The organism is Plantactinospora solaniradicis (genome assembly GCF_042658085.1).
Lineage (GTDB): Bacteria > Actinomycetota > Actinomycetes > Mycobacteriales > Micromonosporaceae > Plantactinospora > Plantactinospora solaniradicis.
Map to the genome: position 1 here is coordinate 221,233 of NZ_JBHSPR010000008.1, position 52,129 is coordinate 273,361.

Genomic DNA, 52,129 nt, shown 5'->3' on the forward strand with positions numbered 1-52,129 from the left:
TCGCTCGGTGGCAAGGACAACTTCCCCGTGGACCGGGGTGCCGTGCTCCACGTGTGCTCGCAGTATCCGGCCAGCCTGGACGTGACCCGGGAGAACCGTCTCTTCCTCTACCGGGCGGTCCGGTTCATGGCCCGCGACCTGGGAATCTGGCAGTTCATCGATCTGGGCAGCGGTCTGCCGACCCAGGCGAACGTGCACCAGGTGGCGCAGGAGTTCCAGCCGGGGGCCCAGGTGGTCTATGTCGACTTCGACCCGATCGTGCTGGCGCACGGCCGGGCGCTGCTGGCCGACGACGAGACGACCACGGTGATCGCCGCCGACGTCACCGTGCCGGAGAAGATCCTCGCCGACGAACAGGTACGTCGGATGATCGACTTTTCGCAACCGGTGGGCATACTGCTGCTCTCGGTGACCCACTCCATTGTCGACGACGCCGCGGTGCACCATCTGCTCGACACCGTCCGGGAAGCGCTCGTCCCGGACAGTTACCTGGCGTACTCGCAGTTGGCGGGGACGACCCAGGAGGGTGTGGACGAGGGCAACGCGATGGTGAAGAAGATGGGGATCCCCTGGAAGAACCGCATGACGACGGAGGTGGCGGAGTTCGTGCGCGGCTTCGAGCCGGTGGAGCCGGGGCTGGTAGACGTCAAGACCTGGCGTCCCGACCCCACCCAGCCGCCGCTGTCGCCGGTCGACGAGCCGCTGCGTCCGTACCTGGGCAAGGGAGCGGACGAGACCCGGTTCTACGAGTACGGCGGCGTGCTGCGCCGGCCCTGACCCGCGCCGGCCCTGACCCGCGCCGGCCCTGACCCCTGCCGGCCCTGACCGGTGCCGGCTCGCCTTCCGGTGAGTCGGCGACCGGGCGACGGCCGGCGGTGGGACGGCTGGCAGCACCGTCCCACCGCCGAGGCCGAACGCTAGAGGGTCACAGCGCCGCGCACTCGCCGGTCCGCTGACCCCGCAGGTCGTTGCGGACCCCGAAGTCGGCGACCGGATTCCCGGTACAGCTGAGCAGACCACTGATCCGGTTGCCGACCAGTGCCAGGCCGTGCTCGCCGGCCGCGTTGCCGGAGAGCCGGACCGCGCCACTGAAGGTGCTTCCGACACTCGTCACGGTGCCGGTCGCGCCGGTGATCTGTACGGAACCGCTGACCGTGGCGCCGAGCAGTTGCACCGCGGCGGCACGGTCGGCGCGGACCCCGCCGGCGATCGCACCGCCGGAGACGACCAGCGAGGCGCCGGGTCGTACCGTGACCAGCCCGGCCACCCGGGCGTCGCGCAGGCAGGTCACCCCGGCGGACACGACCAGGTTGCCGGCGTACGTCCCGGAGACCGTACGGGTGCAGGACGGCGACGCCCCGGGCAGCACGGTCGCCCGGAACTCGTCGGCGCTGCCGATGTTCCCGGCGGCATCGATCGCCCGGTGCTCGACGGTGTGCGTACCGTAGCCGGGCTCGGTCTCCTCGAACACCGCCTTCGAGAGCCCGCCCGAGCCCAGGTTCCCGTAGACGAGGGACTTGATGACGGTGCCGGTGGGGGTGAACAGGAACGGGGTGCCGGCCGGAGCGTCGGGCCAGCCGAAGTAGTTGAACCAGCCGTCCCGGTCGAGGCGGAACTCGCCCACCGTGAATCCGGGCCGGTCGTCGGCCGGGTCGAGGCCCATCGTGAACCGCTCGAAGTAGACGTTGTGCGGAACGTTCCCGGCCAGCGTGGTGATCGGCGGGGAGAGGGTGGCCGTGGTACCCGCCTCGACGTTGTCGACCGTCCAGGCACGGCTGTCGGAGTCCCCGCCCGGGTCGGCCGGGTCGGTCACCGTCGCGGTGAGCTGGTGGCTGCCGGCCGGCAGGCGCAGGGCGCCCAGGTCGAGGTTGCGGCTGTTGTGCGGGTTGGGGACGACCGCGCCGTCCAGTCGCCAGGTCACCGCGAGCACCCGGTCGGTCGGATGGGTGGTCTCGACGTAGACGACGTCCTGGCCGCCCACCGCACGCCCGTCGGTCTGGGTCGAGGCGGTGATCGCCACGTCCACCGGTGCCGGGGCGGTCGGCTCGGCCCCCACCGTCCACTGCCGGCTCTGGGTGAGGGCGGGTCCGGTCCGGATCGCCGGGTCCCGGACGAACCCGGTCGGGTCCTGGACCGTCACCCGTACGACGTCGCCGGGGCGTACGTCGAGGGTGGCGAGGTCGAGATCGCGGCTGTTGAACGTGTCGGGGACCGCGACCCCGTTCACCGTCCAGCTCACGTCGAGTTCGTGGTAGTTGGGATGCTGGGTCTCCACCCAGAGCACGTCCGTCGGGCCGACGGGCCGGTCGGTGGGCCGGGCGGAGAGCGCCATCGCGTTGGTGTCCCGGCGCCCGGAGATCCGTTGCGTCATGATCTCGCGGCTGACCTGGTCGTAGTGGAAGCCGATCCAGCGCATGATCGAGTGCTCGCTGGGCCGCCAGACGTCCGAACTCGCGTACATCCCGCTCTCGTAGCGGCCGATGACGCCGCCGGACTCGCTCTCCTCGCCGAGCCAGCGCCACCACTTGGCCCGCTGGGCGGTCATCTGCTGCTCGGTCAGCCGGGTGTGGTGCCGCGACGTCGGCTCGGTGCAGTTGGTGGTGCAGTACGGGCCGCCGGGCACGGGCCGGTCCGAGTACGGGTACTCGTCCTGGAGCTGGCCGAGCGAGTGACCCAGCTCGTGCGGGCTGATCAGCGGACCCTGCGGGGCGCCGCCCGAGGTGGTCGCGTTGGTGCCGCCGATCCCACCGTACGTGTCGGTGTTGGCGATCGCCAGCACCTGCCGGTTGCTGGCGGTGACGCCGAGCGGGGCCACCAGGTCCCGCAGGTAGCGGTTGAGCGCCTGGGTGCCGTAGCTCTGGAAGGTGATGCCCCGGGCGAGCGGGTTCGTGCAGCCGTCCGCGTAGTGCAGGCCGAGCGGCGTGATCCGGTCGGGGTTCGGCGGATCGTCGTCGGGATCGCAGCGGATGCCGGACTCGCCGGAGACGATCTCGATGACGTACACGTTGAAGTAGTTGCGGTAGCTGCGGTACGGCTCGATGCTCCACTGCACGTTCATGTGCCGGTCCACGTCCGCGTGGAACTTTCCGAGCTCGGCCGCCGTGTAGCCGTCGCCGAGGAGGACGAGATTGAGGCGTTCGCTGGCCGGGCCGGTGACCTGCAACGGTACGAGTCGCGCGCTGCCGACCTCGGGGTCGGCGGCCTGGGTGGGCTGGGCCACGGCGAGCATCGCGGCGGCGAGGGCCAGGGAGCCGAGGATGGCGAGGGGGCGCCGGATCGACCTTCCCGGGCCGGATCGGGGGCGGTCGTCGCCGGGAGCCTGCCCGGCGAGCCAGTGGTCGGCATCGATCATCGGCCGAGGCTAACCCGGGCCGGTCCACCGGGGTACCCATCAACTGCCGTAACTCTCCGCCGGGCTCGCCCTACAGGCGCCGGAGGGCCATCTACCATCTACCCGGCTGCCTGAGCCGAATTGTCATCGTTGGCCCCGGAAGGATATATGAGCGAGTACGCGTTGTTGATTCTCCCGTCGTCGAACCGTGTCTACGCGGAAGCCTCGGTCGCACTGACCCGGGCCGAGTTGGCGGTGTTCGACCGGGCCGTACTCGGCGGTCGGCTGTCCGACGTCTCGGAGACGACCATCGGCGGCGTCCGCTACGTCACCTTCGCGGCCGACGCGCTCGACGAGCAGGACGCGGCGTACCTGGCCAACCTGTCGTCGATCTACGCGTTGTTCGAGGTCACCGGCGGCCTGCTCCGCCCGGTCGAACTGCGCCGGCTCGACCGGTTCGACGACGACCTGCTGACCATTCCCAAATATCCGGGCAAGACCAACGAACAGTTCACCAAACTGCTGCTCAACGTGACACTGCTCGCCTCGGACTTCGCGCCGGAGATGCTCCGCCGGAGGTTCAGCGTGCTGGATCCGCTCTGCGGCCGGGGCACCACCCTGAACCAGGCACTGACGTACGGCTTCGACGCGGCGGGGATCGACCGCGACCAGAAGGACTTCGAGGCGTACTCGACGTACATCCAGACCTGGCTGAAGCGGAAGCGGGTCAAGCACCGGGTGGAGGCGGGACCGGTGCGCCGGGAACGGAAGGTGGTCGCCCGGCGGCTACAGGTCACCCTGGCGGCCGACAAGGCGGCGTACAAGGCGGGGGAGACGCAGCGGCTGGACGTGGTGAACGCGGACACCACCCGGAGCCTGGAGTTCTTCCGGCCCGGCACCCAGGACCTGCTCGTCGCCGACGCCCCGTACGGCGTCCAGCACGGCAGCCGGACGGCCGAGAAGGGATTGGTGCGCAGCCCGCTCGCCCTGCTGGCCGAGGCCGTGCCCGTCTGGGCGGAACTGCTTCGGCCCGGTGGGGCGCTCGGCATCGCCTGGAACACCCACGTCGCCCGCCGGGAGGAGGCCGCACAGGTGCTCACCGACTCCGGCCTGGAGGTCGTGACAACCGGTCCGTACCAGCAATTCGCCCACCGCGTCGACCAGTCGATCGTCCGGGACGTGCTGGTCGCGCGCCGTCCCCGCTAGGAACCTGTTAAGAAGGGCCCCTTCTTCTACAAAAAGCGATAAGAAGGGGCCCTTCCTTACACGTCAGTAGCTGCAGCCCGTGGTGGGGAGGCTGGTTGCCGCCGGTGGGGTGACGCCGTCGTAGAGGGCCAGCAGGAAGTTCTGCGGACAGCGGAGGGTGCCGCTGGTCCGGATGCCGAAGTGCAGGTGTGGACCGGTCGAGTTGCCGGTGTTGCCGGTCGAGCCGATCCGCTGTCCGGCGGTGACGGTGGCGCCGCTGGCGACCGACCACGCGGAGAAGTGGCAGTAGGTGTAGACCGCTCCGTCGGTGCCGGTCAGGTTGATGCCCTGGCCGCAACTGCTGTCGTTGATCCGGACCACGGTGCCGGCCCGGACGGCGTACGCGGCGGTGCCGGTCGGCACCGGCAGGTCGATCGCGGCGTAGTCGTGGTGCGGGTCGTCGTACTCGCTGCGCGGCAGGGCTGTCCGGGGCAGTGGCATCGAGAAGGTGGTGCCGCCGCCGGTGGCCGTGGTGATCCGGACGGCGTCGGCGATCACGTAGCCGGTGCCGCTGGTCCACCGGCTGACCCCGACCGCGTTGTAGTCACCCGCGGCGAGGGAGAAGGTTCCCAGTGCCACCCACTGGCCGCCGTTGGTCCGCTGGTTGACCGGGATGCTCTGGGTGCCGCTGGTGGTGACGACCATGAACGGGGTGGAGTTGTTGTATCCGGGATCGGCCGGGTACCAGACCTCGACGAGGTAGCTGCCGGCGCTCGGCACGTTGACCTTGAACCAGGCAGGGTCGCTGGCGGTGGTGTTGGGGTTGGCGAACCGGTAGTCGGCGCCCTGCTTCTGGCTGGAGTAACTGGACGTACCCCAGTCCGCGCTGCCGGTGAACCGGCCGGCGGTGGCGTTGTCGACGGTCACCGTCGCGGCGGCGGCCGGAGCGCTCGGCAGCAGGATCGTGGTGGCGAGTGTGGCTGCGATGAGGACGGTCCAGCTACGTGCGTAACCGATCTTCATGGAGGACCCTTCGCGACTCGGGCGGGGCACAATGTGAAGGTATTTAACCAACCGGCGGTAACTTTGGAAAGACTTTTACATTGATGTGCACCTGTGCGGCTCGGGAGCGGGGTGGATGGTGGTCTTTCGGGGCCGGGCGGTGGGCTGGGTTGGTGGGCCGGCCGTTTATCGGGCTAATGCGGCTATTTGGGGATTGCGGGCATTGAATCCGAATTAGAGTGGTCTGGTCGGACGAGCTGACCGCCGGCGGTGCCGGTCGCGCCGACGTACCACGGGGGGCGGGATGACTGACCAGCTGACCAGCGACGAGCCGTGCGGCGCGCTCGAACTGGTCTGCGCCTTCACCGGCGCCATGCCGACCGGCGTCAGCGTCTCCCGGCACGGTCGGATCTTCGTCACCTTCCCGAAGTGGGGCGACGAGGTCGGCGCCACCGTCACCGAGCTGCGGGACGGCACCTGTCGGCCCTATCCCGACCAGGCCTGGAACGACCCGGCCGGAAACGACGACGCCGGGGCGTTCGTCTCGGTGCAGAACGTGGTCGTCGACCCCTCCGACCGACTCTGGGTGGTGGACACCGGCAGCCCGATGCTCCAGCCGACCCGCCCCGGAGGGCCGAAGCTCGTCTGCGTCGACCTCGACACCGACCGGGTCACCCAGACCATCGTGTTCCCCGCCGACGTGGTGCTGCCGACCTCGTACCTGAACGACGTCCGGTTCGACCTGCGTCGGCGCTCGGCTGGAGTCGCCTTCGTCACCGACTCGACCAACTCGGGACCGAACGGGATCATCGTGGTCGACCTGGCCAGCGGTACGTCCTGGCGACGCCTGCACGACCATCCGTCCACCAAGGCCGAGTCCCTGGCCGCCTTCCGGCCACTCGTGGAGGGGCGGCCCTTCCTGATGCGCCCGCCCGACGCCCCGCCCAGTCCGGTCAGCTTCGGCTCGGACGGCATCGCGATCTCGGCGGACGGCAGCCGCCTCTACTACTGCCCGTTGATGTCCCGCCGGCTCTACAGTGTCGACGTCGAGGCGCTGGTCGACCGGTCGATGGACGACGCCGAGGTGGCCGCCACCGTCCTCGACGAGGGGGACAAGGGCACCGGCTCCGACGGTCTGGAGACCGACGACGCCGGCCGGATCTACGCCACGGCGTACGAGCAGAACGCCATCCTGCGCCGCAACCCGGACGGGGCGTACGAGACGGTGGTGCACGATCCCCGGCTGCTCTGGCCGGACACCATGTCGATCGGCGCCGACCGGTACCTCTACGTCACGGCGAACCAACTGCACCGTCAGCCCGACTACTCCGGCGGAGTCGACCGGCGGCGGCGCCCGTACGCCCTGTTCCGGCTCGCCATCGACGCCGGTCCGGTCACGCTCGCGCCCTGACGTCGACGAGATCAATTGATCTTAATCATCGTCGTCAATATCCACATCAGAACAGATCATCGTCTGACATCGAATGGTCGCTCGGTGGCGATATCGGTATTTTGGCACTGACTCGACCTGATCGGATTGTGGTAACCACCTATTCGGTCGGTACGATCGAGCTCTTTGGTCGCATCTTGAGCGATTCCCGCGTCGTTTCCTTCCTGGAAAACTTCACTGGGAGCCCACCTGCAAGTTCCACGGAAACGTGGCGCGCGGGGATCGGGAGAGGAGCCGGACTTGGCACAGACGGAGGCGGTGTCGGCCGCTGTTCTGCGCGACCTGGCGGCCGAGATATTCGAGGTCAGCCCGGACGAGGTCACCGAGGGCGCGGCATTCTACGAGGACCTCGGGATCGACTCGGTGCAGAAGGTCGAATTCGTGGTGCGGATCGAGCGGCAGCTCGGCGTACGGCTGACCGACGAGGAGGCGGCGGGCCTCCAGGACTTCGGCGACGCCCTCGCCGTACTCCGGGATCGGGGCATCTCCATTGGACCTTGACCGGACAGGCGGCGGTCGCCGAGCCGTGGCGATCTCGGGTGTCGGCGCGGTCTCCGGTGCCGGACTCGGCAGCGAGGCACTGTGGACGGCGGTGACCGACCGGCAGGTGCTGACCAGGCCGGTGACCCGGTTCGACATGTCCCGGTACCCCGCGCGGTGCGGCGTCGAGGTACCGCCCGCCGCCGTCGCCGCGCTCGACGCGGTGGTACCCGGGCACCAGTCCCTCGCCGCCCGCTACCTCGCCGCCGCCGCGCTGGAGGGACTCCGGGACGCCGGCCTGCCGACCCACGGCCGCCGGCAGCGGTTGGGCGCGTTCGTCGGGACCGTGATGGCCACCCGGCCGATCCTGGACCGGGGCATCGGGCCGGGCGGGCTCGCCGTTCCGGGCCGCGGGTGGGCCCACCCCGACGACGTGCTGGACACGCTGCGGAAGACGGTCCAGGTCACCGGGCCGACGGTGCTGCTCGCGCCCGGCTGCGCCGCCGGGAACAGCGCGATCGCCGCCGGCTGCCGGGCGATCGCCGCCGGCGAGGTCGACGTGGCGGTCTGCGGCGGGGTCTCCGAACTGTCCCTGGAGATCCTCGCGATGTTCACCTCGCTACGGGCCCTCGCGGTGGACACGGTCCGACCGTTCGACGTGAACCGCCGGGGCACCATCCCGGGGGAGGGCGCCGGAGTGCTGGTGCTGGAGCCGGTCGACCGGATCACGGCCCGGGGACGGCGGCCGTTGGCCCGGGTGCTGGCCTGCGCCGCCGCCGCCGACGCGCACAATCCGACGCAGCCGCATCCGGACGGCAACGGTCTGGTGTCGACGGTGCACGGCTGCCTCGACCGGGCGGGGCTGACCGCCGACGACGTCGACTGGGTCTGCGCGCACGGCACCGGCACGCAGGCCAGCGACGGGATCGAGGCGCGGGCGGTGGCGAAGGCACTGGCCGGGCAGCGCCGACCGGTGGTCTCGTCCCTCAAGGGACAGTTCGGGCACGCCGAGGGCGCGGCGGCGGCCCTGGAGGCGGTGGTCGCGGTCCGGGCCCTCGCCGAGAACTTCGTGCCGGGCAACGTGACGCTGATCGAGCCGGACCCGGCGTGCGGTGGCATCGACCTGGTCGAGCCGGTGGGACGCCGGACGCCGGTGCGGGCCGTGCTCAGCCAGGCGTTCGGATTCGGTGGTGGCGTGTCGACCATACTGCTGGGAAAGGGCGAGAGTGCTGCCGGTTAGCGATTGTCTGTCCGTACGTGGCCTGGGGCTCCGGCTGCCGGGTGTGACCGGGCCGCAAGACCTGGTGCGCCTGGTCGGCGGGGCATCGGCGGCACCGTCGGGCGTACGGCGGTTCGAGGCTCCGTACACCGATCTGGATCCGGTGGACCGGTTGGCCGCCGGTCCGGTCGAACCCCGAATGCCGCCGGGCGTCGCCGTCCGAGGGCTGCGGGCGCTGCCCCACGAATCACTGCTCGCGCTCGCCGCGGCGGTCACGGCGGAGGACGCCGCGTCGCCGACCGACGTGCCGTTGCCCGCTGTGCCGCCGAGCGCCGCGCCGGTCTTCGCCGCCGGTATCGGTCCGGTCGCGGTGCTCTGGGCCAGTTCGAGTGCCGGGCTGGCCGAGTACGCCACCATCTGCGTCGAGGCCGCCGTGCTGGACCCGGGCCTGAGCAGCCCGATCATCGGTCCCGCGTCGGCGTTCAACGGACCGGCGGCGACGGTGTCCATCCGGCTCGGACTCGACGGACCCAACGAGACGCTCACCGGCGGTACGACGGCCGGGCTGACCGCCGTGATCGAGGCGGGCCGGTTCGTGGCCGACGGCGCGGCGGCGCGGGCCCTGGTCGGCGCCTCGGCGACGGTGAGCCGGTGGAGCCTGGCCGGGCTGGCCGAGGACTTCGTCGCGGCCGAGGGCGCCGGGTGCCTCGCGGTGCAGCCGTGGCACGACGGCGATCCCGGCGTCCGCCTCGGGCGGTTCCACCGGGTGGGCCTGGACCGGTCCCGCCTGGTGGCCGAAGGCCGCGACCTGGTCCGCACGGCGCTCCCGACCAGCGGCACCGGGGACGCAGCGCCCGGCACCGGGGCGGTCGCCGGCGAGGCGGCGGTCGGGCCGGGTCCGATGATCGTCTCGGCGCTCGACGTCGACCTGGTCGAGGCGCTGGCCGAGGAACATCCCGGGCCGGTGTGGCACCTGGAACGGTCGCTCGGCGACTTCGGCGCTGCCGGCGGCTTCATGGCGGTGGCCTGTGCCGTCGCATACTGCGCCAGCGCGTCGGCGCCGACGAGCATGCTCGCGCTGGCGATCGAACCGTCCGGAAACGCAGCCATCATGGAGGTCTTCACATGGGGAGCGCCAACCTCGTCGAGCGTCTGGTAGGGCGGCAACTCGCGCTCGGCCGGGGTGAGCGGGTCGCGTACCTGGACCCGGGCGGCAAGCTCGGCTACGCGGAGCTGTACCGCGCGGTGCGGTGGTATTCGGCGCGGCTGGCCGAGGCCGGGATCCGACCCGGAGCCCGTGGACTGATCGTCGCCGACGACGCCATCCCGACCGTGGTCGCGATCCTGGCGCTGTGGTGGCGGGGCGCGGTCGCGGTTCCGGTGAGCCCGCTGTTGACCGAGGCGGAACTCGCGTTCATCGCCGAGGACTGTCGGGCCGGCTTCCTGCACACCGACGAGCGCGGCGGGGAGCTGGCGACCCGGGCGGGCCTCGCCGGGCTGCCCCGGGGCGACGCGGCCTGGGCGGAGGGCGGCGCCCCACCGGCACCGCCGCCGGCCAGCCAAGATCCGTCCGACGTGCTGTTGGTCCAGTACACCTCGGGCAGCACCGGCAAGCCGAAGGGCGTACTGCACACCGAGTCCGGAGTCGAGGCCGTGCTGGCGGGCTTCGGCCGGGTCCTCGACCTCCGGCCCGAGGACACCGTGCTGTCCACCGCCAAGCTCTCCTTCGGGTACGGCTTCGGCAACTCGCTGCTCTTCCCGCTCGCCACCGGGGCGGGGGTGATCCTGGGCCAGGGCCCACCGGACGTCTACCGGATCACCGCGCTGATCGCCCGACACCGGCCGAGCGTGCTCTGCGCCGTGCCCCGGATCTACGCCGCGCTACTCGACCGGGCCCGTGCGGCGGCCCCGGCGACCGCCGCCGCGACGGTCACGGCGGACCAGGTGGACGGGGCGGGCCCTCCCGACCTCGGCTCGGTGCGCCTCGCCGTCTCGGCCGGCGAGCACCTGCCCGGGTCGCTCTGTGCCGACTTCACCCGTACCTTCGGGGTGCCACTGGTCAACGGCCTCGGCGCGACCGAGGTGCTGCACATCGTGGTGGCCACCCGGGGCAGCCAACCCGGGTCGACCGGGACCGCCGTGCCCGGCATGACGGTCACCGTCCGGGACGACGCCGGCCATCTCCTGCCGGTCGGGTCGGAGGGCCGGCTGCACGTGGCGGGCCCGTCCGTCGCGGCCGGGTACCTGGACCGTCCCGAGTCGCAGGCCCGCACCTTCGCCGACGGCGGTGCGTACACCGGCGACATCGTCGCGCAGCAGCCGGACGGGGAACTCCGGTACCTGTGCCGGCACGACGACCTGATCAACATCGGCGGGTACAAGGTGTCACCCCTCGACGTCGAGGCGGCGGTACGGGACCTGACCGGGCTGGCCCAGTGTGTGGTTGTCGGGTCGCGGGACCAGAACGGACTTGAGCAGGCGGTCGCCTATCTCGTACCGGCTCCCGGCGCCGATCCGGTCGCGCTGCGCCGAGCCGCCCGGGCGGCCTTCCGGGCCGGGTTGCCGCCGTTCAAGCGGCCCGCCGTCGTCGAGGTCGTCGAGCACCTGCCGACCACCTCCACCGGCAAGCTCGCCCGGTACAAACTCCGGGCCGTGGGTGCGGCGCCGGCGGTGGTCCGGATGCGGGTGCTGCGCGATGGCCCGGGACGGACCCTGGTCTGCATCCCGTACGCGGGTGGCTCGTCCGGGGCGTTCACCCGGTTGGCCCGGCACCTGCCCGGCTCCTGGCGAGTGGTGGCGGGCGAGGCGACCTACCGGGACGGCGTCACCATCGCCGACGCGGCCCAGGCCTGGTGGCAGGCGGGTACGCCGTACCTGTCCGACGGGGCGGTGCTGTTCGGACACAGCCTGGGCGCGGTGCTGGCAGCCGCGGTCGCCGACGCGGCCGGGGACGGGCTGGCCGGGACGCAGGTCGTACTCTCCGCCCCGCCGTTGCTGCCCGGAGCGGAGCGCCCGGCACTGGTCTCCGACGACGACGAGACGCTGCTGGCCGGGTTGCGCAGCACCGGTCTGCTGCCCAGCAGCGCGCTGACCTCGGAGGAGATCACCCGGCTGCTGCTGCCCCGGTTCCGTCGGGACATCGCGCTCGCGCCGAACGGCTTCGAGGGCGTACGGACCCGGGCCGTGCACGTCCTGCTCGGCACCGACGACGGCCTCTGTACCCGGGAGGCGCTCGCCGCCCGGATCCCCGTCGACCGGATAGCCAGCCTGCACCTGATCACCGGCGACCACTACTTCGTCTCCACCAATCCGGTGCAGACCGCCGAGGTGCTCGCCGGGATGTTCCAGGACTGACGCGGCCCCGGCCGGGTGGTGTGGCAGGCCCGGTTCGTCGTTCAACGGGATGATCGTCCGTCCGTACGACGAGACGGGTCTGGCCGTCCACGGCGGGTCCGCCGGCGGCGAAACGGGGCGATCGCGAAGTACCGCGATCCGCCCCGTTCGAGTTACCGAATCAGCAGGCATGCCTCAGTAGGCTGGCGAAAGTGACCAGGCTCCGACAACAGTCATTCACTGGCACATCTGCCGCTCAGGTGATGACCAGACGACCGCAATGGTTGCGCTGGTATCCACCATGGATCTGCCGAAGACGAAGTCACTGCATTGGAGAGTTCGCGTAGGCCCGAAACAGGCGGCCGCGTAACCGTTGCTCAAAGGCGTGTAGTTGCAGTTATTGGTATTCTCGACCGTGAGGGAACCGTTCACGTAAAGATCGGAATATCCACCCTCAATAGTTATTGTATTGCCACTCGTATTGCGGATGGCGGTAACGGCCTGAGTAAGGCGACCTCGCACCACCACGCAGACCTCGGCGGCCACCCCAGGGGCAAGGTTGTTACGCGCCTCGCAGAACCAGTCGGCGGACTTTGTGTAGGGATGCCAACCGCCATCAGCCCAGGCTGCCGAGGGGTAAACGGTCAGACCCGCGATCGTGGCGAGCATCGCGAGTAACAGGCCAGCTAGAGTCTTGACTACGTTTCCGGCACGCCCGTGAACGCTGTTGGCCACATTTCCTCCAGGCTGCTTGAGCCAGGCCTCCTGAACGGAGACCCTGTCAACGGATGACCTTGCAACGAGTGTTCACGAGCTGTCGCTTAGTGTCAATGCATAACAGTTAATCAAGCTCGATCGCTGGTGTAGTGCCGCCTCACATGCCGATCACTATTAGTGGTTTCGCCCATTCGACGGGATCGGACGGAACGCACCGGACCCGGGGCCTTCGACGGCGCCACCGGGTCCGGTGCGGCGTCAGTCGATGTCCTCCCGGACCCGGGCGACCAGTTGGGTCGGATTGACGAACCGCAACGCGATGACCAGGAGCACCAACATCATCGTGGTGTACATGACCGCCATCGCGTCGATGGACTGCTGGGCCCGGATGCCGGCCGCCGACATCGAGTAGTACAGCGCCACGACCAGGGTCTGCGAGTCCGGCCCCGCCGTGAGGAAGGTCAACTCGAACATCCCGACCGTACGGACCAGGACCAGGATCGAGGCGGCCAGGATCCCCGGCGTCAGCAGTGGAGCGAGGATCCGGACGAAGATCTGCCGGGTGCCGGCCCCACACATCCGGGCCGCCCGCTCCAATGCCGGATCGATCTGCTCGATGAACGGCGTCATGGTGAGGATGACGAACGGCACCGACGGCACCAGGTTCGCCAGCACCACCCCGGAGAGGTGCCCGGCGAAGCCGTACTTGTAGAGCACCGTGGCCAGCGGGATGCCGTAGGTGATCGGCGGCATCAGGATCGGCAGCAGGAACAGCAGGTAGAGCAGCCGCCGGCCGGGGAACGAGTAGCGGGCCAGCACCCACGCCGCCGGCACCCCGATCAGCACCGAGATGCCGACCACCAGCAGCGACACCTCCAGGGTCACCACCAGCACCTGGAACAGCCCGAACTCCTGCCAGGACTGGCCGTACCACTTGGTGGTGAACTCCTGCGGGAACCAGGTGTCGTACCACCGGTTGCCGAAGGAACTGACCAGCACCGAACCGATCACGCCGGCCAGGTTGACGAAGAAGAACGCCACCACGCCCCAGATCAACCAGGCCGCCGGCCGGGCCACCAGGCGTCGGCGGGTACGCGCCGGAGCCGAACCGGTCGACGCCATCAGCCCTTCCCTCCCGCAGTCGAGCCGGTGTACAACAGCGTCCGCCAGCCGAGCACGGCGGCGATCACCAGCAGTTCGACCAGGCCCATCAGCACCGCGATGGTGGCCGCCATCGGATAGTCGTACTGCACGTACGCCGCGTCGTACGCCGCGATCGAGATCACCCGGGTGGTGCCGGCCGGGTCACCGACGAGTATGGCCGACGGGAAGACGCTGAACGCCAGCACGAAGGTGAGGCAGAACGTGGTGGCCAGGCCGGGCGCCAGCAGCGGCAGGGTGATCCAGCGGAACCGGTGCCACCAGTTCGCCCCGAGGGTGGCGGCGGCCTTCTCCAGCGTCGGATCGATTCCCGACAGGTACGACAGCACCAGCAGGAACGCGAACGGGAACCCGGTGATGACGATGGAGAAGAACACCCCCCAGTAGTTGTTGGTGAGCCGGACCGGATCGTCGGTCAGGCCGACCGCCAGCAGGGTCCGGTTGAACCATCCGGTGGGGCCGAGGAAGTTGAGCAGCCCCTGCGCGGTCAGCACCGTGCCGAGGGTGATCGGCACCACCAGCACCGTGGTGAGCAGCCGCTTGCCCCGGAACCGCCCCCGCAGCCGGAGCGCGATCGGCACCGAGGCCGCCACGTTGAGCAGGGCGGCCGGCAGCGACAGCTTGAGCGTCGTCCAGATGGTGTCCCGCAGGTACGGGTCGGAGAAGAACTCCTGGTACGCGGCGAACGGGCCGCCCTCGGTCGGCTGGAACGACAACCCGACGCCGTACCCGAACGGGTAGATGAAGAGCACCAGGATGAAGATCGCGGCCGGGAACAGCAGCAGGAGTTGCCAGTCGACGCCGCGCTCGGCCAACCGGTGCCGCAGCGCCACCCGCGCCCCGGCTCTCGACCGCCCCTTCGACGGATCGTCGTCGGTCGGGTCGCCGGTGCGGGGTGGCGTCGCCGTGGCACTCACCGGGAACTCCCGGTCGCGGGTTCGTCCGCCGGTTCGCCGGCGGGGCGGTCGTCCCCGTCGGTGGGTTCGTCCGCCGACCCGATGGCCGGTCCCGGCGATACCGTGTCGACGGGCTCGTCCAGCAGGCCGGCGTCGGCCTCGTCCGTCGCGAAGACCAGCAGTCGGACGGGATCCACCGCGATCCCGATCCGTTCACCGAGGGCCGGACGCGACTGGGTACGCAGGTTGAACTGGACCCCCTCGGCGGTGCGGGCCTCGACCGCCACCTCGCGGCCCTGGTACTCGACCACCTCGACGACGGCCGGCACGCCCTCCTCCGGACCGGTGATCCGGAGATCCTCGGGGCGTACCCCGGCGATCACCTCGGCCCCGGCACGTACCGGCCCGACGGGGGTGCCGACGAGCCGCAGCCCATGACCGGTCACCACCACCTCCGCCGGCCCGGTACGTTCGTCGGCGCGTAACCGCAGCAGGTTGCGGTACCCCATGAAGTCGGCGACGTGCCAGTTCGCCGGTCGGGTGTGCAACTCCTCCGGCGTGCCGATCTGCTGCACCCGGCCGGCGCGGAGCACCACCAGGCGGTCCGCCAGGGAGAGTGCCTCCTCCTGGTCGTGGGTGACGTACACCGTGGTCAGCCCCAGCGACTGGTGCAGCCGCCGGATTTCGGTACGCATTTCCAGCCGCAACTTGGCGTCCAGATTGGACAGCGGCTCGTCCATCAGCACCAGCGAGGGTTCCAGCACCACCGCGCGGGCGATGGCGACCCGCTGCTGCTGACCTCCGGAGAGCTGTCCGGGCAGCTTGCCCGCGTGTTCCTCCAGCCGCACCAGCCGGACGGCCTCCTCGGTCCGGCGCCGGATCTCGGCCCGGGGCAGCCGACGCATCTGTAGACCGAAGGCGATGTTGCGGCGTACCGACATGTGGGGGAACAGCGCGTAGTTCTGGAACACCATGCCGAAACCGCGCCGCTCCGCCGGCACCGTGTCGAGCCGGGTGTCGTCGGACCAGATGCTGCCCCGGGTCAGCGGAAGCAGGCCGGCGAGGCAGTTCAACGCGGTGGACTTGCCGCAACCCGACGGTCCGAGCAGGGCGATGAACTCCCCGCTGCGGACCGTCAGGTCCAGGTCGGTCAGTGCGTCGTGGCCGGCGAAACTCCTCGTCACGCCGTCGAGCCGTAGTTGTGCGAAGCTCACTTGCTCACCTTCGCGCCGCCGATCTCGCGGTCCCACTTGCTGAACGCCTCGACCAGCGCCTTGGCGTCGAGTGGCACCTCGAGCGGGTTGCTGGCGATGAGTTGCTCGTACTCGGGGCGGCCGAACTTCTCGATCGCCTGGCGGCTGGCCTCCGGTGCCATCGACAGCGGCACGTCCTTGATCGCCGGCCCGGGGTAGAAGTAGCCCTGGTCGTACGCCTTGGCCTGCTGCTCCGGGGTCAGCATGTGGTTCAGCAAGGCCAGGACGGCGGCCTGCTTGTCCGTCGACACTCCCTTGGGGACGACCGCGTAGTGCGCGTCGGTGACCCAGTGGAAGCCCTCCAGCGTGCCGACCTTCGCCTCCTCGGGCACCGTGCCGAGCACCCGTGGGTTGATGTCCCAGCCGGTGGTGCTGACAATGATCTTCGCGGACCCGTTGGCCAGGTTCTTCATCGTCTCACCGGTACCGGACGGGTAGAGCGTGACGTACTTGTTCAGCTCGGCGAGGTACGCCCAGGTCTTGGCCCAGCCGTTCACCGGGTCCTTAGGGTCCGTGTCGCCCAGCAGGTACGGCAGGCCCATCAGGAAGGTCCGGCCGGGTCCGGAGTTGGACGGCCGGGCGTACTGCACCGCGCCCGGGTTGGCCTTGGCGTAGTCGAGCAGTGCCTGGGCACTGGTCGGCGGGTCCGGCACCTTCGACGGCAGGTACTCGATCAGTGGGCCGGACGGGTAGTAGGTGACCGTCACGCCGTGGTCGCCGGCCAGCTTCTGCATCGCCGCCGCGCCGGGCAGGTAGTTCGCCATCCCGGGCAGCCGGGCGGCGTGGGTGGGCAGCAGCGGGGTCCACAGATTCTGTTCGATGCCGGCCGCGAGTCCGTCCACACCGGTCAGCACCAGGTCGATCTCGACCCGGTTGGCGTCCTGCTGGGCCTTGACCTTCCCGACCAGTTCCGGCGAGGGCGACTTCGAGTACGTCACCCTCGACACCGTGTCGGAGTTCTTCGACACGAAGTCGTCGATCATGGCCTGGGTGAGTTGCAGGTTGCCCGCGACGTCGAGGATGTTCAGCACGACCGGCGAGCCGGGCTTGTCGGGAACCGCGCCTCCGCTCGGCCCGGGTTGGGCGGTCTCGGGGGCACCGCAGGCGGCGACCAGGCTCAGTGCGGTCAGGGCCGTGGCGGCGAACAGTCGGCGTTGGCTTCGGCGCATGGCATTTCCCTTCTCTCCGTGGTGCTGGTCCATGATGTCTCTCTATGCGGGGACGGTCCGCGCCGGCCCCCGGAAGGGCTGGCGCGGACCGCACCGGTAGGAGGTTCTCGGGTTGTCAGTGACCGATTCGGCTGCTCTCCGGCGGTCCCAGGTAGCTGGGCCGCAGCCCGCCGGTGTCGACGACGAGCTGCTGCACCACCACGGTCGGGTCGACCATCCAGAACTTCAGCGTGTGTACGCCCGGCCGGTCGACGGTGTGGACGGTGGTCGTGACGTTGACGTTGTTGGACGTGTTCCGCTCCCACTGCCGGTTCATCGTCGTGTCGTTCGCGCCGGTGCTGGTGGTGACGTTGACGATCTGCGGAGCTGCGCCGTCGATCGAGACCGCGTACCTGAGCCCGTCGGTCGGCAGCACGTTGTTCCGGGGGGACAGGTACGCCGACACTCTCACCGGACCGGTCGTGGTCAGGGTCATCTCGTACTCCAGGCGCGGGGTGTTGCCGCCCGGCGTACGACTGGCCGCAGTGACCGGGAACGGCGTCAGGCCGTCACCGGTCCGACCGAGGTCGGGGATCCGCTTCCAGTACACCCCGCCGGTGTTCACCGCCCGGGTGTAGTGCTCGGCCGGAATCGAGACGTAGCCGTTCGCCTCGACGTGGCCCTTCGGCCGCAGCCCCTGCGGGTTGTCCACCAACGCCTGCACCACGACGCTGGCGCCGTTCGGCCCGGTGACCGTGATCGGCACCGTGGTGCTGCCCTTCGGCGCGTGCCGCCAGTCGACCCGGACGCCGATCCGGACCTGGTCGTCGACCCGGCCACCGCGTCGGTCGAGCTTCAGCCACGGCGCGTCGGCCCTGACGGTGTAGTCGAACGGGACCGTGCCCCGGTTGAACACCTCGATGTACTGCCCCGGTTGGCTCTGGTACGGGCTGAACGTCGGCAGCACCGCCGGTCCGGTCTCGGCGGGCCACCACTTGTCGGAGCCGTCGATCGCGACACCCAGTTCGGCCGTTGCCGGCACCTCGATCCGCCTGAGGTGCGGGTAGAAGGCGTCGGGCAGGGCCTGGTAGTTCAGTTCCGGCTGTTGCCAGGGCGCGTTCGGGCCGTACCGGGCGATGTCGCCGTACCCGATCTTGGGTTGGGTCTGGAATCCCTTCCACTTCCCGCCGGCCAGGGTGTTGTTGTAGTAGTCGGACATCGCCTGGTCCTCGGCGAACCGCGCCTCGGCCTCCTCGGCCATCGCGTTGGTGGCGGCCCGGCCCTGCGCGGCGTAGAGCAGGTTGGTGAACTGTGCCTCCCGTAGGGCGTAGAGGTTCGCCGACGCCTTCACCTGGTAGTAGACGAGCTGGTAGTAGGCGTCGTCGTAGCCGTCCGGGAGCCGGCCCCGGACCTGCTCGGCCCGCGCGGCGAGCTGCCGCCATTCCTGTACGACCCGGCGCATCTCCTGGTAGTCGGTCAGGCTGTACGGGTTGCCCTGGTCGTCGTAGACCACCGCCGAGGAGTCGGTCGCGGGATCCTTGGCCGGGTCCAGCGTGATCTTCCGGTTCAGCAGTTCCGGCTTGCGTCGGGCCTGGAGCTGGCCGTACTCGTGCAGGATCTCGCCGATCTCCCCGGCGTACCGGTCCGGGAAGTTCTGCGCCGCGTACGCCTCCTGCCACTCGTCGAGCTTCTCGATCGGGATGCTCGTCGGGTCCCAGGCGTAGTCGAGGAAGAGCTGGAGCGGCAGCTCCTCGTTCTTCATGTCGCCGACGTTGACCACCCAGAGCTTGTCGACCCCGTACGTGTACGTCAGGTTCAACTGCTCCCAGGTGCTGGCCAGGTTGATCGTGTCGACCCACTTGTAGTTCCGGCCGCCACCGACGTAGTCGAAGTGGTAGTACATCCCGTACCCGCCGGCACGGGCCGGCAGGCTCTGGTCCGGCAGCTTGCGCATGTTGCCCCAGTTGTCGTCACAGAACACCACCGTGACGTCCTCCGGCGGACGCATGCCCCGGTCCCAGTAGCGCTGGACCTCCTTGTAGAGCGTGAAGACCTGCGGGATGTCCGGCAGCTCGCGGTCGCTCACCTCGTCGAGGATCTGGCGCTGGCTGGCGATGATGCTCTCCATCAGCTCGATGCCGTCCCCGTCGGGCAGGCTGACGTCGCCGTTGCCGCGCATGCCGAGGGTGACCACGCCCTCGAAGTCCTGCTCCTCCATCCGCTCGATGCCGTCCCGCCAGTACCCCTTGAGTGCCTCGGAGTTACGCCGGAAGCTCCACTCGCCGGTGCCGCCGTACGGATCGGTGCCGCCCCGGGCGTGCCGGTTCCACTCCTCGATGCCGCGCATCATCGGCGCCTCGTGCGAGGTGCCCATCACCACGCCGTACTCCTTGGCGGTGGCGTGGTTGGCCGGGTCGTCCTCGGCGAAGGCCCGGCCCCAGACGGCTGGCCAGAGGTAGTTCGCCTTCAGCCGCAGCATGGTCTCGAAGACCTTGGCGAAGAAGTGCCGGTTGAAGCCGCCCTCGTAGCCCGGCGCGAGCCCCGGTCCGAAGAAGTTCGGTGCCCAGGTGCCCAGGGCCGGGTTCTCGTCGTTGATGAAGAAGCCGCGGTACTGCACCGCCGGCGTGCCCTGGGTGTGCCGGCCGGGCAGTACGTGCAGCGCGTCACTCGACCGCGCGGGTACGTCGTCCCACCAGTACCAGGGGGAGACACCGGCCTGTTTGGACACCTCGTACGCACCGTAGATGGTGCCCCGCTGGTCGCTGCCGGCGATCACGAAGGCGCGACGGACGCCGGGCAGCGGATTCTGGACGATCTGCTGTAGCGTGGTCTCCCACTTGCCGGCGATTCCGGCGACGTTGAGCTTGCGGTTGGCGATGAGTTGGTCGATCAGCGGGCTCTTGCCGATGGTGCCGACGAGCACGACCTCACCGTGCCGGGGCACCTGGTCCACCGAGACCGCCGGGCGTACCTCGGTGATCCGCTCGATGTCGGCCTGAAGGTCGTTGACCACCCGGACCACGCCGGGATGGTCGTTCGCGCTCACCACCAGCGTCGCGGCCCGGCCGTGCTCGACCAGGGGCAGGCTGCCCGGCTGGGACCGGGACGAGATGAAACCGGCGGGATCGGACTTGTCGGCGTGTCCGCCGGACGCTCCGGCCGAGGACGCGGCCAGGGCGGGCGCCGCCGTGATGGCGACCGTCAGCGACAGCAGGACCCGCCAGAGTTTGGAGCCGGCGGGTCCGCTGTGGAGGGAAGCCGGCAGGCCGGCAGGGATTGACCTTCGCATCGCGCGCTCCGGGCCTGAAAGGAGGTGGGGGAAGGTGCGGCGTGAAACTTATCGGAAGTGTTCCGGAAAGGAAATCTAAACACATCGCGAGATGAGGTCAAGGCCAACTTCGATGCATGGTGTGTCCATAGCAGCACGGATTGCGATGACCAGCCCCGATTTCGTGCCGGGGAATCTGTTCGGCCCCCGTCGCATTCGCCAGCGGACTCGTTGATTCCTGAAACCTTGCGGGCGAATTCCCGAAAGTCTTTCACGGCGGTCGCCGGCGACCCCCGAGTCGCGATCTGGACCCAGTCAGGATGGTGTGACGCGTACGGGTTCCCTGACGGGGTAGGTGATGCCGGTCAGCCGTTCGGACTCCTGCCACAGGCGGCGTTGTGCCCCGGTGTCGTGGGATCGGACGGACGACTGGACCCGGGCGGGGTATCCGGTGAACTGAGCCCGGCCCGGCGGGCCGTAATAGTCGCCGCCGCGCACGTCCGGATCGACCGCGGCGCGTACCGCGGGCAGGGCACCCCTCTGCGGGCTCTGCATCAGCCACCAGGTGAGCATCCGGAACTGTGGACGCATCAGAACTCTGACCAGCAGGGACATCTCGCGCCCGAACTCGGTCCGCGCGTTGCCGGGATGGGCGGCCGCCGCGATGGTCGACGCGCCGGCTGCGGCCAGTCGCCGCTGCAGTTCGTAGGTGAACATGAGGTTGGCCAGCTTGGATTGGAAGTACGCGTGCTGGTACCGGTACCCGCGCGCGAAGTGCAGGTCATCGAAGTCGACGGTGCCCCGCCGGTGCCCGATGCTGCTGACCGTGATGATCCGCGACCCGGGTACGGCCAGCAGTTGGTCCAGGACCAGCCCGGTGAACGCGAACGGGCCGAGGTGGTTGGTCGCGAAGGTCGACTCGAAGCCGTCCTCGGTGACCGCGTACCGGGGCCTGATCCCGCCGGCGTTGTTGATGAGCAGATCCAGGCGTGGGTGATCGGCCCGGAGTTGTTCGGCGGCGTGCCGGATCGAGGCCAGCGATGCCAGGTCGAGTTGCAGCGTGTGTACGGTCGCGTCCGGCGCCGACGTGGCGATGCGAGCCGCGGCCTCGGCCGCCTTGCCGGGGTTGCGGCAGGCCAGGATGACGGTGGCGCCGTGCTCGGCGAGCAGCTTGGCCGTCTGGAATCCCAGCCCGGTGTTCGCGCCGGTGATCAGGGCTGTGCGTCCTCGTTGGTCGGGTATGTCGGCAGACGTCCAGCGCCGCATGGTGCTCGTTGCCATCTGATGTCTCCGATCCGGAGAGGTAGAATCGGGACAGCCGTCCCGGTTCTTGAAAGATACGGGATGGCCGTCCCGTTTGTCGACCCGTGATGGGAGGCGCGACCCCGCGATGGCGAACAAGCCCGCCGCGTCGGATACCAGCAGCCACAGGCCGGGCAGGGCACTGCGCGCCGACGCACAGCGCAACCGGGCCCGGGTGCTCCAGGTGGCGGCCGAGGTCTTCGCGACCGAGGGACTGTCCGTGCCGGTACACGAGATCGCCCGCCGCGCAGGCGTGGGCACCGGCACCGTCAGCCGGCACTTTCCCACCAAGGAGGAGCTGTTCGCGGCGATTCTCCTCGACCGCATGCAGCAGCTCACCGGCCAGGCAGAGGCGCTCGCCGACACCCACGACGCGGCGACGGCGTTCTTCACCTTCTTCGCAACGCTGGTCCGCGAGGGTGCGGCCAACCGGGGGCTGGCGGAAGCCCTGGCCGGCGCCGGCTACGACCTGGAGACCGCCGCTACCCAGGCCGGCCACGACGTGTCGGGCCAGCTGCGCACCATGCTCGCCCGTGCACAGCAGGCCGGAGCGGTACGGGCCGACATCACGTACCCGGACGTGAAAGCCCTGATGGCCGGCTGCCTCTCCCGCGACGTCGACGACCCCCACGGCGCCGCCCTGAGCCGGCTCGTGACGGTGGTGTGCGAGGGGCTCCGGGCCCGACCGAGCTGACCGGGACGGGAGGCGGGTGCCAGCGGCCAGCAGGGCGGGCTATCCGGCGAGGGCGGACATCCACCCCTCGACATCGTCGGCGGTCCGGGGCAGCGCGGCGGACAGGTTCCGACTGCCGTCCTCGGTGATCAGAAGGTCTTCCTCGATCCGCATCCCGAGTCCCCGCAACTCGGCCGGGACGAGTTCGTCGTTGGGCTGGAAGTACAACCCCGGCTCGACCGTGAGCACCATGCCGGCCTGCAACTCGCCCTCGACGTAGCGGGCGGTGGTGGCCCGGCCGCAGTCGTGCACGTCCAACCCGAGCATGTGCCCCGAGCCGCAGAGCGTCCAGCGGCGGTAGAGCTGGCGCTCCGGATCCAGCGCCTCCTCCACCGAGCAGCGCAGCAGCCCGAGGTCGACCAGTCCGGCGGCGAAGACCGCCATCGCCGCCCAGTGGTAGTCCCGGAACATCGCACCCGGCCGAAGCTGCCCGATCGCCGCGTCGTTGGCCCGCCGGACCAGTTCGTAGACGTCCCGTTGCAGCGGGCTGAACCGGCCGTCCACCGGCAACACCCGGGTGATGTCGGCGGTGTACCGGGACCCCACCTCGACCCCGGCGTCCAGCAGCAGCAACTCGCCGGGACGCACCGGACCGGTGTTGCGGTTCCAGTGCAGGATCGCCGCGCGGGCTCCGGACGCGACGATCGGCTGGTAGCCGACCTCCTCGCCGTCGGTCCGGGCCCGTCGCGAGAAGGTGCCCTCCAGCCATCGTTCGCCACCACCGGCGAGAGCCTCCGGAATCGCCCGCACCACGTCCTCGAAGCCTCGCACCGTGACGTCGACGGCGTGCTGGAGCTGCCCGACCTCCCACTCGTCCTTGATCAGCCGCAGGTCGGCCAGCGCCACCGCGAGGTCGACGTCGGCGATCGGGTCGGTACGCGGCACCAGGGCGTCCACGCCCGCGTCGACCGTACGCAGCAGCCGGGCCCGACCGGCCGCGTCGAGCGCCCCGGGCAACTCGGCGAGCGGGCGGCAACGGACCTGCAACGCCTCGCCCAGGGCGGCCAGGTCGGCGCGGGGACCGTTCCAGACGATGCCCGCGGCGCGATCGGTCCAGTATGGAGCCGTGCCGGGCCGGGGCGGCTCGTCCGAGTAGAGCGTGGCGTCGCCGGCAGGATCCAGCACCAGCACCCCGCCCCGGTCCCCGTCGCCGGTCAGCCAGGTGTAGTCCGAGCCGGGCCGGAACCGGAAGTACTGGTCGTTGCTGCGTACCGGTGGCGCACCGGCGGGCACGACGAGATGCTCGCCGGGAAACATGCCGGTCAGCCGGGCGCGGCGCTTGGCCGCCCAGCTCGCGACCTCGGGATCCACCCGCACCGGGGCCTGGACCGGGGCCCAGCCGTCGAGCATGAACTCCGCGAGGGCCGGCGGCACCGGCAGGTCGTGGCTACTGGTGGCAGGGGCGTTGTCGGACATCCGAAACCTCTCACCGCCGGGTCGGCAATCCCGGACGGAGAATCACACCATCGCTGCCAACCGGTTCGCCCCGCAAGGTCGCGTCGCCAGGTATCGACAGGAGTACGCTGTGGCCCGGCGCGCTTCCGGCAGCTGTCCGAAGACCCGGAGTCCATCGACGTGCCCTGGGGATCCGTCAGGACCTGGTCCTGGGTACCACCAGCCCGGACTCGTACGCGGTGACCACCGCCTGGGTACGGTCGCGCAGCCGCAGCTTGCCGAGCACCCGACTGACATGGGTCTTCACCGTCTCCTCGCTGATCACCAGGCGATCGGCGATCTCCGTGTTGGAGAGCCCCTCGGCGATCAGCCGGAGCACCGAGGTCTCCCGTGGGGTCAGCGCGTCGAGCAGCGTTGCCCGTTGCGGTGGCCGGGGGCGCATCCGGGCGAACTCGCCGATGAGCCGTCGCGTCACCGCCGGGGCGAGCAGCGCGTCCCCGGCGGCCACCACCCGTACGGCGTCGAAGAGGCGTTCGGCGGTCACCTCCTTGAGCAGGAAGCCGCTGGCCCCGGCGCAGAGCGCGTCGTAGACGTACTCGTCGAGGTCGAAGGTGGTGAGCATGATGATCCGGGGTCGTCCGCCGTCCGTCCCGGCGTCCTCGTCGACGGGCCCGGTCGGGTTCGGGGCTCCGGCGATCAGCCGGGTCGCCTCGATGCCGTCCATCACCGGCATCCGCACGTCCATCAGCACCACGTCCGGTTGTCGGCTCCGGCAGAGCCGGACCGCCTCGGCGCCGTCCGCCGCGCTGCCCACCACGGCGAAGTCCGGCTGGGTGGCGAGCAGGGCGCCGAAGCCGGCCCGGACCACCTCCTGGTCGTCCACCACCAGCAGCCGTACCCGGCCCGGTCCGCCCACGTCCGTCGTCGCCGAGCCGGTCGTACCCGCGCCTGGCTCGATCATCCGGTCTCCTCCGGTAGCGGTAGGGTCGCCCGGACCAGGAACCCGCTGACCGGTGCCGGGCCGGCGGTGAGGGTGCCGCCGACCATCGCGACGCGCTCGCGCATGCCGACCAGCCCGTGCCCGGCCGCACCGACGGCGGCCTGACCCGGACCGTTGTCGCGGACGCTCAGGCACAGCGTGTCGGCGGTGTAGTGCAGCGCGACGTCGACGGCGGCACCCGGCGCGTGCCGCCGTACGTTGGTCAGTGCCTCCTGCACGATCCGGTACGCGGTCAGCTCGATCCCCGGGTCCAGCGATCTGACGTGGCCCCGGACGATGAGCCGGGCGGCGACGCCGGCCGAGGCGCGGGCCTCGTCGAGCAGTTCGTTGAGCTGGTGCAGGCTCGGCTGTGGACGGCGGGTCGGCACGCCCTCGGTGTCGGACCGGAGCACTCCCAGCAGCCGGCGCATCTCGGTCAGCGCGGCGCGTGCCGTCTCCGCGATGGCGACCAGCCGTTTCGCCCCCTCGGTCGGCATTCCCGGGGTGGTGAGGCGCGCGGTCTCCGCCTGCACCGCGATCATCGAGATGTGGTGGGCGACCACGTCGTGCAGCTCGCGGGCGATCCGGGCCCGCTCGCCCCGCGCCACGTGCTCGAGCAGGGTGTCCTCCAGGGCCTGGCGGGAGACGGCCCGCTCGGCGGCCGCCCGGCGTAGCCGGCGGGCGATACCGGTGCCCAGCGCCGTCGTGGTGGCGGCGGCGAGCAGCACGGCGGAGAGCCGGCCGGCGCCGGGGGAGGGGTCGGGTCCGCTGCCGGCCGTGCCGGACAGCCACAGCGGGCCGAGCAGGGCGTACCCGACGAACGGCAGCACCATCGGCGCGGCGACCCACGGCGAGTGCCGCCGGCCGACCAGGTACAGCACCGCGAGCTGGGCGACCAGGCCGGCGCCGGTGAGCCGGGGCAGGGTGGCCAGGGTCAGCGAGGTCGCCACCGTCATCGTCACGGCCGCGATCAGCAGGTGGGTGCGGGCGACGGCCAGCGGCACGGTCGCGCAGAGGGCGAGCAGCAGCGCGATGGAGACCCTCGGCCCCGAGTCGGTCACCCGCAGCGCCACCTCGACCATCGCGAGCAGCCCGAGCAGCAGGCCGGCGGTCGTCGGCCACTCCGGTGCGCCGGTCATCCGCCGGCCGACGGTGACCGCCCGTTCGATCAGTACGCTCGGCTGGCTCACGTAGGCCATTGTCGCCGGACCCGATGGTGCGGGCGTCATCCCTGGTCCGGCGTTCGCCCGTCCCCCGGAGGAGGGATGGGCCCGGGGACGATCACCCGTGCCGGTGCCGGTGAAGACTGCTCCGTCGCGTGACGACCACGGGGTCGCCGGCTCCGTAGCCTCGCGGCATGGAAGCAACCATCGAGGCCCGGGGCCTTCGCAAGCGGTACGGGTCGACCCTCGCCGTGGACGATCTGTCGTTCACCGTCGCGGCCGGACAGGTCACCGGCTTTGTCGGGCCCAACGGCGCCGGCAAGTCCACCACGATGCGCATGATCCTCGGACTGGACGCCCCCGACGGCGGTACCGCGCTGGTCGGCGGGCGCCCCTACCACTCGCTGCGTACGCCGCTGCGTGAGGTCGGTGCGCTGCTCGACGCGGGGGCCGTGCACCCGGGTCGGCGGGCCCGTGACCATCTGCTCTGGATGGCGCACTCGAACGGCCTGCCGAGGCGTCGGGTCGACGAGGTGATCGAGCAGGTCGGCATGGGTCCGGCGGCGCGGCGCCGGGCCGGTGGGTTCTCGCTGGGCATGCGGCAGCGGCTCGGTATCGCCGCCGCGCTGCTCGGCGATCCACCGGTCCTCCTCTTCGACGAGCCGGTCAACGGGCTCGACCCCGAGGGCATCCGGTGGATCCGTGGACTGCTGCGGTCACTGGCCGCGCAGGGGCGGGCCGTACTGGTCTCCAGCCACCTGATGACCGAACTGGAGGGCAGCGCCGACCATCTGGTGGTGATCGGCCGAGGACGGTTGATCGCCGACACCAGCGTCGCGGCGCTGCTCGCCACCGCGTCGGGCGACCGGGTCGCGCTGCGTACCACGAAGCGGGCCGAGGCGATGGCGGCACTCGCCAACGCCGGTGCCACGGTCGCGGCGATCGACGCCGAGACGGTCACGGTCTCCGGGCTGCCCGCACAACGGGTCGTCGCGCTGCTCACCGAGCGCGGGCTGCCCTTTTCGGAGGTCGTCGCGCACCGGGCCTCGCTGGAGGAGGCGTACATGGAACTCACCCGGGACGCCGCCGAGTTCCACACCACCGTCGGCCAGGAGGCCTGAATGACCACCACGACGACACCGTCCGGGGCCGGCTTCGCCGGGTTGCTGCGGGCGGAGTGGACCAAGCTGCGCTCGGTGCGCCGGTGGGCGCTGACCATGCTGGCGGCGGTCGGCCTGACCGTCCTGATCTCGCTGCTCAGCGCGGCGAACAGCAGTTTCTCGATCGGCGGGGGGTCGGCGCCGCCGATCGGCCCGGACGGGGGACAGGTGCAGGACACCTTCCGGTTCGTGCACCAGCCGATGACCGGAAACGGCGAGGTGACCGCCCGGGTACTGGCGCAGTCCGGCGTGGAGGGTGCCGCCCCCGGCTGGGCCAAGGCCGGCGTCATGATCAAAGACGGTACCCGCCCCGGCGCCCGGTACGCCGCGATGCTGCTCACCCCCGGTCACGGCGTACGGTGGCAGACCAACTTCGTCGTCGACCGGGCCGGTAGTGCCGGCGGCACACCGGTCTGGCTGCGGCTGACCCGTACCGGCGGCACCGTCACCGGGTACGAGTCGACCGATGGCGCGAACTGGCACCAGGTCGGCAGTGCGGAACTCACCGGGCTGCCGGAGACGGCCGAGGTCGGGATCTTCGTCGCCTCGCCGAACTCCACCCGGGTCGAGCGTCAGTTCAACGGCACCTCGGTCAGTGCCACTCCGAGCTGGAGCACGGCCAGGTTCGACAACGTGGGCGTACGCCCGTCCGGGGCACCCTCGGCGGCGGGTTGGCGCGACGAGGAGATCGGCGTGACCGGCCGGGGCGGGCCGAACGCCGCCGACGGGCGTACCGCGCCGGACGCACCGGACTCGCCCGGTGGACCGGAACTGCCGGACGCCGCCCTGGTCAGCGGGGTTCCCGACAGCACCGGAGCCAGCACGGTGACCGGGACCGGCGACGTCGCACCACGCGCCGCGGACGAGGACCTGACCCGGATGAGCCTCGGCGGAGTACTGATCGGGCTCATGCCGATCGTCGCGCTGGGCGCGCTCTTCATCACCGCCGAGTACCGCCGGGGCATGATCCGGACGACCTTCGCGGCGAGCCCCCGGCGGGGCCGGGTACTGGCGGCGAAGTCCCTGGTGCTCGGGGCCGCGACGTTCGGCGTCGGGCTCGTCGCCTGCGTCACCGCGTTCCTGGCCAGCCAGCCGGGCCAACGAGCCAGCGGATTCAAGCCACCGCTGTTCCCGACCCCGTCGCTGCTGGACTGGCCGGTGTCGCGGGCGGTCGTCGGCACCGCGGTGGTACTGGCCCTGGTCGCCGTGTTCAGCCTGGCGGTGGGCACGATCCTGCGGCGCAGCGCCGCCGCGATCACCGCGGTCATCGTGTTGATCGTCCTACCGCAGATGGTCGCCGGCGCGCTGCCGCTGACCGCCGCGGAGTGGCTGATGCGGTTGACGCCGGCGGCCGGCCTGTCGATCCAGCAGACCACACCCCGGTACGAGCACGTCGCCACGGTCTGCCTGCCGGAGTCCGGCTGTTTCGTCGACGGGCCATGGGTCGGGGTGGGCGTGCTCTGCGGCTACGTCGCGGTGGCCGTCGCCGGTGCGTACTGGCTGCTCCGACGGCGGGACGCGTGAGCGGCCGAAGCGGTCGGACGTCGGAAGCGAGCGTAGTGGGGGAGACGTCGTGACCGTGCACGCGGAATGGACGAAACTGCGCACGTTGCCGAGCACCACCTGGCTGGGCCTGGCGGTGGTCGTCGCCACCGTGGCGTTCAGCGCGCTCGCCACGGCGGCGGTGGACACGTCCGCGTGCCCCACCCCGACCGAGTGTTTCGAGGACACCACCCGGCTGAGTCTCTGGGGAGTCCGGATCGCCCAGGTGGCGGTCGCGGTGCTGGCCGTGCTCGCGGTGACCAACGAGTACGGCAACGGCCTGATCCAGACGACGCTCGCCGCGAACCCGCGCCGGTGGGCCGTACTGGCCGGTAAGGCGGGGGTGGTCACGGCGCTGGTGCTGGCCGCCGCCGTACCCGGAGTGCTCGGTTCGCTGCTCGCCGGCCGGCTCATCCTGCCCGGCAACGGCTTCACCCCGGCGAACGGGTATCCGCCGTTGTCCCTGGCCGACGAGCCGACCCTGCGGGCGGCCGTGGGTACGGTGCTGTACCTCGGACTGGTCGCGTTGCTCGCGATCGGCGTCGGGACGGCCGTCCGGGACACCGCCGGATCGATGATCGTGGTGCTCACCCTGCTGTTCAGCTTCCCGGTGGTCACCCAGCTCGTCAGCGACCCGAAATGGCAGGAGCGGCTGGGCAAGGTGGCTCCGATGACCTCGGGGCTGGCCGTCCAGGCCACCACGGCGCTGGAGCGGCAGCCGATCGGACCGTGGGCCGGGCTCGGTGTCCTGGCCGGCTGGGCCGGTGCGGCGCTGCTCGCCGGCGCGCTGCTGTTCCGGTTTCGCGACGCCTGAACCGGCGTACCCGGGCCGGGACGGGGGTCGACGTCGTCGCCACAGCGACCCGGCGACGATGTCGGGGACACCGGGGTCGGGAGGTCGGCAGCGCCTCCCGGCCCCGGTGCCGGCACGCTTCCGATCCCGGTGGCGAGGAACGGATCCCTAGTCGCCGCTGTTCTTGATCGCGTCCTCGAACTCGGTACGGCACTGGTCGCCGCCGGTGCTCCGCCACTGCTTGACGATGTCGTCCCAGGCCGAGACGGGCTTGCGGCCGCTGAGGATGTCGTTGTTCGCGTCGTTGATGATCGTGCCGAGCTGGCCGGACTTGCGGGACCAGGTGTCGGAGAAGAGGCCGAGGGTGGGGTCCTTGATCGCCGTCGGAATGATCGACGCCTGGTACTCGTACGACTTCCGGGTGGCCTCGGGCTCGCCCGGCACGAAGATCACATCGGGGGCGTCCACGATGTACCGGACGCCGAGCACCGTCTGGCTCACCCCGGCCTGGGTCAACGTGGGTCCACCGCCACGCATGTTGTAGTGCGTACCGGCGACGCCGTACCGGCGCAGCAGCCACTCCTCGGTGCCGAACGGCGCCGCCAGCCAGTTGCAGACCTTGAGCAGCGCCCGGATCCGACCCTCGTCGGCCTTTTTGAAGGCCGTGAAGTTGTTGGTCGCCTGGGCCTGCCAGGTGGCGGCGAAGCCGCCGCCGGCGTGCAGCGGCGGGCGCATGCCGCCGATCTCGAACTGGGGCCCGGCGATGTTCTCGGCGAAGAACTGAGGCCAGGCGGTGTACCGGTCGGGGATCAGCAGGGCGCTGCCCGCGTTGAACCACTTCTTGACCGGCGCGTTGTTGCTGAAGCTGTCCGGATGGACCACGCCGTCCTTGACCAGTTGGGCAACGTCGGCGAGGGCCTGCTTGTACTCCTCGCCCTCGTAAGCGCTCACCAGCTGGCCGCCCTCGAGCCTCCACCGCCACGGGTTGCCGAGCATCTGCCGGACGAAGTCCAGCGGCGACAGGGCGAGCGCCCAACGGTTCGCGCGGGCGTCGGTGACCTTGCGGCAGACCTCCCGGAACTCGGCGAAGTTGCTCGGCTGCGGATTGGCGCCCAGCTGCTTGAACAGGTCGTCGCGACGCATCATCAGGGTGCCGCCGACGCCGCGCGGCACCGGCAGCCCGTAGATGCCGCCGTTGTAGCGGCAGTCCCGCCAGGCTTCGGTCGGCAGGTTGGCCAGGAACGGATACTCGTTGACCGCGTCGCCGGAGAGGTACGGGGTGAGGTCCTGGCACTTGGCGGCGAGCCAGGCCGGCAGGTTGGCGGTGCCGGCCGGCAGCCCGTTCGGGGTGAACAGCGCCGGCACGATGAGGTCGGGCAGGTCGTCCCCGGCGACCAGGGTGGCGAACTTGGTCGGCATGTCGGCGCTGGGCACGATGGTCAGTTGCAGGTCGGCGCCGAGCCGCTTGTTCAGTTCCTGCCAGAACGGGTTCTGCCCGAGAGCGGGCGGTACCGGGGAGTTGGTGAGCACGAAGGCGGAGACCGGGCCGCCGTCCCCGGGCGCGGCGTTGGTCGCCCGGACAGCCGGCTCCGGGTATTTGAGGAAGGCGTCCAGCAGACCCTGCGGGTTGCCCCTCAGGTCCGGCGTGACCCCGGTGTACGGGGTGTAGTTCGGCAGCCGGACCGAGCCGCTGGCCTGGTTGTTTCCGCCGCCGCTGGGACCGCCGCCGCCACCGCACCCGGCGAGCAGGCCCGGGGTGGCGACCGCAGCGGCGGTGGTGAGCGCGCCGGTGAGGAATTGCCGGCGGCCGATCGACGAAGAACTGGTCATCGTTGCTCCTTGGCGTAGCGCCGGAAGGCATCGGATGGGATGAGCGGGGTTCAGCCCTTGACCGCGCCGATCAGCACACCCTTCGTGAAGTGCCGTTGTACGAAGGGGTAGACGACGAGGACCGGGACGATGGAGAGCACCAGGATGGCCATCTGGATCGCCTCCTGGGGCGGCAGTGCGACGCCGGCGGCACCGAGCTGGTCGACTCCGATCTGCGTCTGGTTGATCACGTACGTCCGTAGCACGAGTTGCAACGGCCACTTGGCCGTGTCGTTGAGGTAGAGCAGGGCGCTGAAGAACGCGTTCCAGTACGCCACCGCGTAGAACAGGCCGATGACCGCTAGTACGGCCTTGCTCAGCGGCAGGATGATCCGGAACAGGATAGCGACATCTCCCGCGCCGTCTATCCGGGCGCTCTCGATCACCTCCTTCGGCAGCTCCATGAAGAACGCGCGCAGGATGATCACATTGAATGCGTTGACCGCGACCGGCAGAATCAGCGCCCAGTACGTGTCGAGCAGGCCGAGACTCTTCACCACGAGATAGCTGGGGATGATGCCCGGGGTGAAGAGCAGTGCGAACAGGACGATCATCAGCAGTGGCCGGTGCGCGACCGACCTGGGCCGACTGAGCCCGTACGCCAGCAGGATGGTGGCGGCCATGCTCAACGTCGTACCGGCGACGGTGACGAAGAGGCTGACCATCGTCGCCCGGGTGACCACGCCACCGGAGAGGATCGCCTGGTACGCCGCGAAGCTGACCTGGTCCGGAAGGAGTACGAAGCCACCCTCGCGGGTGATCTGCTCCCGGCTCGCGAGGCTGGTGGAGACGATCCCGACGAACGGCACGACCACGGCGGCACAACAGACGGCCAGGACGACGCCCTTCAGCGCGCGTACCGGTTTCGAGGCGACCGTGACCCCGGCGATGGTGGCTCGGCTGCTCATCTCTGGTAGACCCCCTGCTCTCCGAACCGGTGCGCGAGTTTGTTGGCGCCGAGCACCAGCAGTAGCCCGACGACGCCCTTGACCAGTCCGACGGCGGCGCTGACCCCCCAGTCACCGGCGAGAATGCCGTTGTTGTAGACGTACGTGTCGAGCACCTCGCTCGCGTCCGCGCCGACCGCCTGCTGCTGGAGCACGATCTGTTCGAACCCGACGGTCAGCGCGTCGCCGAGCCGGAGGATCAGCAACAGCACGATCAGGCTGCGCAGTCCGGGCAGGGTGATGTGCCACAGTTGCCGCCACCGGCTGGCTCCGTCGACCGCCGACGCCTCGTAGAGGGTCGTGTCGATCCGGGACAGCGCGGCCAGGAAGAGGATGGTCGCCCAACCGGCGTCCTTCCACAGCACCTGCCCGGTGACCAGCGCCAGGAAGGCGTCGGGGTTGCTGATGATGCTGACGGTGCCGAGGTCGTGCTCCCGGAGGAAGTTGTTGAGCAGGCCGCCGTCGCCGAGCAACTGCATGAAGATCGCGACCACGATCACCCAGGACAGGAAGTGCGGCAGGTAGAGGATGCTCTGCACGGCCCGTTTGAGCCGCTCGGACATCAGGCTGTCCAGCAACAGGGCCAGGGCGATCGGTGCGGGAAAGACGATCAGCACCTGGAGCAGGGTGATGATCAGCGTGTTGGTCAGTGCGTTGAGGAACGCGGGATCTCCGTTGACGATGACCCGGAAGTTGCGCAGACCGGTCCAGGGACTGTCGAAGATGCCGATGTAGGGCTGGTAGTCCTTGAAGGCGATGACATTGCCCAACCAGGGCAGGTAGTGGAATATCAGTAGGAGTGCCACGCCGGGCACTGCGGCCAGCAGCAGGATCCGGTCCCGCCGTACCCGATCCCACCACGTCAACCGGCTCACCCCATTCTGTTCGGCAGCCACGCGGGATACGCGGGCAGTTGAACACGATGGATCGCGAAAGTTCCGGAAGTTCTCCGTTACGCGCAGGTAAACCTATGTTCGATCTTGAATGTCGTCAAGACCGGCGTTAATGCCGATGGACCCGTTGTCGACGGGCTGACCAGCAGGACCGCGGCATTCCGCATTGCGGCTCCGGCGCCGAGGAGTTATCGCCGGACCTCAGTGCTGGAGGGCCCGGGTCATCACGGTGAGGTCCTCGTCTCCGAGCCCCCGCTCCACCGCCCGTTGCCACTGCGCCGCCAGGCTGTTGGCGACCGCGAGCCGGTCGATGTCGACCTCCTGGAGCGCCAGGTTGACATCCTTGAGCGCCAGGGAGAGCGGATACTGCGCCGAGTACTCGTCCTGGCCGATCCGCTGTAGCTTCTCCTCGGCCCACGGGGAGACCAGGGGACTGCCCCGGAGCACGCCGAGCACCGCGTCGCGGTCCAGGCCCAGCGAATGGCCGAGCGCCATCGACTCGGCGATTCCCTCGGCCACGAAGGCCAGCAGCATGTTGTTGACCAGCTTGAGCCGGGAGCCCGCTCCGGCCGGCCCGGCCCAGACGGTCCGCTGCCCGATCGCGTCGAAGACGGGTGCGATCCGGGTGCGGGCCTGCTCCGGACCGGAGGCGAGGATGACCAGTTGACGCTGCTGTGCCGGGCCCCGGCTACCGGCCACGGGCGCGTCGACCAGTACGACGTCGGGGCGCTGCGCCCGGACCAGGCCGACGATCCGTTCCGTTCCGGAGACGCCGATGGTGCTCATCTGGGCCCAGAGCGCGCCCTCCTGCATCGCGGCCAGCATGCCCTGGTCGACGGCGATGGCGCGGACGGCGTCGGCGTCGGTGACCATCGTGATCACGATGTCCGCCCGGCGCACCGCGTCCGCCGCGCTGTCGGCCACCTCGGCGCCCTGCTCGGCGAGCTGCCGAGCCGGTCCCGACCGGCGGTTCCAGACGACCGTGGGCAGACCGGCCCGGACGATGTTGGCGGCCATCGGCTGCCCCATGCCGCCGAGCCCGAGTACGGCCACCCGCTGCGCTTCCGCCATCGGACTTCCCCCCGTAGCGCACTGCCCTATCCGGCAGCGTAGGTCAGCGCAGGGCGCCACCGACTCGGAACGCGGCCCACTCACCCGGTTCGGGCCCCGCCCTGCCACCTCGGGCGGGAGACGGGGCTACCGCTGGCTGGTTACTCCAGGACCACCGAGTTGGTACTCCAGGACCAGCGAGTCCTCAGCCGGCGGGGTACGGCTGTTTCGCCAGCAGGTGTGCGAGGTGCGCGGCGTTGTTGGCGAGGGTCCTGGTCGCGCTGCCGGTGGTGTCCGGCTTCGGTCCGGCATCCCGGTAGTCGGTGCCGCCCATGGCCTCGCCGACCCAGTAGGTGGCGGCGCTGGCGGCGACGGTGAATCCGACGTCGTTGAGGGCTTGCAGCACCTCGGCGGTGACGTGGTGTGCGCCGTCCTCGTTACCGACGACGGCGACCGTGGCGACCTTGCCGTACGTCGACAGCCGACCCTCCGCGTCGGTCTCGGACAGTTCGGCGTCGAGGCGCTCCAGCACCATCTTGCAGACGCTCGACGGCTGGCCGAGCCAGATGGGGGTCGCCACGACCAGGATCTGCGCGTCCATCAGCTTGGCCCGGATGGCCGGCCACCCGTCGCCGTCGCCCTCGTCGGTGGAGACGCCGAACTTCACCCGGTGGTCCACCACCCGAACCAGTTCGCCGTCCACGTCGTGGTCGGCGAGTGCGGCGAGTACCTCCCGACCCAGCAGTTCGGCACTGGATGGCGCGGGGGAGGGCTTGAGCGTGCAGCACAGTACCAACGCACGGAGGGTTCCCACAGGTTTGCTCCCGACTCGATCGTGACCGGACCCGCACGCTCCTACCCCGTCGTCCGTCGGACGAACCGTCGGGCCGATCTGTCGCCGCCGCCGATGCGGTGCCGAAGTGGCGCCGGCAGGGGTGCTGGCACCACTGCCAAGACGCCATTGCGCACCATCGATCACGCCCGCCCTGCTCCATAGCGTCTACCAGGACGAATTCGAGAGGGGTGGCCATGTTCGAGCGGTGGGGTTCGGCGGTGGTCCGGCATCCGGTACGGGTGATCGTGACCTGGCTGGTGGTGGTGATGGGACTGGGTGGTCTCGGCTATCTGGTGCTCGGGCCGGAGGGTCCGGCAGCCGTCTCCGGGCAGAACGAGACGGACTTCCTACCGGAGAGCTACGAGTCGGTCCGGGCGGCCAGGTTCGCCGAGCAGGCGTTCCCGTCCGACGCGGAGGACGGTGCTACCGCCGTACTCGTGTTGTCGCGTGTTGATGGTGCGGCGCTGGGCCCGGCCGACCAGGCCGAGGGGCGCGAGGCGGTGGCCGGCCTTGGCGGGGCGGGTGTACGCGGGGTGGGCGCGCCGTCGCTGTCACCCAACGGCAAGGTCATGCTGGCCCAGGTGACCTTCACGGCGAAGCTGGGCCATCCGGAGGTGTCCAGCGCGGTCAGCAGGTTGCGCGACGATACGGCGGAGCGACTCTCCGGAACGCCGTTGCGGTCCGGTTACACCGGTGCGGCGGCCGTGGCCAAGGACACCGAGCGGTTGGATCTGCTGGTCAGCGTCGGCATGATCGTGATGATCCTGATCCTGCTGGTGGTGATCTTCCGGAGCCCGTGGGTGGCGCTGCTCAACCTGCTGATCATCGCGCTGGTCGGCCAGGGTGCGGTGGCGGTGATCGCGATCGCGGCGAAGCTCGCCGGAACGACGTTGGACGGCTCGGTGACCGGACTGCTGCCGGTGGTGCTGTTCGGGGTCGGTACGGACTACGTGGTGTTCCTGCTGTACCGGTACCGCGAGCGGCTGCGCCTCGGCGAGGACCGGCGTACCGCGATGGTGGCCGCGCTCGGCCGGGTGGGCTCGGCGATCGGGGTGTCCGCGCTGGCGGTGGCGGTGTCGTTCGGGGCGTTGCTGCTCTCCGGGTTCGGGTCGTTCCAGATTCTGGGGCCGGCGCTGGCGTTCGCCGTACTCGTGATGGTCCTTGCCGGGCTGACCCTGATCCCGGCGGTCTTCTCGCTGCTCGGGCACCGGGCGTTCTGGCCGTCGAAGGCGTGGCGGAACGCACCGAGGGCGGGGCTGGCGGCCCGGACCGGTCTCCTGGTGGCCCGGCGACCGGCGGCGGTGGCCCTCGCGGCGGTGGCCATCCTGGCGGCGCTCGGCTCGGCCGCGCTGGCACACCGGCCCAGCTACGACATCGAGACGATGCCGGCCGGCACCGAGTCGGCCCGCGTCATGCGGTGGCTGGAATCCGGGTTTCCGGCCGGCACGCTCAGCCCCACCTCGGTGTACCTGTCCGGACCCGGGCTGACCGAGCAGACCGTCGCGGCGTACGCGGAGCGGCTCTCCGCCCTGCCCATCGTGGGCGAGGTCGGCGCGGTACGGGCCACCGGCCAGACGGCGCAGGTCGAACTACTGCTCGCGGCCGACCCGTTCAGTGCGCGGGCGCTCGACGCGATGGAGCAGGAGCTACGCCCGGCCGCGCACGCCGCCGCGCCGCCGGGCAGCATCGTGTACGTCGGTGGCGAGACCTCGATATTCGCGGACATCCGGGCGGTGGTCGAGGTGGACCTGAGGGTGATCCTGCCCGCCGCCGGTCTGCTGATCGGCCTGGTGCTGCTACTCATGCTGCGCGGGGTGCTGGCTCCGGCGTACCTGCTCGGCGCGGTGGTCGGCGGGTTCGTGGCCACCCTCGGCGCGGCGGTGCTGGTCTTCCAGGGGGCCGTGGGCCGGCCGGGGCTGACGTTCACGCTTCCGCTGATCGTCTACATGTTCGTGGCGTCGATCGGCACCGACTACAACATCCTGATCATCGCCCGGATTCGTGAGGAGTTGCGCGGCGGCGCGTCCCGGCGCGAGGCTGTCCGGGTGGCACTGCGCGAGGCCGGCCCGCCGGTCGCCGCGGCCGGGGTGATCCTGGCGGCGTCGTTCGGGGCACTGACCATCTCGGCCACGCTCGCCGAGGTCGGCTTCGCGGTGGCGGTCGGCGTGCTGCTCTCCACCTTCGTGCTCTCCTGGCTGCTCGTACCGGCGCTGACCGCGTTGCTCGGCAGGGCGGCCTTCTGGCCGGCGCGGGTGGGCAGGACGTTGGCGACACCGGAGACAGCAGCGGAGACGGCGCCGGCGTCGGCACGGGAGACGGAGCCGGCCGGGGGACCGGTTTCGGCGACAATGGTGCAGTGACGAAGCGGAGGCGGCGAGCGGCGCGGGACGCGGGCCATCTGCTGATCAGCGCCGGTCTCGGGCTGGCGGCGCAGGGACTGCTGCCGCTCACCGCCTTCGCGTTGCTACTCTGCCTGCTGCCGCCGCTGGGCGGGCCGGTGCTGGGCTTCGTGGTCCGGCTCACCCGCCGGCTGGCCGACACGCAGCGGCGGCGGATCGGGCCACGGATCCCGTCGCCGTACGCCGGTCCACCGGGCCGGATCCGGGAAATCCTCGCCGAGGCGGCCTTCTGGCGCGATGCCGGATGGCTGGCCGGTCAGGCGGTGGCCTGCTTCGTCGCGATGCTCGTCGTGGCGCTCTGGCCCGCCGGCCTACAGGGTTTCGTCATACCGCTGCTGTACCTGCTGCTGCCGGCCGATCTGGAGCTGGTGTTCCAGGGCATGCCGGTCACCAGCACCCCCCGGTCGCTGATCGCCGTGCCGCTGGGGGTGGTGCTCCTGGTGGCGGCCTACTTCGCGCCCCGGGCGTTCCGGGCGGGCGAGGCGCGGCTGGCCCGCCGGCTGCTCACCCCCACCGCCGCCGCCCGGCTGAGCGCCCGCGTCGAGCAGCTCGTCGAGACGCGTACGGCCGTGGTCGACGCCTCCGCCGCCGAACTGCGCCGGATCGAACGCGACCTGCACGACGGCGCGCAGGCCCGGCTGGTCGCGCTGACGATGAACCTGGGGATGGCGGAGGACATGTTCGACAGCGACCCGGGCGCTGCCAGGGCGATGCTCGCCGACGCCCGGGCCGGGGCGCACAGCGCGATGAGCGAGCTACGCGACCTCGTGCGCGGCATCCACCCACCGATGCTCGCCGACCGTGGCCTGGTCGGGGCGGCCGAGGCGCTCGCGATGGCCAGCCCGGTACCGGTCGACCTCGACCTGCGGCTCGGTCGGCGGCTCAGTGCCCCGGTGGAGTCGGCGGCGTACTTCGTGCTCGCGGAGGCGCTCGCCAACGCCATCAAGCACGCCGTCGCCACCCGGATCACGATGTCCATCGTGGACGAGGAGGTGCGGCTCCGCCTCCGGGTACGCGACGACGGCCGGGGCGGCGCCGACGGTTCCCTCGGTACGGGACTGCGGGGGATCGCGCGGCGACTGGGCGCGTTCGACGGCACCGTCACGGTCACCAGCCCGACCGGCGGCCCCACCGAAGTGGAGGCGGTGCTCCCGTGCGGGTCGTGATCGCCGAGGATCTCGTGCTGCTCCGCGACGGCATGGTACGCATGCTGGCCGCGTACGGCTTCGAGGTGGTCGCCGCCGTCGCCGACGGTGTCGGACTGGCGGAGACGCTCGTCTCGCTGCGACCCGACGTGGCGGTGGTCGACGTACGGCTGCCGCCCACCTGCACCGACGAGGGTCTGCGCGCCGCGATCGCCGCCCGGCGGGAGGTGCCCGGCCTGCCGGTGCTGATCCTGTCCCAGTACGTCGAGCAGGTGTACGCCCGCGAACTGCTCAGCGACCGGGCCGGCGGAGTCGGCTATCTGCTCAAGGACCGAGTCGGCGAGGTGCGCGAGTTCACCGAGGCGATTCGTCGGGTGGCGTCCGGCGGCACGGTGATGGACCCGGACGTGGTGGCCCAACTGCTCGGCAGCGGCCGGGCGGCCCAACTGGCGACGCTTACGCCGCGCGAGCGGGAGGTGCTCGCGGTGATGGCCGAGGGGCGGTCCAACGCCGCGATCGGCGCCCGGCTCGTCATCACCGAGAAAGCGGTGAGCAAGCACATCAACAGCATCCTGACGAAGCTCGACCTTCCTCCGTCGGACGACGACCATCGGCGGGTCCTGGCGGTGCTGGCGTACCTCGGCGCCTGATCCGGCCAGGGCAGACCCGGCCGGGCCAGGTGTCCTGCCCAGCCGGGTCGGTACCACTAGGGCAGGGTCCAGTTCTGTGCCGCGGTGCCGTTGCAGTCGTAGATCTGCAACTGGGTGCCGTTGGTGGTGTTGGAGGCGGGGATGTCCAGGCAGCGGCCGGACTGCGGGTTCCGCAGCCCGCCGTTCGCCGCGGCGACCCACTGCTGCGCGCCGGTGCCGTTGCAGGTCCACAACTGCACCCTGGTCCCGTTGGTCAGCCCGCTGGCCGCGACGTCGAGACACTTGCCCAGCCCCCGGACCGTACCGTCGCCGGGCAGCGTCCAGGTCTGCTGCGGCTGGCTGTTGCAGTCCCAGATCTGCACCCTGGTTCCGTCGGCGGTGCCGGCCGCGTTGATCTCGGCACACTTGCCCATCGCCCGGAGCGGCCCGGTCCGGCCGGGGCCGCCGGAGTCCGGAGTGCTGACGCCGGCCCCGGTGAAGGTGTAGCTGTCGAGGTCGAGCAGTGCCCCGGAGCCGCCGGTGAAGACGACGTAGAGGTCGTGGGTGCCGTCGTCCGGCTTGCTGACCGGGGCGGTGACCTCGGTGTAGTTGTCCCAGCCGCCGGTGTTCGGCACGGTGACCCGGGCGACCTCGGTGCCGGTCGGCGAGTCGTACCGGAACGAGACCACGTTGCCGGCCTTGTCGGAGGACACCCGGGCCCGTACCCCGGTGATGCCCTTCAGGCTGACGCCGTGGTGGCGTACCCACTCGCCGTTCTGGATGTCACCGAGCCGGAAGCCACCCTCGGCGCCGGCCGCGTTGATGACCTGCGGCCCGTTGAGCTGTACGTAGTGCTCGGCCTGCCACTGCTTGGGCCACAGGGTGATCTCCCGCTCGCCGGTCAGCGGCACGCTGCCGGTGGCACCCCGGTCGGTGTACCCGCCCCGGATCACGAAGAACAGCACCGAGTCCGGACCGGCGTGCACCGGGCCGGTGTCGAAGGTGGCGCCGCAGCCGGTGCCCTGTCCCTCCTCGTGGGCGTGCTCCTGGTGGCCGAGCGCAGCCCGGACCACCACGTTGGCGCACGGGATGGTGCCGTCCTGCGGGTCCGTCGCCGCCGCCGTGGCGGTCAGGTTCTCGTCCCAGCTGAACAGGCCGCCGTTCGGCAGCCCGCCGACGCTGACGGTGGGCCGGTTGTTGCCGACCACGATCGGTACGACCGTGGTGCCCGACTTCCCGGTGCCGTCGTTCACGGTCAGCCGGGCCCGCTTGTCGCCGACGGTCGTGTACGTGTACGACGGGTTCGCCGCCGTCGAGTCGACGGTGCCGTTGTTGTCGAAGTCCCAGGCGTAGCCGAGCGGGTCGCCGTCCGGGTCGGTGCTCCCGGCCGAGGAGAAGTTCACGGTCAGCGGGGCGAGGCCGTTGTCGACGCTGGGCGTCGCCTTGGCCAGCGGCGAGCGTCCGCCCTGGATGTAGTTGATTTTGTAGAGTCCGGCGTCCGGGGCGCCGGAGAAGTAGCCGCTGCCGTACTCCAGCAGGTAGAGCGAGCCGTCCGGGCCGAACTGGAAGTCGATCGGGTGCACGAAGCTCATCCCGCCGAGCACCGGCTCGATGACGGTCGGCGTACCGGTGGCCGGGTTGCCGTTGTTGAACTGGACCTCCTTGAGCCAGTTCCGGCAGTACTCCGAGATGATCCACTTGTTGTCGTAGTACTGCGGCCACTTCACGTCGGAGACCAGGTTGGCGTTGTAGTGGTAGACCTCGGTGTGCGCGGGCGAGCCGCAACCGCCCGGGTTGTCCAGCGCCGGCCACTCCCGGCTGCCGCCGTGCTGCTCCCACACCGTCGCCGGCTTCGTGGGCGGCAACTGCTGGAGGCCGGTGTTGCGGGGCGAGTTGTTCACCGGGCCGGTGGTGCCGCCGCACGGGAACCAGCCCCGGGGCGCGTTCGCCGCGAAGTCCCAGTCGTTGTACGCGACGTTCGGCCCGCCGCAGTACGGCCACCCGTAGTTGCCCGGCGCGGTGGCCCGGTTGAACTCGTCGTACGCGGCCGGACCCCGGTTGGCGACCGTCGCACCCGCGTCGGGACCGACCTCGCCCCAGTAGAGGGTGTTGCCGGCCTGCTTGTCGACCCAGATCCGGTACGGGTTCCGCAGCCCCATCACGTAGATCTCGCCCCGGGTCCCCGCCGTACCGGCCGGGAAGAGGTTGCCGGCCGGGATCGTGTAGGTGCCGTTGTCCTCGGGATGGATCCGGTTTATCTTGCCGCGCAGGTCGTTGGTGTTGCCGGAGGTACGCTGCGCGTCGTACTGGGGGTTCCGGTTGGTCCGCTCGTCGATCGGCGCCATGCCGGCCGAGTCGCCGCCGGAGTTGGTGTTGTCGCCGACCGCGAAGTAGAGGTTGTTGTTGCTGTCCCAGGTCATCGACCCGGCCGAGTGGCAGCACAGCTCCCGTTCGGTGGGCCACTCGATGACCATGTCCTCGGACGCCGGGTCGAGCAGGTTCGTGCCGGGGTTGAAGGTGAACCGGGAGATCCGGTTGACCAGCGGGGTCACCTTGGGCGAGTAGAACAGGTACACCCAGCGGTTCGTGGCGAACTGCGGGTGGACGGTGATCCCGATCAGCCCGTCCTCGTGCCGGGCGTCGAGTGCCAGGGTGAGCGCGACGGTGGTGGTCTGGGTACCCGGGTGGTAGAGCCGGACCTGACCGCCGCCGTTGGTGGTGCCCCGGTTGATGTAGAGCACCTTCTGGTCCGGCAGTACGGCCAGTTCGATCGGCTCGCCCATCGACAGGCCGCCGTCGAGCTTGACCTTCTCGAACAGCCCGGTGGCGGGTGGAGCGGCGGCGGCCTGGGCCGCGGCGTGGGCTGCGGTGCCGTCGTGCGTGGTGGTGCTGGTGGCGGCGCCGGCCTGCGGTATCCACCCCGCGACGGCCACGACGGTGGCCAGCGCGGCGGTGAGCGCGAAGCGCCGACGGGAGGTGGGTGACACGGGTCCTCCAGTGGGGGTGGTGGGGGATGCCGGGGTGTGGGCCGGCCAGGTGGTGGGGGATGCCGGGGTCTGGGCCGGCCAGCTGGTGGTGGGTGCGCCGGGATCAGCTGCCGTAGACGTCGAACTCCCAGAGCGAGTAGCCCCAGGCGGTGCCGCGCTGGGTGCCGTGCACCCGCAGGTACCGGCCGGTGCCGGTCAGGGTGATGTCGTCGCTGCCGCCGTCGCCGGTGGTGGTGCTGTGCACGGTGGTCCAGGTGCTGCCGTCGGTCGAGGTCTGGATCTGGTACGCCCGCGCGTACGCCGCCTCCCAGGCCAGCCGGACCCGGTCGACGGTCCGGACCGCGCCCAGGTCGACGCTGATCCACTGTGGGTCGGTGTAGAGGCTGCCCCAGCGGGTGCCGCCGTTGCCGTCGACGGCGTTCGCGGCGACGTGTGTGCTGCCGCCTTCCACACTGGACGCGACGGCCGGGCGGCCCCGGGACAGCAGCGTGCCGCCGGTGCCGGCGGGTTCGCCGTAGACGTTCAGGTCCCAGAGCGAGTAGCCCCAGGCGGTGCCGCGCTGGGTGCCGTACACCCGTAGGTGGCGGCCGGTGCCGGTCAGGGTGATGTCGTCGGTGCCGCCGTCGCCGGTGGTGGTGCTGTGCACGGTGGTCCAGGTGCTGCCGTCGGTCGAGGTCTGGATCTGGTACGCCCGCGCGTACGCCGTCTCCCAGCTCAGCCGGACCCGGTTCACCGCGTACGTCGCACCGAGGTCCACGGCGAGCCACTGCGGATCGGCGTGCGCGCTGCCCCAGCGAGTACCGGAGTTGCCGTCGACCGCGTTGGCCGGCAGGTGCGCACTGTTCGGCTCGGTGCTGGACGCGGTGACCGGTTGACTCCGGGCCCGGTCGACGGCGCCCGGGGTGCCGGCCGCCCTGATCCGGATGTTCCGGTAGTTGATGTCGAGGCCGGCGCCGTCGTTCTGCACTCCGAGGTAGCCGTCGGCGATGGCCCGGCCGCTGACGTAATCGTTGATCTTCACGCCGTTGAGCCAGATCTCGACCCGCTGCCCGGTCACCGCGATCTCGTAGCTGTTCCACGCGCCGGGCGGGTTCAGCGCGGCGTCCCGGAGCGCGGCGTTCGGTGCCTGGAAGCTGTAGACGCTGCCGGTGGTCCGGGACGGGTCGGCGTCGGTGGCGTCGATCTGGATCTCGTGACCGGTGTCGACCGGCCGCCACGGGTCACCCTGCGGATCGGGGAACCCGATGAACACCCCGCCGTTGTCGTCGCCCGGCATCATCCAGTCGAGCTTCAGCGAGTAGTTGGCGAAGGTGCGGACCGGGTACCAGAGCAGGCCCATCCCGCCGAACGAGGTGAGCGTGCCGTCGGCCAGGGTGAACCCACCGGGGCCGGCCTGCCGCCACTGGTCCAGGCTGGCCTGGCTGCCGTCGAACAGCGAGGCGTAGCCGGTCTCCGGCCGGCAGTCGGCCGGCGTCGCCCCGGCGGCGATCCGGATCCCGCCGAGCAGCATCCGGGTGAAGTTCGGGTCGGCGTACGTCTCCTCGGTGTGCCCGAGCCCGGTGTACCAGGACCGGCCACCGGCGTAGTTCTGGCACCAGGTGATCGGGTGGTCGCCCATGTTCCCGCCGCTGTACGACGACTCGTCCAGACTGGCCAGCACCTTCACGGCAGCACGCGGGTTGGTCCGGTAGTTGTACCACTCGTCGGTGCGGGTCCAGGTCGGCGGCAGGTGTGCGGTGGAGGCGTTGCCCCGGTCCTCGACCCGGATCGTCGCCGGCTGGGTCGCCGGATGCGAGTCGAACCACGCGCCGACCAGTCCGCCGTACCAGGACCAGCCGTACTCGGTGTCCGCCGCCGCGTGTACGCCGACGTACCCGCCGCCGGCTCCGACGTACGCCTGGAACGCGGCCTGCTGGGCGTCGTCGAGTACGTCGCCGGTGGTCGAGAGCCAGACCACCGCCTGGTATCGCGCCAGGTTGGCGGTGGTGAACGCGCCCGCGTCCTCCGTGGCGTCCACGGTGAACCCGTTCGCGGTGCCGAGTTGCCGGATCGCCGCGATACCGCTCGGGATGGCCGAGTGCCGGAATCCGGCGGTCTTGGAGAAGACCAGGATCCTGGACAGTGGAGCGGCCGGGGCGGCCTTCGGCAAGTGTGCGGTCGAGGCGGCGCTCGGCGTGACGGCGGCCGTGGTCAGGGGTACCGCGACGGTTGCCACCACGGTCATGGCGACGGCCAGCAGGGCACGGGTCAGCATTCGCACGATCTGCTCCTCCGGGGACGGACCGGTGAAGGAGAGGAGCGCGCCGACGCACCTTCCAAGCCTTCGGTGCGCGCCTGCCCGCGCCCACCGCTGGACCGCACTTTGCCACGCCCGACCGAAGGCGTCAATACATTTGGATCTTTAGACATCCTATCTATCTTGATGCTTCAACGGCTTCTATCGGCTAAGGCCCCAGCAACACCGATCCTGAGGTGAGAAACATCCAATGTTCTGGCCGCTTTGGGTGCCGACGGGTGTGAACTCAGTGCGGAAAGGCCCGAGGTTTCCGGCTCGAGACGTCGTACCGGAACTCGTCGATCCGCAGGCTCACCTGGCGGGCGCCGACGGTGTCCTCCAGCCGATCGAGATAGAGCGACCGCCGGGCGAGCGCCGCCAGGTCGACGGTGAAGTAGATCGCCATCAGCGGGTTGACGAACAACGCGCTGCCGCTGGTACGCCGGGTGAACTGGACGTCGCCGACCTCGCCCCGGGTGGCCGCCGCGATCTGCCCGTTGACGATGCTGGGCCGCAGCGGTGTGGCGGCCTGGGCCCGGGCGACCGCGTCGCGGTAGAGCACCGCCTCCCGGCTCCGCCCGGGGATGGAGAGCGCACCGAGGTACGCCCCCTCGCGGTCCAGCGCGGCCAGGTTCTCCAACACCTGGACGTGGTTCACCCCGTGGTACGCGTCGATGCCGAACCCGAGACAGCTCACCAGTCGGGTCGGCACCTCCAGCCCGGCCACCGCGCCGAGGCTGGTCATGTCCTCCACCGGGGTGCCGAGGCCGGCCTCGTCGCCGCGCATCAGGATGTCGGTGCCGCCGTCGACGAGCACGATCGCGTCCACGTCCAGGTGTTCGACCAGCCGCCGGTACGCCCGACGCAGCGGCCGGACACCGGTCCGGGGGAAGGCGTACACCGTGCTGGGGAGCCCGTGCGCGGCCAGCCAGTCCGCGAGAACCCGCTCCGGAAAGTACTCCTCCGGACCCTTGGTGTCCGGGGTGACCGCCGCGACGTCCTGCGCGAACCAGCCGTCCAGGTCGATCAGCTCCAGTTGGGCGAACGACAGGTTCGCCAGGTGCACCCGGACCCCGGCGTCCCAGAGCGCGACCGCGAGCGGCAGCCCGGCGTAGACGTCGAACCCGCCACCGGCACCGGCGATCAGCACGTTGCGGGCGCCGGCCAGGGCCGCGAACAGCGGCGGAGTCGCCAGCTCTGACACCGGACCTCCCGCCGGGCTCTACAGTGCGCGCCGGAGCCAGTCTTCCACCCCGGCGACGTGCACGGTCGCCCAGGACCGGGCCAGTTCGGGTTCCCGGGCGACGATCGCGTCGACGATGGACTGGTGCTGCTCACGGGTCTTGGTGACCGCGCCCTGCTGGGTCAGGCCGCGCCAGATCCGGGCCCGGGTGGTCGGCCCGGACAGGCCGTCGATCAGCGAACAGAGCACCGTGTTGCCGGCGCCCGCCGCGATCTGCCGATGGAAGTCGAGGTCGTTGCTGACCAGCGCCTCGATGCTCGGATCGGTGCCGAGGCCGTCGAGCGTCGCCTGGAGCTTCACGATCCCCTCCTCGGGCATCCGCTGTGCGGCGAGCGCGGTCGCGGCCGGTTCGAGGATCCGGCGTACCTCCAGGAACTGGAGCACGGTGTCGTCGCGGTGAAAGTCGACCACGAAACTGAGCGCGTCGAGCAGCAGCGGCGGTTCGAGGCTGGTGACGTACGTGCCGTCGCCCTGTCGTACGTCCAGCACCCGGATGATGGACAGCGCCTTGACGGCCTCCCGCAGCGAGTTGCGGGACAGTCCCAGCCGTTCGGCGAGGTCGGCTTCCTTGGGCAGCCGGTCGCCGGGACCCAGCTCACCCGACGTGATCATCCCTTTGATCTTGTCGATGGCCTCGTCAGTCAGTGCCATGTCCACCTCCGCAGGGGTTCATTGTCCGCCGTCGGCCCCGGCCCCGACCGGTAGCCCCGTCGGGGTGTCCGCCCCGGGACGCCGGACGACCCGGGCACCGGCCGTGTCCGCCGGCACCCGGGCCGCGCCGGGGAGTCTCCGAGGGTCAATCCTGTGCCTTGCCGGTGGTGATCCGGGCGAGCATCAGGGCGACCAGGATGATCAGGCCGTAGATGGCCTGGATCCACTGCGCGGAGACGCCGGCCAGGGTCAGGATGTTGTTGATCAGACCGAGCACGACCACCCCGCAGAGCGCGCCGAACAGCGTTCCCTTACCGCCGTCCATGCTCACCCCACCGATCACCGCCGCGGCGAAGACCGTGAAGATCATGCCCTGGCCCTGGGCGGCGGCGACCGAGCCGAGGCGGCCGGTCATCAGCAGCCCGGCGAGCGCGGCGAGCACCCCGGCGACCATGAAGACGATCCAGACCACCCGGTCGGTCCGGATACCGGCGGCCCGGGCCGCGTCGGCGTTCCCACCGATCGCGTAGATCGACCGGCCGTGCCGGAAGAACCCGAGCACGACGATCGCGACCGCGAAGAGCGCCGCGCACAACCAGATCGAGGCGGGCAACCCGAACCACAGCGCGTTGCCCAGGTAGAGCACCGACGGGGGCAGCTCGAAGAGGTTCTGCCCACCGGTGATACCGATCTGTACGCCCCGCAGCACGATCAGCATGCCGAGCGTGACGATGAACGCCGAGAGCCCGAGACGCAGGATCAGCATCCCGTTGAACGCGCCGATGGCGAGACCGACGAGCAGGCAGATCGGGATCGCCAGCGTCGTCGGCCAGTCGGTGCCGAGGCCGTTGCTGGCCGCCGGGATCACCAGCGCGACCGCGAGCGCCGGGGCCAGCCCGACGGTCGACTCCAGCGACAGGTCGAACTTTCCGCCGATCAGGATGATCGCCTCGGCCAGCACCAGCAACGACAGTTCGGTCTGCTGCTGGAGCACATTGATGATGTTGGCGGTGCTGAGGAACACCGGGTCGATCAGCGCGCCGACCACCACCAGCACCAGGATCGCCGGCACCAGCGCCAGGTCGCGCAGCCGGGCCAGCCGCAGTCGGGGCCGGAGCGGCCCACCCGGCGGTGACGGCGCCTTTGCCACGCCGGCCGGGGTGGCGGTGCTCGTTCCGGTCATTGTCCGGCTCCTTCCGGGGCCCCGACACCATCGGTGGCCGATTCCTGCGTGGCGCCGATCCGCTCGGCCGCCACGGCTTCCGCGGCGCCGATCCGGTCGGCGGCCACTCCCTCCACCGCGGCTACCACCTCGGCGTCCTCCCAGTCCCGTCCGAGTTCGGCGCTGATCCGCCCGTGGAACATCACCAGCACCCGGTCACAGGCGCGCAGGTCGTCGAGCTCGTCCGAGACGAGCAGCACGGCGGTGCCACCGTCGGCCGCCGCCCGGACCGCGCCGAGCAGCGACTCCTTGGACCGCACGTCCACCCCGGCCGTCGGGCCGATCAGCACCAGCACCCGGGGATCGGTGGACAGGGCCCGGGCCAGCACCACCTTCTGGGCGTTACCGCCGGAGAGGCTGTTCACCGGGGCGTACGGGCTGGACGTCTTGATGTCGTACCGCGCGATCATCTCCTCGGCGACCGTGGTCCGCCGCTTCGGCACGATCGCCCCGGCCGGACCGAACCGGCCGGCGATGGGCAAGGTGGCGTTCTCCTCCACCGAGAGCAGTGGTACCAGGCCCTCCCGGTGCCGGTCCTGTGGCACGAAGCCGATCCCGGCGGCCAGCGCCGCCGGTACGCTGCCCAGCCGCACCGGCTGTGCACCGACCCGGATCTCGCCACCGTCCGGCCGGCGCAGTCCGCTGAGCGTCTCCGCCAGCGAGACCTTGCCGCTGCTGCCCGAGCCGGTCACCCCGACGATCTCCCCGGCCCGTACTTCGAGGTCGACGTCGGTGTAGGCGTCGGCCAGCCGGAGCCCGGTGGTCCGCAGCGCGACCGACGTCTGGGAGGTGACCGGAGGCCGGGAGGGCCACTCGGTCAACCCGACCGCCTCGCCGGTCATCGCCTCGACCAGCGCCGCGTGGCCGACCTCGGTGACCGGCCGGGTGAGGATCCACCGGGCGTCCCGGAGCACGGTCACCGTGTCGCAGACCTCGTAGACCTCGTGCAGGTGGTGCGAGATGAACAGCAGCGTCACCCCGGACGCGGCCAGTGCGCGCATCCGGGTGAACAACCGGTCGATCGCGGTGGCGTCGAGCCGGGCCGTCGGCTCGTCGAGGATGATGAACCGGCTGCCCAGGGAGAGCGCCCGCGCGATTTCCACGAGTTGCCGCTGCTCCACGTTCAGTTCACCGGCCAGCGCACCGGGATCCACCGCCACGCCGTAGTCGTCGAGCAGCGCGCCGGCCCGCCGACGCAGCCGGGCCCAGCCGATCGGCCCCCGCCCGGCCTGGCGGTTCAGGAACAGGTTCTCCGCCACCGTCAGGGTGGGGATGATGGTCGAGCGCTGGTAGACGCAGGCCACCCGGCGGCGCCAGGCGTCCCGGTCGGCCAGTGCGGGGGCCGGTTCGCCGTCGAACCGGACCGTGCCGGTGTCCGGGCGGTGCAGCCCGGTCAGGATCGACACCAGGGTCGACTTGCCGGCCCCGTTCCGCCCGACGAGTGCGTGTGTGCTGCCGGCGGCGATGGTGATGCCGGCGTCGGCGAGCGCCGTCGTGGCGCCGAACCGCTTGGTGACGCCGGTCGCCTCGACCGCCGTACCGGGTGGTGCCGTGCCCGGGGCGGGTGCCCCGGGCACGGCGATCGAGTCGATGCTCATCATCCGCCGATCTGGTTGCCCCACAACGCCTTGTCATCGACGTTGGCGGCGGTGACGAGCGGGGCCGGGAGCTGGTCCTCCAGCACACCGTTGCCGACGTCGACGATGTTGCTGTCGTGGTCGGTCGGGCCGGGCTGGAACGTCTTGCCGTCGACCGCCGCCTTGGCGTAGAGCAGCGCGTACTTGGCGTACAGGTCGGCCGGCTGGGAGACGGTGGCGTCGATCTCGCCCTTGCGGATCGCCTCGAACTCCTGCGGGATGCCGTCGTTGGAGACGATGAAGATGTGCTTGGGATCGGCCGCCGGCACCAGCAGGTTACGCGAGCGCAGCAGTTGCAGGGTCGGGGCCAGGAACACCCCACCCGCCTGCATGTAGATCCCCTTGATGTCCGGGTGCTGGGCCAGCCGGGTCTGCAACGCGGCCGACGCCTTGGCGCCCTCCCACTCGGTCGGCTCCTCGAACACCGTGATGCCGGGGAACTTCGTCTTCATGCACTCGGCGAACGCCTCCGAGCGGTCCCGGCCGTTGACCGAGGAGAGCGAGCCCTGGAACTCGACGACCTTGCCCTTGCCGCCGAGCTTCTCGCCGAGGAACTCGCACGCCTTCTGCCCGTACGCCCGGTTGTCGGCCCGGACCACCATGAACACCTTGCCCTTGTCGGGGCGGGTGTCCACCGAGACCACCGGGATCTTCTTCTGCTCGAGCTGGGCGAGGGTGGTGGCGATCGCCCCGGTGTCCTGCGGCGCCATCACGATGGCCTTGGCGCCCTGGCTGGTCAGCGCCTGCGCGTTGGCGACGAGCTTGGCGATGTCGTTCTGCGAGTTGGTCGGCGTCATCAGGTTGATGCCCTGCTCCTGCGCGAACTGCGGGATGTACTTCGCGTAGGAGTTCCAGAAGTCGGAGTCGGCCCGGGGCAGGTCGACCGCGATCTGGGAGTTGCCGGAACCGCCATCGCCGCCGCCCGACGGGGACTCGGCGGAGTTGCAGGCGGCGGTGGTGGCGACGAGGGCGGCGACGATCGCCGCACCGAGGGTGGCGCGTCTGGTGAGTTCCATGCTGATCCTCACTGTGAACGGTTCAGGTGGGGGGCGGTGCGTACCGGGTGGGGCAGGGGGATTCGGCGTGGACGTACGGGGTCACGGCGTGGCGTCGCGCCACACCGGACCGTCGGGGAACGAGTAGTTGACCAGGCTGGCCCGGCGCATGGTGGAACTGAACCCGGGGGCGGTGGGGGCGAGGTAGTTGCCGTTGTGGATCCGTACCGGGTCGGTGAAGTGTTCGTGCAGGTGGTCGACGTACTCGATGACCCGGTTCTCGGTCGAGCCGGAGACGGCGACGTAGTCGAACATCGCCAGGTGCTGGACCAGCTCGCAGAGCCCGACGCCGCCCGCGTGCGGGCAGACCGGCACGCCGAACTTGGCGGCCAACAGCATGATCGCGATGTTCTCGTTGACCCCGGCCACCCGGGCCGCGTCGAGTTGCACGAACGACACCGCGTCGAGCTGTAGGAGCTGCTTGAACACCACCCGGTTCTGCACGTGCTCGCCGGTGGCGACCCGGACCGGTGCGATCCGTCGGGCGATCGCCGCGTGCCCGAGTACGTCGTCCGGGCTGGTCGGCTCCTCGACCCACCACGGATCGAACGGCGCCAGGGCGGTGATCCACTCGACCGCCGGGTCGACGTCCCAGCGCTGGTTGGCGTCGACCGCGATCCGGAAGTCGGGACCGCAGGTCTCCCGGGCGATCCGCATCCGCCGGATGTCGTCGTCGAGGTTGCCGCCGACCTTGAGCTTGATCTGCCGGAAGCCGTCGGCCACCGCCTCCCGGCAGAGCCGGCGCAGCTTGTCGTCGTCGTAGCCCAGCCAGCCGGGCGAGGTCGTGTACCCGGGATAGCCCTCGGCCAGCAGGTGCGCGACCCGTTCCTCCCGCCCCTCGGCGCGGGAGCGCAGGATCGCCAGGGCCTCGTCCGGGGTGAGCGCGTCGGTCAGGTACCGGAAGTCGACCAGGGCCACCAGGTCCTCCGGCGGCATCGACGCGAGCAGTTGCCACAGCGGAAGTCCGGCCCGCTTGGCCTTGAGGTCCCACAACGCGTTGACGACGGCGGAGATGGCCATGTGCATGACCCCCTTCTCCGGGCCGAGCCAGCGGAGCTGCGAATCGTGCACCAGCTCCCGCCACATCCCGCCGAGGTCGTCCAGCACGTCCTTGACCAGCCGCCCGAGCAGGTACGGCCGCAGCGCCGCGATCGCCGCCGACTGCACCTCGTTGCCCCGGCCGATGGTGAAGGCGAAGCCGTGCCCCTCCTGGCCGTCCGGCGAGTCGGTCCGGAGCACCAGGTACGCCGCCGAGTAGTCCGGGTCCGGGTTCATCGCGTCCGACCCGTCGAGGTGACGGGAGGTGGGGAACCGGATGTCGTAGGTGTCGACGGCGATGAAACGGCTGCTCATGCCCCGACCACCCGCTGCCGCCGCCCCGGTACGCGGGGATCCGGCACGAGCCGGCGAATCGGGACCGCCAGGTCGGGGATCGGGTGTATCGCGCTGCCGCTGTGGCGCACCGGGTCGGTCCTTTGCTCGGGGAACCAGGTTATACATCGGATGTTTACCAGAGCCACCGGTGCGCAGCAAGACCTGTGGGGATCACCTCGGATCACCATTCGGCAACGCTGCTCCGTCGTTCCGGCCCACAGCATCGAATCGACGATGGTGTTGACGAGGGGGATACATCCAATGTTAACTGCGGTGCCCGGTCATCGACCGGGTCCCGGGTCTCCCGCGCCGCCGTATCCGCCGACACGGCGGCGCGGGCTCGTCCCGGCAGTACACGGCGTCCAGCGTGCGCCGGGGAACGAGGTTCGCGGGTGGCGCCCCGCAACG

At 70.7% G+C, this 52,129-nt stretch carries 39 protein-coding genes (1 of these 39 cut by a window edge); 14 read left to right on the plus strand and 25 right to left on the minus strand.

The window, feature by feature from the left end:
• A protein-coding gene (locus tag ACFP2T_RS10860; protein WP_377420330.1) for an SAM-dependent methyltransferase crosses the window boundary here: on the plus strand, positions 1–777 show its 3' portion. Its footprint begins 75 nt before the window's first position; 777 of the gene's 852 nt are visible here — the last part of the coding sequence; its start codon lies off the left edge, out of view; it ends in the stop codon at positions 775–777.
• Positions 778–925: 148 nt separating this feature from the next.
• Here the strand turns inward: ACFP2T_RS10860 and ACFP2T_RS10865 are convergent, their stop codons facing one another.
• Positions 926–3,352: a M64 family metallopeptidase gene (locus ACFP2T_RS10865; protein ID WP_377420332.1), complete on the minus strand. Its 2,427-nt coding sequence runs from the start codon at positions 3,350–3,352 to the stop codon at positions 926–928.
• 147 nt (positions 3,353–3,499) lie between these two features.
• Between ACFP2T_RS10865 and ACFP2T_RS10870 the strand changes: the two genes are divergently transcribed.
• The gene (locus tag ACFP2T_RS10870) at positions 3,500–4,537 is read left to right on the plus strand and encodes a TRM11 family SAM-dependent methyltransferase (RefSeq protein WP_377420334.1); all 1,038 of its coding nucleotides are present in this window, start codon (positions 3,500–3,502) and stop codon (positions 4,535–4,537) included.
• Positions 4,538–4,600: 63 nt separating this feature from the next.
• Here the strand turns inward: ACFP2T_RS10870 and ACFP2T_RS10875 are convergent, their stop codons facing one another.
• On the minus strand, positions 4,601–5,539 hold the full coding sequence (locus ACFP2T_RS10875) for a golvesin C-terminal-like domain-containing protein (protein ID WP_377420336.1): 939 nt from the start codon (positions 5,537–5,539) through the stop codon (positions 4,601–4,603).
• A gap of 283 nt (positions 5,540–5,822) precedes the next feature.
• Here ACFP2T_RS10875 and ACFP2T_RS10880 point away from each other — a divergent pair, with 283 nt between their 5' ends.
• The 5 genes from ACFP2T_RS10880 to ACFP2T_RS10900 all read left to right on the plus strand — a co-directional run bounded on the left by ACFP2T_RS10880 (position 5,823) and on the right by ACFP2T_RS10900 (position 12,021).
• Entirely contained in the window at positions 5,823–6,929 is a 1,107-nt protein-coding gene (locus ACFP2T_RS10880) for an L-dopachrome tautomerase-related protein (RefSeq protein WP_377420338.1), read from the plus strand.
• A 279-nt stretch (positions 6,930–7,208) separates the two neighbouring features.
• The gene (locus ACFP2T_RS10885) at positions 7,209–7,469 is read left to right on the plus strand and encodes an acyl carrier protein (RefSeq protein ID WP_377420340.1); all 261 of its coding nucleotides are present in this window, start codon (positions 7,209–7,211) and stop codon (positions 7,467–7,469) included.
• A gap of 25 nt (positions 7,470–7,494) precedes the next feature.
• The gene (locus ACFP2T_RS10890; protein ID WP_377420342.1) at positions 7,495–8,688 is read left to right on the plus strand and encodes a beta-ketoacyl synthase N-terminal-like domain-containing protein; all 1,194 of its coding nucleotides are present in this window, start codon (positions 7,495–7,497) and stop codon (positions 8,686–8,688) included.
• Between the two features lie 43 nt (positions 8,689–8,731).
• The gene (locus ACFP2T_RS10895; RefSeq protein WP_377420344.1) at positions 8,732–9,826 is read left to right on the plus strand and encodes a beta-ketoacyl synthase N-terminal-like domain-containing protein; all 1,095 of its coding nucleotides are present in this window, start codon (positions 8,732–8,734) and stop codon (positions 9,824–9,826) included.
• Entirely contained in the window at positions 9,793–12,021 is a 2,229-nt protein-coding gene (locus ACFP2T_RS10900; protein WP_377420345.1) for an AMP-binding protein, read from the plus strand. The genes ACFP2T_RS10895 and ACFP2T_RS10900 overlap by 34 nt, the downstream gene beginning before the upstream one ends.
• Positions 12,022–12,237: 216 nt before the next feature.
• Here the strand turns inward: ACFP2T_RS10900 and ACFP2T_RS10905 are convergent, their stop codons facing one another.
• From ACFP2T_RS10905 to ACFP2T_RS10935, 7 genes are all read right to left on the minus strand, one after another.
• On the minus strand, positions 12,238–12,669 hold the full coding sequence (locus tag ACFP2T_RS10905; RefSeq protein ID WP_377420347.1) for a hypothetical protein: 432 nt from the start codon (positions 12,667–12,669) through the stop codon (positions 12,238–12,240).
• 306 nt (positions 12,670–12,975) lie between these two features.
• Positions 12,976–13,839, minus strand: coding sequence for an ABC transporter permease (locus ACFP2T_RS10910; RefSeq protein ID WP_377420349.1), 864 nt, complete (start codon positions 13,837–13,839; stop codon positions 12,976–12,978).
• Entirely contained in the window at positions 13,839–14,795 is a 957-nt protein-coding gene (locus ACFP2T_RS10915; RefSeq protein ID WP_377420351.1) for an ABC transporter permease, read from the minus strand. The genes ACFP2T_RS10910 and ACFP2T_RS10915 overlap by 1 nt, the downstream gene beginning before the upstream one ends.
• Entirely contained in the window at positions 14,792–15,988 is a 1,197-nt protein-coding gene (locus tag ACFP2T_RS10920; protein ID WP_377420353.1) for an ABC transporter ATP-binding protein, read from the minus strand. Before ACFP2T_RS10920 ends, ACFP2T_RS10915 begins: the two co-directional genes overlap by 4 nt.
• Positions 15,985–17,196, minus strand: coding sequence for an extracellular solute-binding protein (locus tag ACFP2T_RS10925; protein WP_377420355.1), 1,212 nt, complete (start codon positions 17,194–17,196; stop codon positions 15,985–15,987). Before ACFP2T_RS10925 ends, ACFP2T_RS10920 begins: the two co-directional genes overlap by 4 nt.
• 115 nt (positions 17,197–17,311) lie before the next feature.
• A complete protein-coding gene (locus ACFP2T_RS10930) occupies positions 17,312–20,464 on the minus strand; it encodes a glycosyl hydrolase 115 family protein (RefSeq protein ID WP_377420357.1) in 3,153 nt (1,050 codons plus the stop codon).
• 294 nt (positions 20,465–20,758) lie between these two features.
• On the minus strand, positions 20,759–21,724 hold the full coding sequence (locus ACFP2T_RS10935; RefSeq protein WP_377420359.1) for an oxidoreductase: 966 nt from the start codon (positions 21,722–21,724) through the stop codon (positions 20,759–20,761).
• 109 nt (positions 21,725–21,833) lie between these two features.
• Here ACFP2T_RS10935 and ACFP2T_RS10940 point away from each other — a divergent pair, with 109 nt between their 5' ends.
• Positions 21,834–22,439, plus strand: a complete 606-nt coding sequence (locus tag ACFP2T_RS10940) for a TetR/AcrR family transcriptional regulator (RefSeq protein ID WP_377420361.1) — start codon at positions 21,834–21,836, stop codon at positions 22,437–22,439.
• Positions 22,440–22,478: 39 nt separating this feature from the next.
• Here ACFP2T_RS10940 and ACFP2T_RS10945 read toward each other — a convergent pair whose 3' ends face one another.
• The 3 genes from ACFP2T_RS10945 to ACFP2T_RS10955 form a co-directional block, all read right to left on the minus strand.
• Positions 22,479–23,894, minus strand: coding sequence for an aminopeptidase P family protein (locus ACFP2T_RS10945; RefSeq protein WP_377420363.1), 1,416 nt, complete (start codon positions 23,892–23,894; stop codon positions 22,479–22,481).
• Between the two features lie 175 nt (positions 23,895–24,069).
• Positions 24,070–24,834: a response regulator gene (locus ACFP2T_RS10950; RefSeq protein ID WP_377420365.1), complete on the minus strand. Its 765-nt coding sequence runs from the start codon at positions 24,832–24,834 to the stop codon at positions 24,070–24,072.
• Positions 24,831–26,042: a sensor histidine kinase gene (locus ACFP2T_RS10955; protein ID WP_377420367.1), complete on the minus strand. Its 1,212-nt coding sequence runs from the start codon at positions 26,040–26,042 to the stop codon at positions 24,831–24,833. The genes ACFP2T_RS10950 and ACFP2T_RS10955 overlap by 4 nt, the downstream gene beginning before the upstream one ends.
• Before the next feature lie 167 nt (positions 26,043–26,209).
• On the opposite strand from ACFP2T_RS10955, the gene ACFP2T_RS10960 reads away from it, so the two are divergent.
• From ACFP2T_RS10960 to ACFP2T_RS10970, 3 genes are read left to right on the plus strand one after another with little or no spacing between them, the layout of a single operon-like run.
• Positions 26,210–27,136 (plus strand): ABC transporter ATP-binding protein, encoded by a 927-nt coding sequence (locus tag ACFP2T_RS10960; protein ID WP_377420369.1) that lies wholly within the window; start codon positions 26,210–26,212, stop codon positions 27,134–27,136.
• Positions 27,137–28,699 (plus strand): DUF1349 domain-containing protein, encoded by a 1,563-nt coding sequence (locus tag ACFP2T_RS10965; protein WP_377420371.1) that lies wholly within the window; start codon positions 27,137–27,139, stop codon positions 28,697–28,699. It abuts the gene before it with no gap.
• A gap of 49 nt (positions 28,700–28,748) precedes the next feature.
• Positions 28,749–29,531: an ABC transporter permease gene (locus ACFP2T_RS10970; RefSeq protein WP_377420373.1), complete on the plus strand. Its 783-nt coding sequence runs from the start codon at positions 28,749–28,751 to the stop codon at positions 29,529–29,531.
• 147 nt (positions 29,532–29,678) lie between these two features.
• Here the strand turns inward: ACFP2T_RS10970 and ACFP2T_RS10975 are convergent, their stop codons facing one another.
• The 5 genes from ACFP2T_RS10975 to ACFP2T_RS10995 form a co-directional block, all read right to left on the minus strand.
• Positions 29,679–31,340, minus strand: a complete 1,662-nt coding sequence (locus tag ACFP2T_RS10975; protein WP_377420375.1) for an extracellular solute-binding protein — start codon at positions 31,338–31,340, stop codon at positions 29,679–29,681.
• Between the two features lie 50 nt (positions 31,341–31,390).
• Entirely contained in the window at positions 31,391–32,287 is an 897-nt protein-coding gene (locus ACFP2T_RS10980; protein WP_377420377.1) for a carbohydrate ABC transporter permease, read from the minus strand.
• The gene (locus ACFP2T_RS10985) at positions 32,284–33,201 is read right to left on the minus strand and encodes an ABC transporter permease (RefSeq protein WP_377420379.1); all 918 of its coding nucleotides are present in this window, start codon (positions 33,199–33,201) and stop codon (positions 32,284–32,286) included. The genes ACFP2T_RS10980 and ACFP2T_RS10985 overlap by 4 nt, the downstream gene beginning before the upstream one ends.
• 219 nt (positions 33,202–33,420) lie before the next feature.
• A complete protein-coding gene (locus ACFP2T_RS10990) occupies positions 33,421–34,290 on the minus strand; it encodes an NAD(P)-dependent oxidoreductase (RefSeq protein WP_377420381.1) in 870 nt (289 codons plus the stop codon).
• Between the two features lie 184 nt (positions 34,291–34,474).
• On the minus strand, positions 34,475–35,083 hold the full coding sequence (locus ACFP2T_RS10995; RefSeq protein WP_377420384.1) for a flavodoxin family protein: 609 nt from the start codon (positions 35,081–35,083) through the stop codon (positions 34,475–34,477).
• A gap of 215 nt (positions 35,084–35,298) precedes the next feature.
• Between ACFP2T_RS10995 and ACFP2T_RS11000 the strand changes: the two genes are divergently transcribed.
• From ACFP2T_RS11000 to ACFP2T_RS11010, 3 genes are read left to right on the plus strand one after another with little or no spacing between them, the layout of a single operon-like run.
• Complete coding sequence (locus ACFP2T_RS11000; RefSeq protein WP_377420386.1) at positions 35,299–37,464, plus strand: MMPL family transporter; 2,166 nt, start codon at positions 35,299–35,301, stop codon at positions 37,462–37,464.
• Positions 37,461–38,669 carry a sensor histidine kinase gene (locus tag ACFP2T_RS11005; RefSeq protein WP_377420388.1) on the plus strand — a complete coding sequence of 403 codons (1,209 nt, stop codon included), beginning with the start codon at positions 37,461–37,463 and terminating at the stop codon, positions 38,667–38,669. The genes ACFP2T_RS11000 and ACFP2T_RS11005 overlap by 4 nt, the downstream gene beginning before the upstream one ends.
• Positions 38,657–39,298, plus strand: coding sequence for a LuxR C-terminal-related transcriptional regulator (locus tag ACFP2T_RS11010; RefSeq protein ID WP_377420390.1), 642 nt, complete (start codon positions 38,657–38,659; stop codon positions 39,296–39,298). The genes ACFP2T_RS11005 and ACFP2T_RS11010 overlap by 13 nt, the downstream gene beginning before the upstream one ends.
• A gap of 56 nt (positions 39,299–39,354) precedes the next feature.
• Here ACFP2T_RS11010 and ACFP2T_RS11015 read toward each other — a convergent pair whose 3' ends face one another.
• From ACFP2T_RS11015 to ACFP2T_RS11050, 8 genes are all read right to left on the minus strand, one after another.
• A complete protein-coding gene (locus ACFP2T_RS11015; protein ID WP_377420393.1) occupies positions 39,355–42,264 on the minus strand; it encodes a carbohydrate-binding protein in 2,910 nt (969 codons plus the stop codon).
• 103 nt (positions 42,265–42,367) lie between these two features.
• Entirely contained in the window at positions 42,368–44,518 is a 2,151-nt protein-coding gene (locus tag ACFP2T_RS11020) for a ThuA domain-containing protein (protein WP_377420918.1), read from the minus strand.
• A gap of 268 nt (positions 44,519–44,786) precedes the next feature.
• Complete coding sequence (locus ACFP2T_RS11025) at positions 44,787–45,743, minus strand: DUF1152 domain-containing protein (RefSeq protein WP_377420395.1); 957 nt, start codon at positions 45,741–45,743, stop codon at positions 44,787–44,789.
• Positions 45,744–45,761: 18 nt separating this feature from the next.
• Entirely contained in the window at positions 45,762–46,433 is a 672-nt protein-coding gene (locus ACFP2T_RS11030; RefSeq protein WP_377420397.1) for a FadR/GntR family transcriptional regulator, read from the minus strand.
• A gap of 145 nt (positions 46,434–46,578) precedes the next feature.
• The gene (locus ACFP2T_RS11035) at positions 46,579–47,616 is read right to left on the minus strand and encodes an ABC transporter permease (RefSeq protein WP_377420399.1); all 1,038 of its coding nucleotides are present in this window, start codon (positions 47,614–47,616) and stop codon (positions 46,579–46,581) included.
• Positions 47,613–49,256 carry a sugar ABC transporter ATP-binding protein gene (locus tag ACFP2T_RS11040; RefSeq protein ID WP_377420401.1) on the minus strand — a complete coding sequence of 548 codons (1,644 nt, stop codon included), beginning with the start codon at positions 49,254–49,256 and terminating at the stop codon, positions 47,613–47,615. The genes ACFP2T_RS11035 and ACFP2T_RS11040 overlap by 4 nt, the downstream gene beginning before the upstream one ends.
• On the minus strand, positions 49,253–50,308 hold the full coding sequence (locus ACFP2T_RS11045; protein ID WP_377420403.1) for a sugar ABC transporter substrate-binding protein: 1,056 nt from the start codon (positions 50,306–50,308) through the stop codon (positions 49,253–49,255). The genes ACFP2T_RS11040 and ACFP2T_RS11045 overlap by 4 nt, the downstream gene beginning before the upstream one ends.
• Positions 50,309–50,389: 81 nt before the next feature.
• The gene (locus tag ACFP2T_RS11050; RefSeq protein WP_377420405.1) at positions 50,390–51,700 is read right to left on the minus strand and encodes an L-fuconate dehydratase; all 1,311 of its coding nucleotides are present in this window, start codon (positions 51,698–51,700) and stop codon (positions 50,390–50,392) included.
• Between the last annotated feature and the right edge of the window lie 429 nt (positions 51,701–52,129).

Coding starts and splice junctions, on each gene's coding strand:
- ACFP2T_RS10910 (WP_377420349.1), bottom strand. CDS start 13,839: ATGGCGTCGACCGGTTCGGCTCCGGCGCGTACCCGCCGACGCCTGGTG.
- ACFP2T_RS10990 (WP_377420381.1), bottom strand. CDS start 34,290: ATGGCGGAAGCGCAGCGGGTGGCCGTACTCGGGCTCGGCGGCATGGGG.
- ACFP2T_RS11050 (WP_377420405.1), bottom strand. CDS start 51,700: ATGAGCAGCCGTTTCATCGCCGTCGACACCTACGACATCCGGTTCCCC.
- ACFP2T_RS10975 (WP_377420375.1), bottom strand. CDS start 31,340: ATGACCAGTTCTTCGTCGATCGGCCGCCGGCAATTCCTCACCGGCGCG.
- ACFP2T_RS11030 (WP_377420397.1), bottom strand. CDS start 46,433: ATGGCACTGACTGACGAGGCCATCGACAAGATCAAAGGGATGATCACG.
- ACFP2T_RS10905 (WP_377420347.1), bottom strand. CDS start 12,669: ATGCTCGCCACGATCGCGGGTCTGACCGTTTACCCCTCGGCAGCCTGG.
- ACFP2T_RS10870 (WP_377420334.1), top strand. CDS start 3,500: ATGAGCGAGTACGCGTTGTTGATTCTCCCGTCGTCGAACCGTGTCTAC.
- ACFP2T_RS10950 (WP_377420365.1), bottom strand. CDS start 24,834: ATGATCGAGCCAGGCGCGGGTACGACCGGCTCGGCGACGACGGACGTG.
- ACFP2T_RS10980 (WP_377420377.1), bottom strand. CDS start 32,287: ATGAGCAGCCGAGCCACCATCGCCGGGGTCACGGTCGCCTCGAAACCG.
- ACFP2T_RS10900 (WP_377420345.1), top strand. CDS start 9,793: ATGGGGAGCGCCAACCTCGTCGAGCGTCTGGTAGGGCGGCAACTCGCG.
- ACFP2T_RS10945 (WP_377420363.1), bottom strand. CDS start 23,894: ATGTCCGACAACGCCCCTGCCACCAGTAGCCACGACCTGCCGGTGCCG.
- ACFP2T_RS10865 (WP_377420332.1), bottom strand. CDS start 3,352: ATGATCGATGCCGACCACTGGCTCGCCGGGCAGGCTCCCGGCGACGAC.
- ACFP2T_RS11040 (WP_377420401.1), bottom strand. CDS start 49,256: ATGATGAGCATCGACTCGATCGCCGTGCCCGGGGCACCCGCCCCGGGC.
- ACFP2T_RS11000 (WP_377420386.1), top strand. CDS start 35,299: ATGTTCGAGCGGTGGGGTTCGGCGGTGGTCCGGCATCCGGTACGGGTG.
- ACFP2T_RS10925 (WP_377420355.1), bottom strand. CDS start 17,196: ATGCGCCGAAGCCAACGCCGACTGTTCGCCGCCACGGCCCTGACCGCA.
- ACFP2T_RS10875 (WP_377420336.1), bottom strand. CDS start 5,539: ATGAAGATCGGTTACGCACGTAGCTGGACCGTCCTCATCGCAGCCACA.
- ACFP2T_RS10935 (WP_377420359.1), bottom strand. CDS start 21,724: ATGGCAACGAGCACCATGCGGCGCTGGACGTCTGCCGACATACCCGAC.
- ACFP2T_RS11035 (WP_377420399.1), bottom strand. CDS start 47,616: ATGACCGGAACGAGCACCGCCACCCCGGCCGGCGTGGCAAAGGCGCCG.
- ACFP2T_RS10940 (WP_377420361.1), top strand. CDS start 21,834: ATGGCGAACAAGCCCGCCGCGTCGGATACCAGCAGCCACAGGCCGGGC.
- ACFP2T_RS11045 (WP_377420403.1), bottom strand. CDS start 50,308: ATGGAACTCACCAGACGCGCCACCCTCGGTGCGGCGATCGTCGCCGCC.
- ACFP2T_RS10960 (WP_377420369.1), top strand. CDS start 26,210: ATGGAAGCAACCATCGAGGCCCGGGGCCTTCGCAAGCGGTACGGGTCG.
- ACFP2T_RS11020 (WP_377420918.1), bottom strand. CDS start 44,518: ATGCTGACCCGTGCCCTGCTGGCCGTCGCCATGACCGTGGTGGCAACC.
- ACFP2T_RS10880 (WP_377420338.1), top strand. CDS start 5,823: ATGACTGACCAGCTGACCAGCGACGAGCCGTGCGGCGCGCTCGAACTG.
- ACFP2T_RS10965 (WP_377420371.1), top strand. CDS start 27,137: ATGACCACCACGACGACACCGTCCGGGGCCGGCTTCGCCGGGTTGCTG.
- ACFP2T_RS10930 (WP_377420357.1), bottom strand. CDS start 20,464: ATGCGAAGGTCAATCCCTGCCGGCCTGCCGGCTTCCCTCCACAGCGGA.